This window comes from Pseudomonas sp. fls2-241-TYG-175 (assembly GCF_030209155.1).
In the GTDB taxonomy this organism is placed as follows: Bacteria; Pseudomonadota; Gammaproteobacteria; order Pseudomonadales; family Pseudomonadaceae; genus Aquipseudomonas; species Aquipseudomonas viridiflava.
Genome location: NZ_JARVSO010000018.1, coordinates 1 through 45,863 on the forward strand (window position 1 = coordinate 1; position 45,863 = coordinate 45,863).

A 45,863-nucleotide genomic window follows, 5' to 3' on the forward strand; every position below is an offset into this window, starting at 1 on the left:
GCAGTCTGTGCCATTTGTGACGCGGAGCGTCACGGGAGGCATGCCCACGCGGAGCAATTCAAACGAGATATTTCCTGAACCACCCCAGCGTCCGGTCCCAGGCCAGTTTGGCGGCGGCCTCGTCGTAGCGCGGGGTCGAGTCGTTGTGGAAACCGTGGTTGGCGCCCGGATAAATGTACGTTTCGTAAGTCGTGCCGGCGGCTTTCAGGGCCTTTTCATAAGCAGGCCAGCCTTCGTTGATGCGCGTGTCCAACTCGCCATAGTGGATCATGATCGGTGCCTTGATCTTCACCACATCCTCCGAATTCGGCTGGCGTCCGTAAAACGAGACCGCCGCGCCCAACTCCGGATAGGCCACCGCCGCTGCGTTGGTGACGCCACCGCCATAACAGAAGCCTGTAATACCGACCTTGCCCGTGGTTGCATCGTGCTTCATCAGCCACTCGATGGCGGCGAAGAAGTCGTTCATCAGTTTTTCAGGGTCGACCTTCTGCTGAAGCTCGCGGCCCTTGTCGTCATTGCCCGGATAACCGCCCACCGATGACAGTCCGTCCGGTGCCAGGGCGATGAAGCCTGCCTTGGCCACGCGCCGGGCAACGTCTTCGATATACGGGTTCAACCCACGGTTTTCATGCGCCACCACAATGGCGGCAACCTTGCCGGTCGCCTTGGCGGGACGCACCAGATAGCCGCGCACCTGACCATGGCCTTTGGGCGACGGGTAATTCACGTATTCGGCGATGATGTCCGGGTCGGTGAATTCCACCTGCTCGGCCAACGCATAGTTGGGGCTCAGAGAAGCGAGCAGGGCGCTTGCGGTAAGGCCGCCCAGGGTGAACACTGCCGCGCGATCGAGAAATTCGCGTCGGTTGATCTTGCCGTGGGCGTAGTAGTCGTAAAGTTCGAGCAGTTCAGGGGCAAAGTCTTTCGCTGTGAGACGTTCCATCCGTACCCTTCCTTATCAGTCATTCGAGGCCAGCCATGCGCTGGGGAAGCAGCGATCCATTAAAGCAGTATTTGATCCGAATGAGGCATTTCACCCGCACAACCCGCATGCCAGAGCGCCCGGTCAAATTGTTCCGTCGTCGCTTGGGCACTTTCAAGGGGCAACGCCTTCAAACAAGAGCCTCACAGCCCGGTTGCAACGACAATTATTGTTGCTGGACGCATCAAGCGCAGCCCGTTCATGCCGACAATACGACATGAATCACGCCTTGATACCCCACGGTCGTATTCAACCTGTACTTTCGAGATAACGTGATGATCCTCTCCGCCGATGACCGTTCCCAGCTCTTCAAGGAGACTGCTGTCCAGTTCTGGAAACACATCATTCCCATAGTTTACGTCGCGCTCCTGATCCATTTTGTTCTGTTCGGGCTGTTCATCGCACTGGACGTGCCCATTCTCTGGGGCGCCAACTTCCTGAGCACACTGATCTACATCAATTGCCTGTACCTGATACGCGGTCGCCGCTACCGGCAGGCGGGTCAGTTGATGAGCCTTGAAATCATCGGCCACGCCATTCTGGCCACCTGGGTACTGGGCTGGGACAGCAATTTCAGCTTTTACCTGTTCTGCGTCGTGCCGATCATCGCCTTTACCTTTCAACTGGCCACGTTCAGACGGTTGGTCTACAGCCTGTCGATCCTGATGGCGGCCGTCGGCTGCTTCGCGTTTCGGCGCTATATGGGACTCTCGTCCGGGCTGAGCAGGGAGGTTCTGGATATTTTTGGCATCGCCAATGTGCTGATCGCAACCTCGCTGTCGATCTACGCCACAGCATTGTCGGTACGCTTCACCTCTTCGATGCAACTGAGCCTGTTTCATATCGCCAATCGGGACAGCCTCACCAACCTTTACACCCGCCGACGAATCCTGCACCGCGTGCGACAGATGGAGTCGCAGCGCCAGGGGCTTTCCGCATCGCTGATATTGCTCGATATCGATCATTTCAAGCAGATCAACGACCTTCACGGCCACGAATCCGGCGACCTCATCCTGCAGCGGGTCGCAGGCATCATCAGCGCCTGCGTGCGTCACAACGACATGGCCGCCCGCTGGGGAGGCGAAGAGTTTCTGGTGCTGATGCCGGACACGTCGCTGGCTGATACGCGAAAGGTGGCCGAGCGTATCTGGGCGCGGATCAGTGAAGAGGCAGGGCACATCGACACCCGCAAGCTGGACGTGACGGCGACGCTGGCGACGGCAGTCATTCATCCGGGCGAGGCCTTTCAGGTTGCGCTCAATCGTGCGGATGCGTTGCTGTATCAGGGAAAGGAACAAGGCCGAAATCGAGTGATGACGGCCGAACAGGCAGCCTGTGTTACAACGCTTTCAGAAAAACCAGCCTGAGGTAGGCGCTGATGGCTTGCGCATCGCCGTAGGCCCGGTCGAGGTGTTTCTCCGCCATCGACAGATGGGCATGAAGCTGTTCAGCCACTTTCTGCTGACCGTACAGCGAAACGAATGTCGACTTGCCCTTGTCCTTGCCTTGATCCTTGGCGTTGTCGAACGCATCGTCCTGCAGATCGTCGTAGAGCTGAAAAGCCTGCCCCAGCTCCGTGGCAAATCCCTGCAGCTCGAGCCGTACGCGCTCGTCGTCACTGCCGATCAGCCAGGCCATGTCCATGATGGCGCCAAACAGAACGCCGGTCTTGAGCCGATTGGTCAGGGCGATCTCTTCGGCACAGCGACTGTGCTGACCTTCGCGCAAGTCCTGATACTGTCCGCGGACCAGCCCTTGCATGCCCACTGTATCGGCGAGGATTTCAACAATCCGGGTACGGTTCGCAGGCGGCACGTCATTGATCGCCGCGACCACGCCGAATGCCCGGCTCAGCAAAGCGATCGCCGCGAGAATCGCCACATCCTGACCAAATTTCAGGTGCACGGTAGGACGTCCTCGCCTTAGCTGCGCGTTATCCATGCACGGCATGTCGTCCAGCACCAGAGACGCTGCGTGGATCATCTCCACGGCACAACCCAGATCCAGCGACGCGTCTTCAGACTGGCGGTCGGAATGACCCAGTCCCTCGGCAGCCAGCATCAACAGCATGGGGCGCACGCGCTTGCCGGGTGCCAGTGTGCCCTCGCGCATTGCCAGCGCGACCAGGTCGCGCTCGTTACCTTCCTGCGGCATCAATTCATCCAGACGTTTCTCGATGCGCTCACGCATGTCTGCCAACTGCTTGATCAGTCCGCTATGGAGGGAGGCATCCATTTCCATTTTTGTCATCGCTTCTACTCTGGCTATGTAGGCTCGACAGTCCAACTGTCTCGTCTCAGGCTCATTTCCTGGCTTTCAATCAAACGGAACGACCTCCGCTCCTGAGTGCCTCAAGAATCTAGAGACCACACGCTCGGAAAAATGATCCAGCTAAATCGGAGCTGTCATGGACAACATCGACCTCAGTCGGCGCAAGGATGATCACCTCGATATCGTCCTTAAACAAAGCTTCACAGGCTCTGGCTCGGGCCTTGAAGCGGTTCGCTTCGAACATTGCGCGTTGCCGGAACTGAACCTTGGCGACATTGATTTAAGCAGCAGTCTGCTGGGTATTCCCCTGCGCGCACCGCTGTTGATCAGCTCGATGACCGGCGGTGCCGAGCGCTCGACAGCGATCAACCGGCATCTGGCCCAGGCCGCGCAACGGCTGGGGATTGCCATGGGCGTCGGGTCGCAGCGAGTCGGATTGCGCAGCCCCAACGATCAGGGCCTGACCCGCGAACTCAGACGTCTGGCCCCGGATATCCCGTTGCTGAGCAACATCGGCGCGGCGCAGTTGCTGGAAGCGGACGGCCTGGATCTGGCGCGCCGGGCAGTGGATGCGTTGCAGGCCAATGCGTTGATCATCCACCTCAACCCCTTGCAGGAAGCCGTTCAGGCGGAGGGCGACAAGGACTGGCGCGGCGTACTGGAGGCGATTGCGCGCACGGTCGAAAGTGTGGGCGCGCCGGTCATCGTCAAGGAAGTCGGTGCCGGATTGTCGGCCCCGGTCGCCCGTGCGCTGGTTGCCCATGGCGTACAGGTGCTGGATGTGGCGGGCAGGGGCGGCACGAGCTGGGCAGCGATCGAGGGCGAGCGCGCGACCCGGTCGGCGGATCGAGAGGTAGCGATGGCCTTTGCAGACTGGGGCATACCGACGGCCACAAGTCTGATCAATCTCCGGCAGGCACTGCCGCACACGACGCTGATTGCCTCCGGAGGCATTCGTAACGGCATAGATGCTGCCCGGGCAATCCGTCTCGGAGCGGATCTGGTCGGACAGGCTGCCGGCGTACTTACTGAGGCGCTGGAATCGGATTCCGCCGTGATTGAACATTTTGAAACAATAATTCGCCAGTTGCGCATCGCCTGCTTCTGTACCGGGTCGCCGGATCTGGCTGCGTTGCGTGGAGCGCGGCTGCTCGACCCACTCCCGTTGAGCGAGCGTATTCCATGAGTCATTTTGGCGTTGTGGCCCCTGCGTTCTACAGCCACTTTCAGGCGTTCCAGGCCCTGGCGCTGGAGTTGATCGAGCGCGGTCACCGGGTCACGTTCTTTCATCAGGCCGATGCCCATCGCTGGCTGACCGATCCACGTATTGGCTTTTACACTCTGGGCGCGATCAGCCACCCGCCTGGCAGTCTGGCTGGATCGTTGCGCCGGGCCGCAGCTCCCCACGGCCCGCTGGGCTTGCGCCGCGTGATTCGCGACCTGAGTAGTACGACAGCCATGTTCTGTACCGAACTGCCTGCCGCGCTGGCGCACGAAGCCATCGACGCACTGCTGTGCGACCAGATGGAGGCGGGCGGCGGTCTGGTGGCGGAGGCGCTGGGTCTGCCATTCGTTTCAGTGGCCTGCGCACTGCCGATCAATCGTGAGCCTCAGTTGCCGCTGCCGATGATGCCGTTTGGCTACGGCACCGATGCGCGCAGCAGACGCTTGTACGAGGCAAGCACAAGGGTGTACGACTGGATGATGCGCCCGCTACGCAAGGTCCTGCACGAGGCATCCCATCGATTGGGCGTGACCCCGCGCAATGGCATGCACGAGTACCTGTCGCCGTTTGCGCAGATCAGCCAGACGCTGGACGGTTTCGATTTCCCGCGTGAGAACCGGCCTGCACATTTTCATACCGTGGGCCCGCTGCGGTCGGCGCCTCATCAGGTACAGGGCGAGTGGTCCATCGATCCGAACCGGCCGTTCATTTTCGCCAGTCTGGGCACCTTGCAGGGTGGTCGGCTGGGTATGTTCAAACAGATGGTGATTGCCTGTCAGCGTCTGAACGCCCAACTGCTGATCGCTCATTGTGGCGGTCTTGATGCCGCTCAGGAACAGACGCTCAGGCAGATGGGCGATGTTCGGGTGACGGCATTCGCGCCTCAGCAGTGGGTGCTGGAGCAGGCCGATGTGGTGATTACCCATGGTGGCCTGAACACGGTGATGGATGCGATTGCCGCCGGCACGCCAATGCTGGTCATGCCGATTACCTTCGATCAGCCCGGTGTGGCTGCCAGGGTCTGTTATCACCGGCTTGGCAAGCAGCTGCATCGTCGCGCCGGAGCGGCGAAGATCCAGGCCCAGTTGCAACACCTGCTCGTGCACTCCGACAAACCGCTGCGTCAGTTGGCAACTGAACTGGATTCGGCAGGCGGAACCTTCAAGGCCGCCAACATCGTCGAGGATGTGCTTCGCACGCGCCAGCCTGTGTTCGCAGGAGGCGTTCATGCGTTATGACCTGATCCTGGCGGGCGGCGGGCTGGCCAACGGGCTGATCGCCTGGCGTCTCAAGCAGTGCCGACCCGAGCTGAATATCCTGTGTATCGAGGAGCAGCCGCAGTTGGGCGGCAACCACACTTGGTCCTTTCATGACGGCGACCTGAGCCCGGACCAGCATCAATGGATCCGCCCGTTGGTGGTCAAGACCTGGCCTGCTTACGACGTCTACTTTCCAGAGCGCGCACGGCGAATGGAGAGTGGCTACGCGAGTATCACTTCCGAGCGCTTCGCTCAGGTCATTGGGCCTGCGTTGGGCGATAGCCTGATGACAGGAACGCGTATCACTGAAGTCAGCCCGGACTCGGTACTGCTCGACAATGGCGAGCGCCTGGACGCCCGCGCCGTGATCGACGGCCGTGGCGTGCAGCCCAGCGCGCATCTGGTGCTCGGTCAGCAGGCATTTCTGGGCCAGTTGCTGCAATTGAAGCACCCCCACGGGCTGGACATGCCGATCATCATGGATGCCCGCGTGCCGCAGGAAAGCGGGTATCGCTTCGTTTACGTGCTGCCGTTTACCCGCGATACGCTGCTGATCGAGGACACCCATTACGTGGATCGGCAATCGTCGTCACCGGATGAGTTGCGTCGGCACATTGCCGACTATGCGCGTCAGCACGGCTGGACGATTCAGACCTGCCTTCGCGAAGAGCAGGGCGTACTGCCCATTACGCTGGCCGGCGATTTCAATGCGTTCTGGAACGAACATCCGGGCCAGCCGCGTTCTGGCTTGCGTGCAGGGCTGTTCCACTGCACCACCGGCTACTCGCTGCCACTGGCCGTGAGGCTGGCCGACTGGATCACTCACCAGAACAACTTCGAAGCCGAGTCGCTGGCGCAGGGCATTCGCGCTTTTGCGCGGGCCCAGTGGCAGCGCCAGCGCTTCTATCGGCTGCTCAACCGGATGCTGTTTCTGGCTGGCCGACCTCAGGATCGCTGGCAAGTGATGCAACGCTTTTACGGGTTGCCCGACAACCTGATTCGCCGCTTTTACGCCGGTGACACGCTCGCCCGCGACAAGGTCCGGGTGCTGGTCGGCAAGCCTCCCGTGCCGGTCGCTGAAGCCATGCGTGCCGCCGTACGTTACCTGCCCAGACATTATGAGAATTCTCTATGACCCCAGCAAAAAACGCCGTGGTGATTGGCGCCGGTTTCGGCGGCCTGGCACTGGCGATCCGGCTTCAGGCCGCAGGCTTGCAAACAACCCTGCTCGAAAAGCGCGACAAGCCGGGCGGAAGAGCCTACGTCTATGAGGATGAGGGTTTCACTTTCGATGCAGGGCCTACGGTGATCACCGACCCCTCGGCCATCGAAGAGTTGTTCACGGCGGCCGGTAAATCGATCAAGGATTACGTCGACCTGCTGCCGGTCTCGCCGTTCTACCGTCTGTGCTGGGAAGACGGCACGCAGTTCGACTACGCCAACGATCAGGCTTCTCTGGATCGCCAGATCGGCGCGCTCAACCCCAAGGACGTTGCGGGCTATCAGCGGTTTCTGGCGTATTCGAAAGCGGTGTTCAACGAGGGCTATCTGAAACTGGGCGCTGTGCCGTTTCTGTCGTTTCGCGACATGATTCAGGCCGGTCCGCAACTGGCGCGTCTTCAGGCCTGGCGCAGCGTCTACTCCAAAGTGTCGGAGTTCATCGAAGACGAGAAACTGCGCCAGGCGTTCTCGTTCCACTCGTTGCTGGTGGGCGGTAATCCGTTTGCCACGTCGTCCATTTACACCCTGATTCACGCGCTGGAGCGCCAGTGGGGCGTCTGGTTTCCGAAGGGCGGGACCGGCGCACTGGTGCAGGGAATGGTCAAACTGTTCGAGGACATCGGCGGACGCATCGAACTCAATGCCGAAGTCGCCAGCATCGAAGTCAGCGGCGCACGCGCCACGGGTGTGCGGTTGCATGACGGCCGGGTGTTGAACGCCGACTGCGTGGCCTCGAATGCCGACGTGGTGCACACCTATGCCAATCTTCTGGCCCAGTATCCACGGGGCGTGAAGGAGGGCGCGCGGCTCAAGCGAAAGCGGTTCAGCAACTCGCTGTTCGTCATTCACTTCGGCCTCAAGCGACCACAGCCACAATTGCAGCACCACACCGTGTGCTTCGGGCCGCGTTACCGCGAACTGATCCAGGAAATCTTCAAGGGCGATGCGCTGGCCGAGGATTTCTCGCTGTACCTGCACGCACCCTGCATCACCGACCCGAGCCTCGCACCACCAGGCTGTTCCAGCCATTACGTGTTGTCACCGGTTCCGCACCTGGGCAATGCGCCCATTGATTGGGAAATCGAAGGGCCGCGCTACCGGGACCGGATCTTTGAATACCTTGAGAAGTACTACATGCCCGGCCTGCGTGAAGACCTGGTGACCTGCCGGATCTTCACGCCCAACGATTTCCGCGACGAACTGAACGCGCATCTGGGCTCGGCCTTCTCGCTGGAACCCGTCCTGCAACAAAGTGCCTGGTTTCGGCCTCACAACCGCGACGCGAATCTGGCCAATGTGTATCTGGTTGGCGCCGGGACGCATCCGGGCGCAGGTGTTCCCGGTGTGATCGGCTCGGCCAAGGCCACCGCAGGCCTGATGCTGGAGGGCGTCCACGCATGACTGCACCGGATACACAGGATCAGCAACTGGTAGACCATGCTTTACAGAGCATTGCCGTGGGTTCGAAGAGCTTCGCGGCCGCCTCGAAACTGTTCGATCCGCTGACACGCCGCAGCGCCGTGATGTTGTACGCCTGGTGCCGCCACTGTGACGATGTCATCGATGGGCAGGAAGCGGGGCATGACGCAACGGTCGTCTCGCCCGTTGAAGTACGCCAGCGTCTGGCCGGGCTCATCGCCCGGACGCATGACGTCTACGCAGGCATCCCCCCGCAGACCCCGGCCTTCGCCGCGTTCAAAGACGTGGTCTACCGTCACGGCATTCGTCAGGACTACGCGCTGGATCACCTCGCAGGGTTTGCGATGGACGTGAATCAACGGGACTACCGCAGCATCGAAGACACTCTGGAATACTGCTACCACGTGGCCGGGGTCGTCGGGTTGATGATGGCGCAGGTCATGAACGTCAGTGACGAAGCGACCCTGGATCGGGCCTGCGATCTGGGCATGGCGTTTCAACTGACCAACATTGCCCGCGATATCGTCGAAGATGCTGCCGTCGGACGCTGCTATCTGCCCGCCGACTGGCTGACCGAACTGGACATACCGCGTGACCGGCTGGCCGAGCCGGAGTATCGCCAGCGCATTGCCGTGCTCGCCCGGCGGCTGGTAGACATGGCTGAGCCGTTCTATGAAAGCGCGCAGGCCGGTCTGGCCGCGTTACCGTGGCGCTCGGCCTGGGCAGTGGCCACCGCCAGAGGTGTCTACCGCGAGATAGGCGTGAAGGTGCGGGAGGCCGGAGCGCAGGCGTGGGACTCACGCCAGTCGACCTCGAAACTCGACAAGCTCAGACTGGTCGCCGCCGGGGCATGGCAGTCCACTATTTCGCGCGGGAAGCGCTATCCCCGACGTCCGCCCGACCTGTGGAAACGTCCTCGTCGTGCCTATTGAGCGGACCGCCGTGCAGCTCGCGCAGTTGCGCCTTCAGTTTTGCCACGGAAGGCGCGTACAGAAAGCCGAATGACACACAGCGCTCCTTGCCGGACACCGCATGATGCATCAGGTGCGCCTGATAGAGTCGCTTGGCATAGCCTGCGCGTGGCACAAGACTGAACGGCCAGCGCCGGTGAACCAGTCCGTCATGCGCAACGAAATACAACAGGCCATAGGCCGTCATTCCTGCACCGATCCACTCCAGCGGATGATAACCCCCGGTGCCCAGCGCAATCAGCACGATGGCGACGCCCGCAAACACCACTGCGTACAGATCATTCTTCTCGAACCAGCCGGTCCGAGGCTCATGGTGCGAGCGATGCCAGCCCCATCCCCAGCCATGCATGACGTACTTGTGCGCCAGAAATGCGAAGCCTTCCATGCCGATCAGCGTGGCCAGAAACACCAGCGAGTTGAAAATCATCCGTTTTGTCCTCCAGGGTTGCCTGGGTTGAGACTGTGAGGGGAGGGTGGGGGTTCGATTGGATCGACCAGTTGGTTACCAAAGTAGTTTACTGTCAGTAATTTTAAACTCGTATCATCTGAGAAAGTGCTCGACAGCAGAATGAAATTTCAAAACCATAGAGAAATGTGCTCTCTATGATATTGGTCAAGGCGATACGTTAGCTTTATCGAAAGCTGAGCGATGTGGTTTTGTCATTAAGAAGATGCCAGCTTGTCGGCTTTCAATGACATGCAGCCGTCTATTTTGTAGCTTTTACAATTGACTATGAAGATTAGAAGATACTCCCCTGTATCTAAAGGTATCCAGCTTCTATGGGCCTCGCTAGAAGAGGATTTTAGAGCTTTCAAACAGATGTCGGCACCGTGAAGTATTCGACCTTGAGACTTCAAGTTATTGTGCCTGAATTCTATTATTGAGCTTAGTGATTCCTTGGATTGATCATCATAGGCGCTAATTTCTTTGGGAACCGGAAATTGCTTATTAGTCATTTTTATCTTTTTCAAGACGGCGCCCGTCACCGAATCATATTTTTTCGATTTAATAAAGCCTTCAAAATCAATTTTTTCAACCACGTCTTTAGATTTCATTTGGATCAAATACCTTTAGATTTTCTCGACTTCCTTTTAAAAGTATCTCGGACTCCCCGTATCTGTCTGGAGACAGGTGCCATGACCATCCATCGCCAGGCTTGGGGGCTCCGGTCGGTGTTCCTAATATGACTCCTCCAGGGCCATCTTTCTCTGCCCACCATTTAGCGATTTTTAGGTCTCTTGTCCAAGATGTATAGGGGCTATCTTGAGATACACCACCTTTATTATGCAGTTCAGGAGAAATATCACTATTGACATTACCTGGTTCAGCCTTTCCTCTCTTGGCATTTTCGATTTCTGGATGTTTTGCACTCACTCCTCTATAAAGCTCACACGCCCATCCAAGGGCATCAATCCAGCGAATTGGATTAGGCGTATACTTATAAAGGTTTAACCCTCCCAACAACCCAATCGGATCCTGCGTAATAAACCGCCCCACCTCCGGATCGTAATACCGGAACGTGTTGTAGTGAAGCCCCGTCTCTTCATCAAAATACTGCCCCTGAAACCGCAGGTTCTGCTCAACCTCGTTCACGGTCAGCGCTTCGAGGCTTCCCCATGCCTTGTACGTCGCCTGCCAGACGATCTGACCGTCGATATCGGTCATCTCCAGCGGCGTACCAATCTGGTCGGTGTGGAAATAGTAGACCTTGTTTCCGGCGTCACCTTCGCGCTGATCAACACGTGCCAGTGGCGCATAGCTGCCCGGCTCGTACACGTACAGGTTGCTCTGTCCCGGCTGTTCTTCACGCAGCATCCGCAGGCCTTGCCAGAAGAAGCGTTTGTGCTGGGTCTGGCCGTTTGTTTCGGACTGCTTGCCTATCCGTCTTCCCAGGCTGTCGTACTGGTAAGTGCCGGTGCTATGAAGCTGACTGTTGAGCATCGTTTCCGCACGTACGAGGCGGTTTTCACAGTCGTAGGTAAACGTCTGCCATTTCGCCAGACCACTGCGCTTCTCGATCAGGTTGCCCCAGGCGTCATAGGTGTATTCCTGATCACGCCACTGTTTGAGGCGGTTGTCCTTCACATGGTCGAAGCGGCTGGTGTTGAAGTTCAGGCGGTTGGCGGCGGCGTCGTAGCGAAATTCTTCGCTGTCAACCAGTTTGCCGGTGTCGCGGCTGTGCAACTGGCCGTTGGCTTCGTATTCGTATTTGATCTCGCCGCGCAGTTTGTCGAGGGTGCGGACCAGTTCGCCGGCCGGGTCGTACTGGTAGCGGCGGTGGATCGGGTTGTAGGCATGTTCCACCAGCAGTTGTGGGCTTTCGCTGCCCAGCACGCCGGAGAGTTTGTCGGCGGGCAGGGTTGAGGCGAACTGCCAGGATTTTCGGCCCATCGGGTCGTAGCCGAAGCAACTGGTGAGCTTGCCCTGGGTGCGGTAGACCTCGCGGTGCAGGTCGTCGCGTTCCATGTCGCTGATCAACTGGCCGTCGAGGTTCAACTGATGCAGGTGACCACTGCCGTAGTACAGGTGGTTCAGGTGCTGGCCGGTCGGCAGGGTCAGCGTGGTCAGGTTGCTGAGCGGGTCGTACTCGTAGTTCAGGGTGCCTTGTGGCGTGGTTTCTTCAACAAGGCGACCCAGCAGGTCGTACTGGAAGGACAGGGTTTCGGCGGTGACGCCCAGTTGCTTCCCGACAGCCGTTGGCTGGCGCTCGATGGACAGCAAACGATCCGCATCATCGTACGTGTAGTCCTGACGGGCGTCGCGGTTGACCTTGGCCAACAGGCGGCCAATGGGGTCGCGTTCGAATTCGGTGTGGCGCTGTGGGCGCTCTGCGCGTTCGCCGTAGCCGGTTTCCTCGACCTGGGTGAGGTATCCACCGAGGTTGTACTGGAAACGGCGCGTCAGGTTGTCGATGCGCTGCTCTTCGATCAACCGGTCCGACGCGTCGTAGGCAAAGCGGTAGCTGGCGTTGTTCTCGTTGACCAGCGCGGTCAGGCGAATGGCCTTGTCGTACTCGTAGGCAATCGACTGGCCCTTGGCATCCTGACGCCGAGTCGGCAAACCACGGGCGTTGCGCATCAGCCGCGTGGTCTGGCCCTTGCCGTCGGTGTGGGTGAGGATCTGGCCGAGGGCGTTGTAGGTAAAGCTTTCGGCGGTACCGTCGGGGTGATCGATGCGCAACACTTCGCCATCGGGCTTGCGCTCAAGCCTGGTGGTCTGGTTGAGGGCGTCGGTGACGGCGACCAGATGGTGGCGCTCGTCGTAACGGTAATAGGTGTTCTTGCCCGAGCAGTCCTGAAAGCGTTCGACCTGCGCCAGCTTGTTCCACCACAGGTATTTGGACTTCAGCGTCGGGTCGACGATGGTGTGCGGCAGGCCGTCGTCGCCGTTGAGGTACTCGGTCTTGTGGCCGAGCGCATCGAGTTCGGCGACCAGATTGCCCTTGGCGTCGTAGCGGGCGCGCCAGGTGCTGCCGTCCGGGTAATCGACCTGAGTGACCAGTGTGGTCTTGTAGTGATGCCGATAGCGGGTGGTGCGGCCGAGCGGGTCGGTTTCTTCGGTCAGGCGGGAGAGTTCATCGTAGGCAAACGCCAGCGTTTTGCCGTCGGCGAGGGTCAGGGCGGTGATATTGCCGGTGTCGTCCAGGTCGATGGTGTAGCGTTCGCCGCCAAAGTCGGTGCTGGCCACGACGCGTCGGTCGGCGTTATAGGTGACTTCGGCGTGGCGGCCGAGCACATCGGTAACACCGGTCTGGCGCGCTGTAAAATCGTAGTCGAAGTGAAAGTGCTCGCCGTCGCTGGTCCAGTGTTCGACGACCCGTGGCTGGCCGTCGAGGGTTTGCCATCGGTAGTAACAGCCCAGGCCTTCCGAATTGCTGTGACTGGCCATGACGCCGTCGGCGTAGCTGAAGCTGCGTACCGAGTCGCCGTTGCGATTGATCACACCACTCAACTGGCCGTGGCTGTCGTAGCGATACTGCACCAGCGTCTCGACGGCCTTGTTATCGACGATACGCTTGACGGCGCTCAGGCGCGGCGAGTCTTCCTCGTAATGCAGATGGACGCGCACGCCGCCGGTGGCGCTAATGTCGGTCAGGGTGCCTTGCGCGGTGCGAGTGAAGTGCAGGAAGTGGCCCATCGCATTCTCGATGCGCTGCAGCGGAACCGGCACGTTGGTGTTGGGGACTTCGCCAAAGTAGAAGAAGACGTTGTCATGGGTCTGCAGCAGATAATGGCCGCCTTCGGTGCAAACCAGGTACACCTGCTCGTGCGGGTTGTAGATACGCTCGCCGGGTTGCAGGGTCACGAAGGGCACGCTGCGACCCTGATTATCGCTCAGGTAGATGAATTGGCCATGACGGCGCAGGCTCTGCTCCCACGGCAGCACCCAGCCTTTGCCCAATACACTGTCGACGGTCAGATCGCTCGCGTAGAAGCGGGTCCACTCGATGGGCATCAGGCCCGGCAGGCTGAAGTCGTTCTCATCGATCAGCAATTTGCGCCCGGTGGTGGTGTCGACCGGATTGCCGTGCAGACCGCCCAGTACTTTGTCAGCCAGCGGGGCGACGCCAAAGCGAAAGATGGCATCGCCGACGAAAACACCGCCCATGAACCTCAGAGCGCAAGGACCGGCAGCCTTGAGGCCTTGTTGCGTGCCCAGCTTGATGATGGAACCGACCGCCCGGGCGCCGCCTGCAATGATCAGCAGGATGTCCACGGCGTAGCGCACCGCGACGGGGATTTCCTCGCTGACCGGCAGATAGCGGTAGGTACCGCCACCGATGAATACGTTGTTGGAGCCCGTCGCGATGCGCGCTCCGCAAGTCAGTTTGTCGCCCTGACGGGCGGCCGCCTTGCCGTTGATGAAAACGTTACTGGAGCCTTCAGCCACCTTGACGATGGGGGCGTGCTTGTCGCAAACGGCGGTGCTGTCTTCAACAAAGGCGGCGGCGCGGCCGTTGATGAACACGTTGCGCGAGCCGGATTCGATCTGGCCCGCGGGGGAGCTGAAGGCTCGGCCGATCGACTCTCCCAGGCTGGCCAGAGCGCTACCCGCCAAGCCGACGGCGACCCCCAGCAGCAGGCCGCCTAAACCGCAGGTAACGAAGGTAAACCCGACGTAGGCGACCAGCGCGATACCTGCCACAGCGCCCAGCAGAAAACCGCCCAGGGCACCGGTGTGTTCGATTTCGTCAAATAAACGGGCTGCCTCGAACATCGTTGTTACTCCTTTACGGTGTTCAAGGTTTTTTCGGATTTGGGAGTAAAGCTTGCTATTAAATCGGTCCAGTCGCGGTTTTGCTGCTCGGTAAAGTCCGTTTGACCGGTGTAGGCAAACACCAGAACCTGGCCGCCACCGATCATAAACGCTGCCTGACGCTGATGGATAGTGTGCGTTTCGTTGAGATAGTACGCTTCGATTTCTATACCGGGGTCAAGGTTGACGTTTGAAGTGGAAATCGCTTTGCGGGCAAGGACGGTATAGCTGCGCAGTCTGGACGTCAGAAGTTTCAGTTGTCTTTGTACGTAGGCATTGAGGTCTTCGCCCTGAAGATGAATATCCCGTGACAGCGTGATGCTGAGAGGTGCCGGAACATCCTGTCCAAGGACAAACATGTTTACGGTACGGTCACTAAAGCCTTTGGGCAACGTGATGCATCCTTCCTGCAACTGAAAGTCCATTAAATCTTCGTCCTTAAAGCAAATACGGTTAGTGAGTCGTAGGGGGTGGCTCAACTGCATGGCGCTTCGCAAAATTGTCTGCTTCATCGGAAGCATAAATCCTGGACCGTATCGAGAATCTTCATCGCAATCAGCAAAGCCAGAAGGCCCTTTCCGCTAGTCCTGTAGGCATGGGGCTGCGGATGTTTTCTAAAGCGTTTAACCGTCGTGACGTGTGGTGCTAAGGAGCCCTTATTTTTTGGCGCTGAGCGTAGACCTCTTGTTTTTTGAAAAGTGCGGAGAGCGCCGTAGGTCAGATGGCGATTGTCTTCCGTGCAGCATTAAAGGCGTTGGTCATGACCCGCTTTACTAACAGCGTGTAGACTTTTGCCACTCGTACGGCAAAGCCGCGCAACGCGCGCTCCGGCCATCATCGGTATCGATCAAGGGTTCTTATGGATTTGCGTCAACTTGAAGCCTTTGCGGCAGTGATGTCGGCGGGCAGTGTCACCGCCGCTGGCAAGATGCTCGGCCGCTCGCAGCCGTCGGTCACCCGGGTGATTCAGGAACTTGAGCAGGAGCTGGGTTTTGCGCTGTTCGAGCGCAGTGGGCCGAAGGTCACGCCGACGCACAAGGCCTTCATGATGTATGGCGAGGTAGAAAGTGCACTGCTGGGCATTCGCAACATTCGCCAGCGCGCGCAGCATATCGCCGAGGAAGAGAATCATCAGATCAAGCTGGTGGCGATTTCGGCCCTGGCCGCCGGGTTGCTGCCCGCTGCGCTGGCACGCCTGCCGGAGCACTTGAAACCACGGCAGATCCAGCTGCAGAGCATGTCGCCGGAAAATGTGGTGCAGGCGGTGCTGTCCAAGACCACGGATCTGGGGGCGGTGAGCCTGCCGCTGGAGCATCGCGGGCTAGAGATTCACTGGATAGGCGAAGCACCTTGCGTCGCTGTCCTGCCGGATGATTCCGATCTGGCCGCTTATGACGTGCTACCGATGGAAGTGCTGGCGGGTCAGACGCTGATCACCATGGCCAATCCCTATCGGTTCCGTCGGCGCATCGACAAGGCGTTTCAGGCAGCGGGCGGCGAGTTGCCGCACATGCTCGACACCAACACGTCATTGATCGCCATGCAGATGGCCAGGGCCGGGCTCGGAGTCGCACTGGTCGATCCGTTCACGGCCATGGGAGTGCCAATTCAGGGTGTGGTGGTGCGGCCGATTGCCTGCAATATCCCGTTTTTCTTCGGCCTGATTTCGGCGTTCGCCAGCCCGCACTCCGATGTGGCCCTGGCGCTGATCGATGAAATTGCTACCACCGCGAAGACGCTGTTGCCGGACATGGTCATGCATGAAGCCAGTGCTCACGACGCCCTGTTGCAGAGCATTTACGCCGAATAAGACCGTCCGGATGTTGGTAGAGATCGTTACGACCTGACATTCAGGAATATCAATATGCAATTTTGCGCGTTGCGGGAATAAAAAATGCTTTTTAGTATTCGGTTTTCGCATTCAAAGCCTTATTGAATTCATTTATTTCGTTATTGGAATGGATTTTGAAAGGTTGAATGAAAGCTCGGGTTGTCTGCCCGACCATTTGCCGAGTACCGATCAATGCCCCATGTAGATGCCCCCGCAGGTCTTGCGGCACTGGAAGCACGCTTGCGTCAGGACCTTGCCTGGCTGGACCTGCCTGCCAACCCGTGGGTCAAACCACGCCAGAGCGAGGGCAGGGCCGTGCTGGACGTTGCGATCATCGGCGGTGGCATGGCGGGGCTTGCACTGGCTGCCGAGCTGCGCCATCTTGGGGTGGCCGCGGTGATATTCGATCAGTCGCCCGCAGGCTATGAAGGCCCTTGGGCGACCACGGCGCGCATGCAAACCCTGCGCTCGCCCAAACAGCTCACGGGTCCGGCGCTCGGGCTTCCTGCGCTCACGTTCCGTGCCTGGTACGAAGCGCAGTTCGGCGCCGAAGGCTGGGCGACGCTGGACAAGATTCCGCGCCTGCAATGGGCCGACTACCTGCGCTGGTACCGCAAGGTGTTGAGCCTGGATGTGCGCAACGAACACCGTGTCAGCCGGGTCGCGCCCAGGGCGGACGGGTTGGTCGCGCTGGATATTGAAACACCGTCGCAGACTCTTTTCTTCGAGGCACGCCATGTGGTGCTGGCGACCGGTCGTGACGGACTGGGCGGCCCCTGGGTGCCTGACTTCGCAAAATCGTTGCCCAGGCATTTGTGGGCTCACTCCGCTGACGGCTTGCAGGACGACTGGTTCGAAGGCAAGCGCGTCGCTGTGATCGGTGGCGGCGCTTCGGCCATGGACAGCGCCGCGACTGCGCTGGAAGCGGGCGCGACAGGCGTCGATCTGATGATTCGCCGTGCAGTGCTGCCGCGCGTCAACAAGGGCAAGGGCGCAGGTAATCCGGGGATGGTCCACGGTTACTGGCGCCTGCCGGATGAGTGGAAGTGGCGCCTCCGTCATTACCTCAACACTCAACAGGTTCCGCCGCCACGCGGCAGTACGCTGCGGGTCTCCGGCTCGGGCAAGACACGGTTTCTACTCGGTTGTCCGCTGGTGGGTGTCGAGCAGAATCCTGCGGGTGGTGTATGGCTGGACACGCCGTCGGCACGGATCGAAGCGGACTTTGTGGTGTTCGCCACAGGTTTTCGGACCGACTTTGCGCAGCGGCCGGAGTTCGCGCCGTTCTCCGCGCACATTCGCGTCTGGCAGGACCGCTTCAAGGCGGCCGCCGATGAACAGGACGCGGAACTGGCTCAGTTGCCGGATCTGGGCAACTGCTTCGAGTTTCAGGAGAAAACGCCAGGCGCCTGCCCCGGAATCGAGCACATTCACTGTTTCAGCTACCCGGCAGCGTTGAGCTACGGCGCAGTGTCCGGTGACATCCCGGCGATCAGCGAAGGCTCCAAGCGACTGGCGCACGCATTGGTCGGGCAGTTGTTCAATGAAGACGTGGCGTTGCACTTTCAGGCCATGCGCAACTACGCCGATCCCGAATTGCTGGGTGACGAGTGGGTTGCCAGCCAGCCAACTGCCGACGAGTTACGCTCATGATCGGCTGGGCATTGCGTCGGCTGACACAGTCATTGTTGGTGATTCTGCTGATGACCCTGGTGGTGTTCATCGGCCTGAACGCCATTGGCAATCCGATGGACATTCTGGTGGGCGAAGACCTCAATCAGGCCGAGCGCCTGCAGGCGATTGCGCATCTGGGTCTGGACAAGCCGCTGTGGCAGCAATACCTGATCTTTCTCAAGGGCGCGCTCCACGGCAATCTCGGCCAGAGCTTCGTTTACCACGAAGACGCGATGCGCCTGATTCTGCAACGCCTGCCAGCAACCTTCGAACTGGCCTTCAGCGCGCTGTTTCTGGCCGTGGTGATCGGCGTGCCGCTGGGCATGTTCGCCGGGACCTGGCCGGATCATCCGGTTTCGAAGCTGCTGATGGCGGGCAGCATTGTCGGCTTCTCGCTGCCAGCGTTCTGGGTGGCATTGATGATGATCATGCTGTTCTCGATCACGCTGGGCTGGCTGCCCGCCAGTGGGCGCGGCGAGACCCGCGAATGGCTGGGCGTGCAATGGTCATGGCTGACGCTGGACGGCCTGCAGCACTTGCTGTTGCCCGCGCTGAATCTGGCACTGTTCAAGATTTCGCTGGTGTTGCGCCTGACCCGCGCCGGTGTGCGTGAGGTGCTGCCACAGGAATTCGTCAAATTTGCCCGCGCCAAGGGCCTGTCGCCACTGCGGGTGATGTGCATGCACGTCATGCGCAACACCATGATCCCCGTGGTGACGGTACTGGCCATGGAGTTGGGTTCGACCATTGCCTACGCGGTGGTCACTGAAAGCATCTTTGCCTGGCCCGGCGCCGGCAAGCTGATTCTGGACAGCATCAACATGCTGGATCGCCCGGTGGTGGTCGCTTACCTGATGGTCGTCGTGGTGATTTTCGTGGTGCTCAACCTGATCGTCGACGGCCTGTATTACCTGCTCGATCCCCGCGTACGCGTCGAGGCTTCCCGATGAATGCCATCTCCAAAACAGCCACCGCCAGCGTCGGTCTGCAGGCGCAGTCGCCGTGGCGGCGCGTGGCGGTCGAGTTCACCCGCTCGCCGTCTGCCATGTTGGGTCTGGTGGTTCTGATGATCATCATTCTGGTCGCCGCGCTGGCGCCCTGGATCGTGGTGCAGAACCCTTACGACCTGATGCAGTTGAACGTCATGGATGCCCGCATGGCGCCCGGCAGTCCGAACATGGACACCGGTTACACCTATTGGCTGGGCACTGACGGGCAAGGGCGGGATCTGGTTTCAGCGATCATTTACGGCCTGCGCATCAGTCTGTGGGTCGGGATCGGTTCGGCACTGATCGCCGCCGTGATCGGCACGCTGCTGGGGCTGGTCTCTGCGTATGCAGGCGGCTGGGTCGATGCGCTGCTGATGCGTCTGGTGGACTTGCTGCTGTCGTTTCCGGTGATTCTCATGGCCCTGATGATTCTCGCCTGGCTGGGCAAGGGCGTCGGTAACGTGATGCTCACCCTGGTATTGCTGGAATGGGCGTATTACGCCCGCACCGCAAGGGGCCAGGCCCTGACTGAAAGCCGTCGCGAATACGTCGACGCGGCGCGCGGGCAGGGCATTGGTCCATGGCGCATTGTCATTGGCCACATCCTGCCCAACTGTCTGCCGCCACTGATCGTGATTGGCGCACTGCAGATTGCCCGCGCCATCACGCTGGAGGCGACCCTCTCGTTTCTCGGCCTGGGTGTGCCGGTCACAGAACCTTCGCTGGGGCTGCTGATCGCCAATGGCTTCCAATACATGCTCAGCAATGAATACTGGATCAGTCTGTTTCCGGGGCTGGCGCTGTTGATCACCATCGTCGCGATCAATCTGGTGGGCGACCGGCTGCGTGATGTGCTGAACCCGAGGTTGCAGCGATGAGCCAGCTTGAAACAACGCCGATGGCTGAACAGCCGACCCTTGATGTGCGCGGCCTGTGCACCTCGTTCTACACCCGTGCAGGCGTGCTACCGGCCGTGCGTGATGTGTCGTTAAGCGTGCAACCGGGCCGGATTCTCGGACTGGTCGGTGAATCGGGATCGGGCAAATCGGTGACGGGGTTTTCCATTCTGGGACTGGTCGACGAGCCGGGCCGTATCAGCGCAGGTCAGGTGCTGTTCAAGGGGCGTGACCTGACGAAACTCACGGCCTCGCAATTGCGCGACGTGCAGGGCAATCGGGTCGCGATGATCTTTCAGGATCCGATGATGACCCTCAATCCTGTGCTGCGGGTCGACACGCAGATGGTCGAGGCCGTTCGCGCGCATCGTCCGGTCAGCAAGCGCGAAGCACGTGAGCACGCCAGCCGCACGTTGGCGCTGATGGGCATTGCCAGCCCTGAAGAGCGCCTGCGCGCCTACCCGCATCAGTTGTCAGGCGGCATGCGTCAGCGTGTGGCGATTGCCATCGCGCTGTTGCACGCCCCGGACCTGATCATTGCCGATGAGCCGACCACCGCGCTGGACGTGACCATTCAGGCGCAGATTCTCAGCGAAGTGCAGAAGCTGGTTCGGGAGCAGGGCACGTCGCTGATCTGGATCACCCATGATCTTTCCGTGGTGGCCGGGCTGGCCGACGACGTGGCGGTCATGTACGCCGGGCGCATCGTCGAACAGGGCTCGGTCGCCGATGTGCTGGACCGCCCGCAACATCCTTATACCCAAGGGCTGATCGACAGCCTGCCCAGTCGTAACCGGCGAGGTCAGCGCCTGCGGCAGATTCCCGGCATGGCGCCGGATCTGCTGTCGATGCCGGAAGGCTGCGCGTTTGCCGCCCGTTGTCCAAGAGCCTCGTCGGTCTGTGCGCAGGAACCTGCGCCACGCGAAATCGCGCCCGGCCAGACGGTGCGTTGTTTTCATCCGGGAGCCGCCGATGTCCAGTGAACAGATTCCCCTGATCGAACTGCATCAGGTCAGAAAGACATTCGGCAAGCCGGTGGCTGAACGCTCCGTTCAAGGCGTTCTGCAGCGCCTGCACCTGACGCGACCCAGACCTGTCACCCATGCGGTAGATGGCGTGGACCTGTGCATCGCACGGGGCGAGGTGGTGGGACTGGTCGGGGAGTCCGGCTGCGGCAAGTCGACACTCGGGCGCATGGTCGCCGGACTGCTGCCGGTGTCTTCGGGCTCGGTGTCGGTGGACGGCAAGCCCGTCGACAACCTGACGGCCAGCGAGCGCAAGGCGTTGCGCCTCAAGGTACAGATGATCTTTCAGGACCCGTCGTCGAGCCTCAATCCGCGTCTGCGGGTCGACCGTATCATCGGCGAAGGTGCGCTGCTGCATGGCCTGACCGACAGCAAAGGCATGGACGACTACGTCAGTGCGCAACTGCAGCGCGCCGGGCTCAGTCCGCAGTTGCGCCAGCGTTACCCGCACCAGTTCAGCGGTGGTCAGCGCCAGCGCATCGGTATTGCCAGAGCGCTGGCCGTGCAGCCCGAGCTGTTGGTGTGCGATGAGTCGGTCGCCGCGCTGGACGTGTCGATCCAGGCGCAGATTCTCAACCTGTTCATGGACCTGCGCGATGAGCTGGGCCTGACGTATCTGTTCATCAGCCATGACCTTGGGGTGGTCGAGCACCTGTGTGACCGGGTCGTCGTGATGTACCTGGGCCGGGTAGTCGAAACGGCATCGGTCGACGATCTGTTCGCCCGTGCCAATCATCCTTATACCCAGGCGTTATTGGCGCAGATCCCGCGTTTCGATATCCGCAGTACCCGTTATGACGCGATCAAAGGGGAAATCCCCAGCCCGCTGAACCCGCCTGCCGGGTGTCATTTCCATCCTCGCTGCCCGCACGCCATGGCGCGCTGCCGCGAAGAAGTTCCAGCGCTGAGGGAGGTTTCGCCGAACCACCGGAGCGCGTGTCACCTCAACGACAACCTCTGAACGAGCGCGCAGATGCTCGTGCTCCCTCTTGCCATTGATTGCGTACCAGGAATTCTCATGAAACCACTTGTTCGTTCCCTGTTAGCTTCAGCCCTTGTTCTGGCCGCAGGCAGTGCGGCGGCGCAGAGCCTGCGTATCGGCTATGCCGACCCGATCTCATCCCTCGATCCGCAACTGAACAACTACGCAGGAGACCGTTCGGTCGCCTTGCATGCGTTCGAGTCGCTGGTCAGCCGCCGCGACGACAAGACGCTGCCGGGCCTGGCGAAAAGCTGGAAAGTGGTCGATGACACCACGTGGGAGTTCGACCTGCGTGATGACGTCAAATGGCAGGACGGCCAGCCACTGACTGCGGATGATCTGGTGTTCTCCTTCGAGCGCGCCCGCAACGTGCCGGGCAGCGTGGCGTCCTACGCCGGAGCCACGCGCACGGTTGCATCCGTGACCGCCAGGGACGACCACACGCTGATCATCAAGACCCGCCTGCCCAACGCCAACCTGCTGCCGGACGTCGATTCGATCTACATCGTCAGCCGTCACGCAGGCGCCAACGCCAGCAGTGCCGACTACAACTCCGGCAAGGCCATGATCGGCACCGGCCCTTATCGTTTCGTGTCGTTCGTGCCGGGCGACCGAACGGTTTTCGAGCGCAACGATGCGTACTGGGGCGCGAAGCCGACCTGGGACAAGGTCGATTACCGTTTCATCGCCAACGCGGCCAACCGGACTGCCGCATTGCTGGCAGGCGACGTCGATGTGATCGACAAGGTTTCTCCGACCGATGTGGCACGCTTGCGCCAGACACCGACGGTCAAGGTCTATGCCTATCAGGGCCTGCGGGCGTTGCTGATTCAGCCGAGTTTCCGCGCCGGCCCCAACGAATTCATTCGCGACAATGCGGGCAAGCCGCTGCCCGAAAACCCGCTGCTCGACGTCAGGGTGCGCAAGGCACTGTCGCTGGCCATCAACCGTCAGGCCATCAATGAACGCATCATGCAAGGCACCGTGACCGAGGCCAATCAGTGGATGCCAGCCAATACCTTCGGTTACAACCCGGACGTGAAGAACATCCCGTATGACGCGAAGCAGGCCAAGGACCTGCTGGCGCAGGCCGGATTTCCCGAGGGCTTTCAATTGACCGTGCATGTGCCTGGCGATCGCTACCCGCAGGCACCGGAAGTGATGCAAGCCGTCGCGCAGTTCTGGTCGCGCATTGGCGTCAAGGTCCAGCTGGAAGTGCTGCCATGGGCGGTTTATGCCGGTAAGGCCAACAAGAACGAACTGGCGATCAGCGTCATCGCCTGGGGTAACGGAACGGGCGAGGCGGCGTACGCGCTGACCAATATCCTGACCACCGTCGACAGCGCCAAGGGGCAGGGCGCATCCAACTGGGGTCACTACAGCAACCCGTTGGTGGACAAGGCGCTCGCCGACTCGACCGCCGAATTCGATGAAGCCAAACGCCGCCAGATTCTTCAGGACTCGGTCAAGGTCGTCAGCGATGACGTGGGCATCATTCCATTGTTCCACTATCAGAACATCTGGGCAGCGCGCAAAGGCCTGAAAGTCGAGCCACTGGTCAGCGACCGCACAGCTGCGACCATGGTCACCGAACAACCCTGATCTCTCTGCCTTCGCATCAGCATTTGACGCGCGGTGCGAAGGCCACACTCACAGTGAGAATGCCCATGACGTTGACGACTGAAATTCACCCACAGCCGGATCTGCTCGACAGTCTGCTGAATATTGCGCCAGGCAGCCCTTTGCACCAGATCCGCCACGCGCGTGAAAAAGTGGCTTCGGCAACCCAAGGCAGTCAGAACCTGTTTTTCGATCCGGCGCTGGATAACGACCTGTCGCTGAGCGAGCGCCTGTGGGTGGCCTATTACGCCGCAAGGCTCGGCGAGCAGGCCACGCTGACCGCGCATTACCTGAAGCAATTGCAGGCTCTGGGAATAAAAGCTTCGGTACTGGCCGACGTCGATGCGGGCGCCATTGATGTACTGGACGATGCACGGCTGGCGGCGATTCTGCGTTTCACCCGCACGTTGATCGAGTCGCCGGTGCATGGTGATCAGGCCGCGCTGCTGGCATTGCAGCACGAAGGGTTGAGCACCGCCGAAATCGTGGTGCTCGCACAGCTGATTGCGTTTATGTCCTATCAAGTGCGTCTGGCCGCCGGGCTGGCTGCACTGCACTCTGCCGGAGCAGCCCAATGAGCGAGCTTATCGAAAGCAATGGCTTCACCAATCAGGTGCTTGGCTGGAAAGCCTGGCTGCCCACCGTCGATCTGAACAGCGCTACGCCTGAACAGCTCGCCGTGCTTGAAGAAAGCCATCCGCAGGCCAAAACCTCGGATTACTACCTGACCCTGGCGCATCACCCGGCGATTCTTCGTCAGCGTTCTCAGGCATTCAACGCCATCATGTACGCGCCAGGTGGTCTGTCCCGCGCCGAGCGGGAACTGGCCAGCACCGTGGTCTCTCGCATCAACAGCTGTGTGTACTGTGCCTCGGTGCATGCGCAGCGCTTCGAGCAACTGGCCAAGCGCAACGACGTCATCGCTCAGGTGTTCGCCGACCCGGCTACCGCAGGGACCAATGATCGGGAGCGCGCTATCGTCCGGTTCGCCATCGACCTGACGCTTGAACCCGCTTCGCTCAATGCCGGAAGTATCAGCGCGCTACGCGAGCAGGGGCTGGACGACGCACAGATACTGGACCTGATCCACGCGATCTCGATTTTCGCCTGGGCCAATCGGTTGATGCTGAATCTGGGGGAGCCGGTGTTTCCCGAGGTGTGCTCAGAAAGCTGAGCCGACGTGCCAGGGCATTTGCCTGACCCAGGCAGGTTTGCCGCAAACCGGGCTAACGGCGCCTGGACCACATCAAGTCGGGCAGCTTGCGGGACGCTATCAGTGCCTCGTCGGCGCTGACTGTCGTGGGCAGTGCATGCCACGGAACACCTGCGGCCCGGTGATGCTGCAGGTGCAGGTTGATGTGATAGGGCCAGATGAAGAACCGTCCCAGCCAGCCCACGCGCCATGAGTAGGTCCATGCCTGCCAGCCGGGTGTGGAGCCGGGACCGCCGCTGTGTTCGGCCATGCTGCGGATTTTCTGAAGCAGGGCGCCGAGCGTGACGAGCGGGACGAACCACAGCATAGCCAACAGCGCCAGTTGGTGCGCCGAACACTGCCAGACAAGAAGCGCCAGAATGAAAACCCACACCAGCACGCCAGCAATCAAAGGACGCGTCACCGGCAACGGCGCACCCCCGCTGGCCCGGTAAGCGATCAGGTTGCGCACGGTGTTGACCAGCAGGAGGTCGCCCGCCAGTTGCCTGAGCAACGGCCCGGCGCCCAACGGTGTGAAGCACCAGGGTTGACGGTGGTATAGAAAACGCCGTTCTGGATCCTGCTCGGTGCCAAGATGTCGATGATGCTCAAGGTGCAGAGGCCGGTAGAACTCGATTGGAACAAGCCCCGGAACGCCGATGGCGGCATTGATCAGAAAGTCGTTGACGCTGCGCCGACGCGTCAGGTGGTAGTGCGTGGCATCGTGATACAAGACAAACAGGGCATGCTGTCGGGCGGCGATGATGATCATGGCCGCGACGCAGATTCTCCAGTCGGCCATATACAGCGCAATGCGCAGTGTAACGATGATGCACAGCCACTCCAGCAACAGCGCTCCCATTGTGCGCAGGTCTATGGCAAAGCGTCTGAGCAACAGCGTCAGCGCTGCGCAGCCCACCCCAATGGCAACGCCAAAGGCCATGTCGGCGAACAGATGTTGCCCGGTCGTCATGACGCTCATCATCAGCACCAGACTCCACACGGCAAATGCCAGGGCATGGCGCACCCTGAGGCCGAACAGGGTAAGGGCGATTGCAACGGGCAACGCCACGTGCCCGCTGGGCGACGCTGCCAATGGTTTGTCCAAGTGATACAGCCAGTCGAGCGCCGCATGAAGGCTGTCCGGGCGTACGATCATGGTCGGCAAAAACAAGTGGCAGACCAGACACAGCCCGGCGGCCAGTGCGCCAGCAAAAAATACTGGCAGCAGCCAGTCTGACGTGCGCCCCAGAAAGACAAGCACGGGCATCACCAGCATGTAACTCAAGTAGAGCGGCAGCGACAAAGGCAGCATAGGGATATAGCGGTCGACGGCCCCCGGCTCGATGACGTTAACCACGCCCATTGGAAAATGCGTCACCAGGAAATACAGCACGCCGGTGACCAACAGGTAGGCGATCAGCCAGGCAAAAGGGCGGGTGACTGGGTTCGGGTCGAGTCGAGAAGGGGGCATGTACGGACGGCCTGGATCAAAGGTTGGCAAGTGCGGGTAACCGGGGGGATCCGCTCGCAGTCGGGGCTGCAACGTCAAAACGGCAGACAGTTTGATTGCCCTGAGCGGTCCACCCCGTCAGAATCCGGCCAGTGTGTTTCCAACTATCGAAGTCTTCCATGAGTTTGCGCGCTACCACCGTTGAATGTGCTGATCTGTCACTGAATGAAATCAAGCAGATGTTCGAACTTTACTCGGCTTGCTATCAGGATACCTGCCGGATTCGGTTTGGACACGATCTTGATGACAAGACGCATTGCGTCATTCTGCGTGACGCGGGTGATCGAATCGTCGGTTTTACGACGTTGAAGCTGTTCGAGATGCTCTGGCAGAACCAGCTGAAAAGATTTGTGTTCTCCGGCGATACAATCATCGATCCCGAGCACTGGGGCAGTCAGCAACTGACGTTTGCCTGGTCGCGGCTCGTGGGCGATCTGTGGCGACAGCGTCCGCAGGTTCCTTTTTACTGGTTTCTGATCTGCAAGGGGCATCGCACGTATCGCTATCTGCGCGCCATGATACTGAATTATGCGCCGCGTGCAGGTCAGGTGACAGCTCCGGACGTGCAGGCGTTAATGGATCATCTGGCCACCACCCACTTCGGCGATGCGTACGACTCGACGACAGGCTTGCTGCGCTTCCAGACGCCTCAAGGTCGCCTCGTTCCAACGCTGGCAGAGGTGCCGGAGAACCACTCAAGGCTTGAGGAGGTCGCCTATTTTCTGGAGCGCAACCCGGGCTATGCCAACGGGGACGAGTTGGTGTGCCTGTGCCAGCTTACGCCTGAAAACCTGCGCCCCTTCGCCCGACGCCTGTTTGTCACCGCGCAGCCTTCTGCGTGTTGATTCGTCAGGCGCTCCCTTCGGACAATCCGCAGCTGCTTGATTTTCAGAAGCGCCACGCGATGCCTGGCCGCGTACCTCTGCGCTTTGATCGCAGCCCGGATTATTTTGCCTTGCATCGCTGCCACGCACCCGACCACCGCACCTGGCTGGCTTCAAGCGAGGACGGGGTTGTGAAAGGCACCGCCAGCCTGGTTGTTCGTGAGGGTTATATGCATCACGGTGTCGAGCAGGTGGCCTATCTGGGCGATTTGCGTCTCGTGCCTGACCGGGCACTGTCCCGCTCTTGGATGGCGCAAGTGCAGTCGCGACTCGGCGAGCTTTCACTGGAAACCGGTGTTCAACACGCCTATTGCTGCGTCATCCGCGACAACACGCTGGCGACACGGTCGCTGCTCAGACGTCGCCAGGCCAACCCCCTCAAGCTCGCGCACTGGCGCGGCTACAGCAACGTTTCGATTTACGCCCAACGTGGTTGGGGCAGTGCGCCGCGCATCCCGGCCCATGTGCGCGTCATACAGGCAACGCCGAGCCATCTTGATGTGCTAAGAGCGTTTATCGACGACGAGTCGGCTCAGCAGCCGTTCGGCAATGTGTTTAGCGAAACAGAGTTCAGCAGAAGGTTGCGAGACTGGCCTGGTTTCAGCCTTGATTCATTCCTGATCGCGGTAGACCCCTGCGACAACATTCTGGGATGTGTCGCGCCGTGGGATTCCGGACAGATCAAGCGCATCGTGGTTGAGCAGCTACCGGCAGGACACCAACTGTTGCGGCGCGGATACAACGCACTTGCACCGCTCGCAGGCAGGCCGGGCATTGCCGCGCCGGGTGACGCGCTACAGGATATCTACCTGACCCACCTACAGATAAAACGACGTGACCCGGCGGTGTTTGCCGCTCTGCTGGATGTCGCCTGGGCACAAGTTTGTGGGCAGTACGCCTTGATGCAGCTTTGTCTGTACGACGGTGATCCGCTTTGGCCCGCGATGAATCGCTACCGCTCAATCTCTACCGCGATGGATTTGTACACAGCACCCTGTAATCCCGAGGCGCGGCCGTTTCTCAGTGAAAACGCGGATCGGATTCCAGGTTTCGAAATCTATCTGGTGTAGCCGTCAAGTCTAATTGGCCTGCGGATTCCGGCTGGACGGCTGAAGAACATCCAGCAGCGTCATCCAGAAACGGACCTGATCGAAACCTCCGCCCCCGAGCACTGGCTGGCCATGATCCAGATGGGGCAGGCAGATCTGCGGCACGTTGGGCAGGCACAATCGTTCGATATAGAACTGACCGTCGTGGGCGTGTCGAGGGCGCAATCTGTCGAGCCGCGTGTGATGGGTGTCGAGAAATGAATGCCCTGACGCAGACCAACTGACCACATGCACGGCGTTCAGATTGCCGGGCAACTCATCGAGCAGCTGGGTTATTTTCGGGTCGCGGCGACTGCTGATGTCCCGTGTCGCGCCTGCCAGCCAGCGCGTATTGACCAGCGTACGGCGCAGCCGGTCAAACCGGTAGTATGGGGCAGGGAGGCCCGTTCGGCCGATGCCGGGTGTACGGTCCAGCAATTCATCCACCAGCGTTGAAGCGCCAGCAGGCGGCTGGACCAGTGCGATGCCGTCACAGGCTTTCTGGAGTTCATTAGACTGTGCCAGCGCGGCGAGCGCATCGAGGCCCCCCTTGCTGTGGGCCAGCACCACAAAGCGCTGACCCTGCCTCAGATGAGTCGCGAGCACTTTGCTGATATGCGAGCCCTGCGCCATGACACCTCTGGATGAGCGCACGGGCACACGCAACACTTCATGGCCTGACGATTTCAACGCCCGAGGAACGCCATGGAAGCAGCGAGGCATGAACTCCGAATAGAGGCCCGCGATCAGCACAATCAACGTGGATTTCGGGAGTCGAGCCTCAGGCTGATGCCAGCAACTGATAAAACGGTCAGTCAAGTCCAGAGGCGCTGGCGGACGCACAAACCCGGTTGCCGGAAAGAACGATTGCCAGTCATCGAAGCCTTCGGGTGTCCAGGTCGGTCGCGCCATCAGTGCTCTGCCTGCGCAGCGGGCACGAAAGACTCGTCAAAGGCCCGACGGGCATCCTCAAGCACGTCGCGGCTGTCCAGTCGGTCCGGATGAAAGCCTGGCACGAACCAGAGCAGCGCTGCCGGCACGATGCGCGTCAGCAGGCCGGGATTCACGAACAGCCACCACTGCAATCGCAACCACTCCCGCCAACTGTGATGTTGCCGATCACTTCGCACCAGTATGTAGGTGAAATGCGTCAGGTCGAACAGGAAGCTGGCTGCCACGATGAACATCAATGCACAGCGCCGCAGATAACCTCGCAACCGGTTGGTTTCGACCACGCACATGACGTCGAACGCCACCGCCTTGTGCTCAGTCTCTTCAATGGCATGCCAACGCCAGAGTCTGGCCATGACCGGATCCGCACCCGCCAGCACGCCGGGGTTACGCAATACCTGATCGGAGATGATCGAGGTCAGATGCTCCAGGCACGCCGTCAGGGCCAGTCTTATCGGTGCAGGCAACCAATCGTTTCTCTCGATGCGCCGCTGCAACAGGCTTTCAAGATGCTCGACGGGTGCGCCCTGAGCCTTCAGCCACAGGTTATAAGCCCGATGTTCACGAATATGCGTGGCCTCTTGATAGACGAAACCGTCAACCGCTTTGAGTAGTGTGGGGTTTCGTTGAATAAGAGGGCGATAGTGCATGACGCTTTCAATGAAAACCCTTTCGCCAACCGGAAACATCAGCGACAGGCCGTCAAAAAAGCGGGTGATGTGCGGCCGACGATGATGCCAGTGGCGAGGGATGCTTTCGTCAAGCATGAAGCGGACGGACCTGTGGGGGATTTCCACGGCGTTTATCTGCGCCGCCGAGCGTTTGGACAGCAGGCGTTTGAAAATCGACATGTCGCGCAGATTACCTTAGTCATCAAGGCGCACAGGCTACCGCGTTTGGCGGTGTCGAGCGACAGTACCTTACCCATAGAGTCGGCATGCACAGCTGCAAGCCCCGAATGGCACCGGACCCTCAGAGGGTTCGATACATTGTTGGCGCACCGGTATACTCCGTGGTTTGTCACAGGGACAGGGTGTGCTCGATCATGGATACTTCGCCATCACAGCGGTTCGACATCGCTAACCTGAGCGTTGTGGGCGCACAAACCCTGCTATGGGCCACAACGCTGACCTGGCTGTCCCACGCTCATTCAGGTGCCTGGAAATGGCTGGTGCTGATTCCGTTCTGCCTGATCATGCAGGGCGTCTTTTCCATGATGCACGAGGCCTTTCATGGTCTGGCGCACAGCAGGAAAACGACCAACTATTTGATCATGTGGTGGGCCTCGACCTTGTTTGGCGCTTCTGCCACGCTGATCCACATCAACCACCTGGGCCACCACACGCGTAATCGCACTCGCGCAGAACTGGCTGATTTCGCGATGCCCGACGAATCCCTGCTGCGAAAGCGGCTTGAATATTACTTCGCCGTGCTCGGCGGAATATGGCTGGCGGCGTTTATTGGCAGCCTGTTACTCCCGTTGCTGCCCGCACGTTTCGCTGATCGATGGGCGCAACGGGGTGAGGTCAATACCTATGCGGCCGCGTTCAAGGACTTTTCCGTCCAGGATTTTCGGCGCATTCGCCTCGAAGTCGTCGCCAGCGTGAGCGCCTGGCTGCTGGCCGCCCTGGTGCTGGGTTGGACGTGGCACGTCGTGCTGATTGCCTACATTGCGTTCGGTTTTTCATGGTCATCGCTGCAATGGGTCTATCACATGCGCACACCGATCGATGTTGTCGAGGGGGCCTATAATTTGCGCGCGCCGCGTGTGGTGCGCTGGGCCTTCCTGAATTTCAATTACAACCTGACGCACCACCGGCATCCCTCCATGCACTGGCAGCACATGCATGCCGCCTCCAATCTGAAGGAAACGCGGCCTCTGTGGTACGGCTGGTTACAGGTGTTCAGTCCGCCGCAGCGTATGCCTGAAGATGTGTCGTCGCTCGACAAGACCTATTTCTGATGCGACCTGTCGATCAATCAAAACATGCGCTGTGGCGCTCGTTCTCTGACGGCGCACAGTCAACCCTCGATCACTGGCACGCAATGTTCGAGGAGCCTGAGCTCACTCAGGAGCGGATACTTCAGCGTTTGCTCGCCGCCAACCGCGACAGCGCGTTCGGGCGCGCTCATGAATTCGCCTCCATAACCGATTCGACCCGGTTCCGCGAAAAGGTTGCAATGCAGACCTACACGCAGCTTGCACCTTGGATACAGAGGGCCCAACGTGAGTCGGGGCCGATACTGACCCGCGAGGCGCCCTTGTTTTTCGAGCGCACGAGCGGCAGCAGCGCTGTTCAGAAACACATTCCCTACACACGCTCGTTCCTTGGCGAGTTGCAGGGTGCGCTGACCGTATGGCTTGCCGATATGCACCGCCATATTCCCGAAATAGGCGACGGCAGCGGGTATTGGTCAATGTCGCCGCCCATGCAGGCGCAGGCGATAGCCGAAAATGGCATCGCCATCGGTTCGACCAGTGACTTGGCCTACCTGGAGGGCAGTGCGATTGCTTCATTGGCGGGTACGTTGTTGATGCCCGACCTGGTTGAGGACGCAACGCGCTGGCGCAGGCAAACACTGTTGGCGCTGGTGGCCGCTGAAGACCTGAGCTTTATCAGCGTCTGGAGCCCGACCTTTCTCACCAGCCTGTTGCAACCGCTGTTTGACATCGACTCGGCCGATAACCGCCATGTGTTTGACTGGGTGGAGACTCAGTTACCCGCCGAGCGTCAACAGGCGCTACGCCATGCCAGAGCAACCGGGTTGTGTACCCGCCTGTGGCCACGATTGGCAGCAGTCAGTTGCTGGATGGATGGGCCTAGCCACGGGTACGCAACGCGATTGGCGTCGCATTTTCCTCAGGCCCGGTGGCTGCCCAAAGGCTTGCTCGCCACCGAAGGCGTGCTCAGCATACCGGTGGGCGCCGGGCCGGGTTGTCCACTGGCAATCGGCAGCCACCACCTCGAATTTCTCGACGAAAACGGCTCGTCGCGTGGTGCCCACTCGCTGCGTATGGGTGAGACTGTCCAAGTACTTTTGACCACCGGGAGCGGGCTGTATCGCTATGCCCTCGGCGACAGGGTTCGCGTCGTGGGTCACACCGGACGCACACCCCGCGTGGAGTTTATAGGCCGCGCCGCCAACACCTGTGATCTGGTGGGAGAGAAACTGGATGAGCCATTCGTCGAGCGTGTTTTGCAGGGTTGCCTCGACACAGCCGACGACGCTTGCCTGGTGGCCGACGCACAGGCCTCGCCAGCGAGCTACACCGTCCTGCTGGCAAGCTCTGCCACGGGCGAGGTCAACGGTCTTGCGGAAGCAATCGACCGTGCGCTGCAAGCGTCTTTTCACTACGCACAGGCACGAAAACTGGGGCAGTTGGGGCCGGTCTGCGTTCGCGTCGTCAGCGGGGGCGCGCAACGGCTTGCAGGATTGTTACAACGGGCTTCTGAAATCGGCGGGATTCGCGCTGGCGATGTAAAGCCCGGCCGGCTGATCAGTCGGCTGGAAACTGCCCGAGCCCTCCTTGCCATGACGGAAAAAGATCTGTGACTGCCCCCGTGAACCGCGAAAATCCAACGCCTCATGACGCGACGCTCGAACACTGGTACGTGGCCTGCACCGCAAGGGAATTGAAGAGCAAGCCGCATCGCGCCACGATACTGGGCCTTAATATCGTGTTGTTCCGGCAGAAAAGCGGGCATGTCGTTGCGCTCCTCGATCAGTGTGTACACCGAGGTACGCGATTGTCGGCAGGCAAGGTCGCTGACGACTGCCTTGAATGCCCTTACCACGGCTGGCGTTACGACGCGCAGGGTCACGTGGTCCATATTCCGAGCGTCGACGCCGATAAGGCCTCGCCGCGATCGCCGGGCTACCACTATCGGCAACGGCACTTTGCGGTGTGCGAGCAGGACGGTCTGGTCTGGGTCTACACCGGCACGGGCGAGGCCCATGCCAAACCGATATTCAGGTTGCCTGCTTACGGTGAGCAGCCGTGGCAGTCTTACTTCATGCTCAATACCTTCGAAGCAGACGTCGGCAGCCTGGTACAGAACTTTCTGGACGTACCCCACACGGTGTTTGTCCACGAGGGTATTTTCAGGTCAAGCAGCGGCAGAGCGATGGAGGCGACGCTGGCCTGCAAGGCCCACAGCATCGAAGTGTCCTACCACGACGAAGCCGACAAGATCGGCATCCTGCACTGGCTGACCAATCCGGATGCCGAACCACTTGTTCACACTGATCGGTTTCTGGCGCCCAACGTGACGTTTTGCGACTACCTGTGGGGGCGGCGCTCGGGATTTCTGATCGTTAGCCAGATCACTCCGGTCAACGAACGTCAGTCCAGGGTCTACACCTATATCGCGTACCGCTTTCCAGTGCCGCGCTGGATGCTACGGCTGATGCGTCCGCTCATCCACCTTTATACGCACCTCGTTATCCAGCAGGACGTGAAGATCATCCGTGCCCATCGGGAAGGTCTGGATAATGTAGCGAACTTCAAACCTTGCAATGTTCCGGCCGATGCCATTCATGTGGGTGTCGAGCAGATGCTGGCAGCGGTGAGGCGTGGCGAAGCCTTGCCGCCAGCCCAGCGCCGCGAGCAGCGAATCAGGTTTGAACTCTAGGGCAGGGCACCGACCAGCCGTGGCTGCACCGAATCCGCCAGCCGGGTCAGGATCAGACAGCACGACACCGCGCCGGCATCCAGCACGCCGATAGAGCGTTCGCCCAGACGGCTGGCGCGGCCGATTTTGGCCATCAGGTCCCTGGTCGAGTCGCGTCCCTGTGAGGCTGCGCGTTTCATGGCTTCCAGCGCATCGTTGAACGAGGCGCCCGAGGCGTGGGCCTGTTCGAAGGCTTCGACGGCTGGAATCAAGGTGTCCATCAGGCACTTGTCGCCCACGCCCGCTTCGGTGATGTCCTGCAGGGACGTGAGCCCGCCGCGCAACAAATGTGCGAAAGTTGCTGCGTCGATCTGCTCACTGCCGCGTACTTCATCGGCCATCCCAATGAACAGGCTGCCGTACAACGGACCCATGGAGCCGCCGATGCCTTCCATCAGGCTCAGCGTAAGTTCATCGAGTGCCTCGGCAAGGGTCAGTTGTCGACCCTCGATGCTGCGACCGCAGTGGGCAAAACCCTTGGCCATGTTGATGCCGTGGTCACCATCACCGATGGCACCATCGACTTCACTGAGGTATTCACGGTTGGCCACGATCACGGTGACCAGATCGGTGACGATGGCGCTACCGTCACGAGAGGAAAAATGCTGGCTCATGGTTCATTCCGCCTGGGTCATGCCGATGGAACGGCAAGGGTGGTCGATCAGGGTTTTCAGCTCGGCGTCCAGGCCCAGCAGGGTCAGGGTCACGCCCATCATTTCCAGGGACGTGAAGTAGTTACCGACGTAGCAGCGATGAATGTTCAGGCCGCGCGCCTTGAGCTGGCGTTCGACTTCGGCGTAGAAGATGTAAAGCTCCATGACCGGCGTGGCGCCGAGTCCCGACACCAGCACCACGACGCTGTCGTCCTGATGGAAATCCCGGTCGGCGAGAATCGGTGCCAGCATGCGTTCGGCCATGGCGCCGGCGGACTCGATGGGGATGACCTCAATGCCGGGTTCGCCGTGGTGGCCGATACCCAGTTCCATCTGGCCGTCCGGGATCTGGAAGTTGGGCTTGCCGACTGCCGCGATGGTGCAGGGCGTCAGGCCGAAGCCGATGGAGCGGCACTGATCGACGGCTTTCTGGGCGACACGGATCACGCCGTCCAGGTCGTAGCCCAGCGCTGCGGCAGCGCCGCCGGTCTTCCACATGAAGATTTCACCGGCCACGCCGCGACGTTTGGCAATGTCGGCTTTGGGTGCCGAGGCCACGTCGTCATTGGCGACCACGGTGCGAATCTGCAAGTCCTTGCTGGCGGCCATTTTCATCGCCAGCTTTACGTTCATGTTGTCACCGGCGTAGTTGCCATACAGGCAGGCCACGCCAGCGCCACGATCAGCTGCGCGGAAAGCATCGAAGAAACTTTTGGCGGTAGGGGAAGAGAATATCTCGCCGACTGCCACGGCATCGACCAGGCCGGGGCCGACATAGCCGAGAAACGCTGGCTCGTGACCCGAACCGCCACCGGTGACGATGCCGACCCGGCCGTGGGGTGAAGGCGTGGTCTTGCTGATGACTCGGGGATTGCTGTCGCCTTGCGACAGCTCGGGATGCGCAACCAGAATGCCGCGCAGCATGTCCTCGACCACTTGGTCGGGATCGTTGATGACTCGATTCATAACGCGGTTTCCTGTGTTCTTTTTATAAGGAGCGTGCGTGTTACGGTTCCAGCACCACTTTCAGCGACTTGTCGCCGCGTTCCATCACGGCGAAGGCTTCCTTGAAATCGGCGAGGGGGAATTTGTGGGTGACCACGTCTCGCATGTCGATCTTGCGATTGCCAATGAAATCGATGGCGCGTGGGTACATGTAGGGGCCCAGGTGTGAGCCCAGCACGTCCAGTTCCTTGCGGTCGCCGATGATCGACCAATCTACCGTGGCCTCGTCGTTGAACACACTGAATTCAACGAAACGACCCAGCTTGCGCAGCATTGCCAGGCCCTGGTTGACCGCCTTGTGGTGTCCGGTGGCTTCTATATAGATGTCGCAGCCGTAGCCTCCGGTGATTTCGCGGATCTTTGCCAATACATCGACCTCGGCCGGGTTCCAGACTTCATCCGCACCCATGCGCAGGGCGAGGGCGGCGCGTTCGGGTTTCATGTCCAGCACGATGAGCTTTTTCGGGTTACGCATGCGCACCGCGCCGATGATGCCCAGGCCCAGCGTGCCGGCCCCGGCAACCACCACCACGTCGTCGAAATCGACATTGGCGCGTTCTGCTGCGTGCAGTGAGCACGCCAGCGGCTCGATCAGAATCGCCTCGTCCGGCGCGATGGAGTCGGGCACTTTGTGGATGATGCCTTCCTTGGTGAAGATCATGTATTGGGCCATCGCGCCCTGAACATTGTTCTGAAAACCATACAAGTCGTGCTTCTGGCACATCCAGTACTGACCGTGGTTGCAGAAGCGGCAGCCCCAGCACGGTACGATCTGCTCGGAAATCACCCGGTCGCCAATCTTCACCCCGCGTTTTTCGGCACCCGGGCCGAGGGCGACCACGCGGCAAACGAACTCGTGGCCGGGAATCATAGGCGGTTTGACGTAGCGCGGCTGCTCGGCATCGCCCCAGAATGAGGGCGCGCCGCGATAGGTCTTGATGTCGCCCATGCAGATTCCGCACAGCTCGACCTTGGTCAGGATCTCATCAGGGCCGGGCGTCGGGACGTCGACCGTTTCAAGCCGGTAGTCTTCCGGGCCATGACAGACCACGGCCTGCATGGTGGCGGGAATCACGGGAGAGAGTTGTTCGGCGGTGCGTTCGGTAGCGGTGGACATGACGAAACCTCGCGACAGAAAAGGGGGTTACTGAATGCTGTAGCCGCCGTCGATCACCACGTTCTCTCCGGTGATCATGGCGGCGACGTCGCTGAGCAGGTAAAGCGCCAGCCCGGCAACTTCTTCCGGCTGGGCGAAGCGTCCCGCCGGGATCTGCAATCTGGCCTTTTCACCCAGCTCGCCCGCCCAGGCTTTCTTGCCCAGCGCGGTTTCGACGATGGTGGGGGAGATGGCATTGACGTTGATGTGCGGCGCCCACTCCATGGCCAGCACTTTGGTCATGCCGACCACCGCAGCCTTGCTGGCGCAGTAGGCGACATGCCGATCCAGACCGATCACCGCAGCCTGTGACGCCAGGTTGACGATGCGCCCGCTGCCTTGGGCGAGCATGTGCCGTGCGCAGGCCTGAGCCACGAAGAAGCTGGCCTTGAGGTTGATGTCCAGCGTGGTGTCCCAGGCGTCTTCGCTGACATCGACGGCCTTGTCCAGCAGCGCGACGCCTGCGCTATTGACCAGATAATCCAGGCGTTTGAAGTGGTCAAAGGCGGTGTCGACGCTGCGTTGCACCTGATCGAGCTGACGCAGGTCCACGGCGATACCAAGATGGCCGTCGCCCAGGCGTGCGGCGACCTCAACCACCGCAGGGTCACGGTCGAGCAACGCAACCCGCGCACCGCGCTCGACCAGCAGGCTGGCACAGGCCAGACCGATCCCGGCCGCGCCGCCCGTGATGACGGCGCATTTGCCGGTGAGGTCGAAGGCCTGATTCCAGAATCCAGACATGAACATGACTCCTGTTGTTGGAGGGAACACACTGATCGTGCCCATCGCGTGGGCATGCAGCCCGTGACGCTCTGCGTCATATCCGAGAGCGGACGCGGAGCGTCCTGGGCGGCGTTCCCACGCAGAGCGTGGGAACGATCAGTTTCGTATTTCGCCATCAGAACTTGTGTGACGCCGAACGCAGCGCATCGGAACGATCAGCAGAGGGTTACTTGCCGCCACTCACCTGTTGATACAGCGCATCGGCGTTGGCGTCGGTCACCGGCACCCATGGCAGGATGTAGTTCTTGTCGGTGCCATCACCCCATTTCACGTCTTTGGCGTAACGCTCCCAGATCACGGACTGCGGCTTGTAATCCTTGCCGGCGAGGGCGCGAAGGGCGACGTCCAGTGCGCCTTGGGACTGGGCCTGGGCATCCTGCAGGAAGGTGGTCACTTCGTTTTTCTTGGCAGCCTGAATGGCGTCCGGCATGCCGTCGATGGAGGTGACGGGCACTTCAGCAGGGGTCAGGCCGCGTGATTTGACGGCTTGCAAGGCGCCGAGCGCCATGTCGTCGTTCTGGGCGATGATCCCGGAAATGCCGCCATTAGGGTGCGCATTGAGCCAATCTTCAGTCAGGGCCAGCGCTTCGGCACGCGACCAGTTGGCGGTTTTCATTTCAATGATCTTGATATCAGGGTGTTTCTTCAGGACTTCCATTTCGCCCTTTTCACGGTCGATCTGGGCCGACTGGCCAATCGGCCCCTGAATGATCACCACGTTGCCCTTGCCTTTGATCTTGTCGACCATGGCCTGAGCCTGCAGGCGTCCGCCCTCGACATCATCGTTGCCGACGTAGGGCACTTTGGTCCCGGCCACACGAGTGTTGGACGCGATGACCGGAATATCGTTTTCCATGGCGCGGGCCACGGTGCCGACGCCGGCCTTGGTGTCGATGGGCACGAAGATGATCGCGTCGTAGTGCTGGGTGATCATGGTTTCGATCTGGTTGTTCTGGGTCAGCGCGTCGTAGTTGCCGTCGAACACGGTGATTTGCACGGTGCCATCCTTGACCGCCGGGTGCTGCTTGAGCTCGCGAACCCAGTTCTGCATGAACTGGCCTTTGAGCCCGTAAACGGCTGCGCCGATCTTGTAGGTCTTGCCGTCAGCTGCCAGGGAAATGCTGCTGGCAAGCAGGGTGAGCGCCGCGACAGCGGCCAGGGATGTGCCGAATTTCATGATGAGAACTCCGTTATTGTTGTAGTCAGTCGTTCATTCAGAGGAAAAGCGATTAGCGTTTCTTCTTGCGCCACACGTCGATCAGTACTGCGAACACGATGATCAGGCCCTTGGCGACCTGCTGGTAATAGGAGGACACGCCGAGCAGATTCAGGCCATTGTTGATCACGCCAATCAACAGCGCGCCGAACAGGGTGCCTACGATGCTGCCCGTGCCGCCCGACAGGCTGGTGCCGCCGATGACCACAGCTGCGATGGCATCCAGTTCATACGACATGCCGGCCTGGGGCAGGGCGGACGTGGTTCGCGCGGACAGCACCACACCCGCCAGCCCTGCCAGCAATCCGGAAACCACGTACACCGAGAACATCACCTTGCGCACGCCGATGCCTGAGGTGCGGGCGCTTTTCTCGTTGCCACCCACGGCGTACACGTAGCGGCCGTAGGTGGTGTAACGCAGCACCATCCAGAAAATCAGCGCCACCACAGCGAAGATGATGATCGGCACGCCAATCGGACCGATTCGCCCGGTGCCCAGCGCCAGATAGGCTTCAGGCAAGTCAGTCACCGGGCTGCCGTCGTTGAGGATGAAGGTCATGCCGCGCGCGATGCTGAGCATGCCGAGGGTCGCGACAAAAGGCGGAATCGACAGGTTGGCAACCATGAAGCCGTTGACCACCCCGAGCATTGCCCCGGCGAACATCCCGGCACTGACCGCCGCCAGCAATCCATAGCCCTGAGTCGCAACCAGCGCGCTGCACAGCCCGGCGAACGCCAGAATCGAACCGACCGACAGGTCGATGCCCTTGGTCAGAATCACGTAGGTCATGCCGACCGCGAGAATGCCGTTGATGGAGGTCTGGCGCAGGATGTCCATCCAGTTGCGCCAGGTCATGAAGTATTCGCTGGAGAACGCCATCACGATACACAGCACGATGAACACCAGCGGCAGGCCGAAACGGTCCAGGGACAGACGCAGGCGGCTTCGGGGTGCAGCGTTAGCGGGGGCGATGACAGTTTTGGCATTCATGAGGCAAGACTCAACAGGGCTTCCTGGGAAAGGTCGGTGTCGCTGCTGATCGTTACCAGCTTTCCGGCCTTGAATACGGCGATTCGGTCACTCAGGCGCAACAGTTCCGGCGCTTCCGAAGACACCACGATGGCAGCGCCACCGGCGCGCACGAACTGGTCCAGTAGGTGATAGATCTCCTGCTTGGCGCCTTCGTCGATGCCCCGGGTCGGCTCATCGCACAGCAGGCAGACGGGCTCGGTGGACAGGCACTTGGCAAGCACCACTTTTTGCTGATTGCCGCCACTCATGGAGGCGACGGGCAGGTCCAGTGAAGTGGTCTTGATCTGCAGGCGTCTGACCATGTCTTCGGCTAGACGGCTTTCCTTGCGTGCGTCGATCAGCGACCAGGTCGACAGACGCTTGTACGCCGAGAGGGCAATGTTGGAGAGAATGCTGCTGGTCAGCACCAGGCCGCTGTCCTTGCGGTCTTCGGTCACCAGCGACATGCCTGCGCGTATCGTTGCCTTGGGCAGGCCGACCGGCATGGGCTTGCCCTGCAGGGTAACGGTGCCTGAGTCCGGCGTGGTCAGTCCGTATATACAGTTGAGAAATTCGCTGCGCCCCGAGCCCATCAGGCCGTAGATGCCGAGAATCTCGCCCTGACGCAGTTGAAGGCTGATGTCGTGGAACTCGCCGTTGCGACTCAGGCTGTCAACGTTCAGGCAGCATTCGGCAGCGCATTCGCGACCGACTTTGTGGTCGATGCGCGTCAGCTCCTGGCCGACGATGCCGCGCACCAGATGGGCGCGATCAATGTCCGCCATGCGGCCGGTTTCGACAAAAGCCCCGTCGCGGAAGATGGTGTAGTCATCGGCAATCTGTGCGAGCTCGCTGAGGCGATGGGACACATAAACGATACCGGCGCCTCGCGCGGTCAGACGGCGAATGGCTTTGAACAGCGTTTGTGCTTCGCGCTCGCCGATGGCCGAGGTGGGCTCATCCATGATCATGACTTCGCAGTCGTGACTGAAGGCCTTGGCGATTTCTACCAGTTGAATCTGCGCCACGCTCAGGCGATGCATGGGGCTGGTGGCCTCGACCTCGAATTCCAGGCTCTCCAGCAGCTCGCGGGTGCGCCTGTTGAGCTCGCGGGTATCGACAATGCAGCCCGCACGACGCGGCTCGCGGCCCAGCCAGATGTTTTCGGCGACGGTCATGTACGGGATGGGCTCGAGTTCCTGGGTGATCATCGCGATCCCAGCAGCCAGCGCATCGCCTGGGCGATTGAATTGCACCGGATTGCCGTTGAGCAGAATGGTGCCCGCGTCACGCTGGGTGATGCCCATCAGAATACTGAGAAAGGTCGATTTGCCTGCGCCGTTGCCGCCGCACAGGGCGTGAACACTGCCTGCGCGCAATGAGAGTCGACCGTCACGCAGGGCAGGGATGCCGGCGTAGGCCTTGGCGACATGTTCAGCCTGGAGCAGTAATGGCATAGCCATCGGCGTGTCCTCGTGCTGTGAATTCTTATTAGGTGCACTGGTGTGGCTCAGTGAGCATATGTGTATCAAATGAAATTCTGTGCAGTCAATCTCTTTCCTCGATAAATTTCGAAAGGCTTTTAAATCGGGGTTAAAGCTGGTTTTTAAGCGATCGTTTGAATCTGTGTCGAAAACTTCCTTGACAGTATCCCGGTAATATCTGAGAAATAAGTGATCGGAATTTCACCGATTGAACATTTGGTCAGTGATATGTGACCCCGGCAGTGGAGCCAAACGCCATGAACACACTTTTCCCGGTGGCTATCGGATGCGACGAAGCGGGTTATGAACTCAAAGAGTTGTTGAAGCGGCACATCGAAACGCTGGGGCACCCGGTAACCGACTTCGGCACCCACTCGACAGCGCCGGTGCTGTATCCGGACATCGCCCTTGCCGTGGCAACCGCCATCAATGCCGGGCAGCAGCGGCTGGGCATACTGGTGTGCGGGACGGGAATCGGCATGGCGATCTCGGCCAACAAGGTACTAGGCATTCGTGCAGCGCAGGCCCACGACACTTATTCGGCAGAACGGGCGCGCAAGAGCAACGATGCGCAGATCCTGTCCATCGGTGCGCGGGTGATCGGCGTGGAGCTGGCGAAAAGCATCGTCAAGTCATTTCTGGAGTCGGAGTTCGAGGCGGCGCGCTCGGGTGCCAAGGTCGACCGCATCAGCGCCATCGAGCGCGACGGGCATCAGTAGTGGACGCAGAGGGCCGGGAGTAGGGAGAATGCGCCTTTGACGTCGAAACGGAAGCCCGTCCACATGAGTGACAGTAACCAGCGCATGGCCAGCGACATCGATCTGATGACCGAGGTCGCGATGCTTTATTACCTCGAGAACGTCACTCAGGAAGCCATCGCCAAACGTTTTGACCTGTCCCGCGCAAAAGTCAGTCGACTGCTCAAACGCGCGCGTGACGAAGGCATTGTCGAAGTGCGTGTTCTGCAGCATCCGGCGATGAACAATGAACTTGAGCAGGCGCTGGTCGAGCGCTTTCAACTGGATCGCGCTCTGATTGCAGTCGATCACAGCGACCCCGACACCCAGCGTTCTGCCGTCGCGAGTCTGGTTGCCAACTACCTGAACAAGACCCTGAGTGACGGCATGATCGTCGCCGTCGGCATGGGCCGCAATGTGGGTGCGGTGGCGGACAATGTGTTCCTGCCCGTGACCCGCAACTGCACCTTTGTCTGTGCCATCGGTGGCTCGCTCAAGGCAGGCGAGTACATGAACCCCGATCACATCTGTCGCCGTCTGGCGCTGCGTTTCGGCGGCGAAAGCGAAAGCCTGTACGCCCCGGCGCTGGTCGCCAATCCTGAATTGCGTGGCGTGCTGATCAATAACGACACCGTGCGTTCTACCCTGGACCGTGCGCGACGTGCCGACATTGCCTTGATCGGCATCGGTGACATGAGTGAGAACAGCAACATGGTGCGCATGGGCTGGTTCTCGCCACAGGAAATCGCTCAGGCCCGGCTGTCCGGCACGGTAGGCGACATGATGGGCTACGACTTCATCGACATCCACGGCCAGCCCGCGGTCAATGCCATACAGGGCAGGGTGATCGGGCTGACGGTGCAGGAGCTGTTTCGCATCCCGGATGTGGTGGCCATCGCCAGCGAAAATACCAAGGCGGCGGCGACACTGGGCGCTTTGCGTTCCGGTGTGATCAACACCCTCGCGACCACTGTGACCAACGCTCACACCATCCTTGCGCTGGATGACGCCACGCGCAAAGTATGATGACCTGACGGTTTGTTGCCTTGCCAACACTTTCATAAACCGCTTTACTGCGTTTCAGTGCCGAACAGGTATGTCGTCAGACAACCTTTTCGGCTGTCTGGATGCAGGTCTCGTGGAAGGCACCACCACGTCTTCTAAATCGCACTGTCGTTCAGTAAACGCGGGACCGTGGGGGGCGGCTTGTCGGCGATGGCTTCAGCCGCCGCTTGAAAAACACGCGCTCAACACACGGTTTCATCACATAACAAGAAAGGACAGGGACGATGATTTTAAGAGCGACAGGTATCGTGATGGCGATACTGAGCATTGCGCTGCTTTATATGGGAGCACAACTGGTAGCGGTGGGCGGCTCCCCGGCTTATTCGGTGATTGCCCTGGGCGTGCTGGCCACCGCAGTACTGGTGTTTCTGAAGAAAAAATCGGCGTTGACGCTGTATGCGCTGCTGATGTGGGGGATTGTGCTGTGGATCGTCTACGAAGTCGGCTTTGATAAATGGCAGTGGATTCCACGGGGCGACCTGTTCGCGCTGATCGGTTTCTGGCTGGCAATGCCTTGGGTAGTGCGCCCGTTATTGCGCAACCAGGCTGCCGGCAGCAATCGCGGCTTTCACCCTTTTCTGGGCAGCACTGTCGCCATCATGGCGCTGATCGTGATTGCGCTCATGTTCTACGACCCCTATGCAGTGAAGGGCCAGATTGGCACCTCGACCGCATCACGCAGTACCGAGGTCGCTGGTAATGAATGGGCGGCTTATGGCGGCACCCCAAGCGGTCAGCGTTTCTCGAGTCTGGATCAGATCAATCCGCAGACCATCAACAAACTGTCGGTGGCCTGGGAGTACCACACCGGTGATCTGCGTGACGCGGACAAGGATGCTGGCGAATACACTTTCGAAGCCACGCCGTTGAAGGTCAACAACCGCGTATATGTGTGCACCCCTCATAACGAAGTACACGCCATCAACCCGGAAAACGGCAAGCCGGACTGGAAATACACCCCGGAGAAAACCCGTTCCTACCTCCAGCAGCACCAGACCTGCCGTGGCGTGAGTTACTACGCCGCGCCTACGGCTCAGAACGCACCGGCAGCGCAATGCGCAAAACGCATCATCATGGCCACGGCAGACGCCAGACTGGTTGCGCTCGATGCCGACACTGGCAAGCTCTGCAGCGATTTTGGCAGCAATGGTGTAGTCGATCTGCACGACAACATGGGCAAAGTCCGCCCGCACGCCCTGATGCAGACCGCCGCGCCGCTGGTAGCCGGGGATCTCATCGTGCTCGGTGGCTCGGTGATGGATAACGGTTATGACCAGGGCAACCCGTCTGGCGTGATTCGCGCCTACAACGTCACCACCGGCAAGCTGGTCTGGAATTTCGATCCCGAAAATCCACAAGACACCGCGCCTGTTTCCGCAGAACAGAACTATCCGCAGGACACCCCGGTGGCATGGGCCACGTTGAGTGCCGACCTCAAAAACGGTCTGGTGTACGTACCGTTCGGCAATGCGTCGCCTGACGAAACCGGTACCCGTCGAGACCCGAACAGCAATACCGAAAAATTCCGTGACGCGCTGGTGGCGCTGGATCTTAAAACCGGTGCGTTCAAATGGAAGTTCCAGACCTCCCACAACGACCTGTGGGATCGCGATAACCCGTCGCAGCCTTCGTTGCTTGATCTGGGCAAGGAGGGCAGCAAACAGCCTGCACTGCTGTTGCCGACCAAGGTGGGTAACATCTTTGTACTCAATCGTCTGACCGGTGAACCGATCACGCCTGTCGATCAGGCCAGGGTGCAGACAGCAGGTGGCGTGCCGGGCGAACGCTTTGCGCCGACACAGCCGGTTTCAAGGCTCAACTTCATTCCGCCGCCGCTGACCGAGAAGTCGATGTGGGGCGTCACGCCGTTCGATCAGATGGCCTGCCGCACCACCTTCAACACGCTGCGCTACGATGGCAATCCCTGGACGCCGGCCACCGAGTCCGGTTCGCTGATCTATCCCGGAAACATCGGGGTATTCAACTGGGGCTCTGTAGCGGTAGATCCTGACCGGCAGATTCTGGTAGCAACGCCTGTGCGTCTGGCCTACATCTATAACCTGATCAAGCGTCCCGAGCAGGATCAGGAGAAGCGTCTGTTCACCAAGGATGGCAAGCCGTACTGGAACGAAAACTTCAACGGCGATTATGCGATCCGCATCTCGCGACTGGCATCTGGCCTGGGTATCCCTTGCACCGCGCCGCCCTGGGGCAGCATGGTCGGTGTGGACCTGAACACAGGCAAGACCGAATGGAAACGCCGGGTCGGGACTACCAAAAACCTCAAGACCAGCTTCATGGAAGACCGCTTCCCAGTCGGGTTTCCCATGGGAATGGTGGCCCATGGCGGTCCGTTGGTCACGGCAGGCGGTGTGGTTTTTCACGGGGCAACGGCTGACAATTTCATCCGCGCCTACGACGTGAACACCGGCGAAGTGCTCTGGCAATACGAACTGCCTGCAGGTGGGCAGGCGACGCCTTCTACCTACACCGGAAGCGATGGCAAGCAATACGTGATCATCTCCGCAGGTGGCCACGGTTCTCTGGGCACGACGCTGGGTGACAGCGTGATCGCGTTTCGTCTGAACTGAGCAGCACGCCCGATTCTGCCCGGAGAGCGCTCGTCGTTATATACAAGTCTGATCGGCGCGTTTGAGATCACGCTGATCGTTCCCACGCCCAGCGCTCATCGTTATACACAAGTCCGCAAGACGCGCAAAACGGGGGGGCAAAACGAAAGTGACTGACTGAATGCATACCCCGTGGGCGGCGGCTTGCCGGCGATGGCGTCCGTTCAGTCACTGATAGGTCGCTTCAGAAAAA

At 60.1% G+C, this 45,863-nt stretch carries 39 protein-coding genes; 23 read left to right on the top strand and 16 right to left on the bottom strand.

From position 1 onward, the window contains the following. Positions 1-58: 58 nt before the first annotated feature. Positions 59-946: a YghX family hydrolase gene (gene yghX / locus QRN20_RS14735; RefSeq protein ID WP_029242717.1), complete on the bottom strand. Its 888-nt coding sequence runs from the start codon at positions 944-946 to the stop codon at positions 59-61. Positions 947-1,260: 314 nt separating this feature from the next. On the opposite strand from yghX, the gene QRN20_RS14740 reads away from it, so the two are divergent. Next, positions 1,261-2,352 (top strand): GGDEF domain-containing protein, encoded by a 1,092-nt coding sequence (locus tag QRN20_RS14740; protein WP_122422034.1) that lies wholly within the window; start codon positions 1,261-1,263, stop codon positions 2,350-2,352. On the opposite strand, the gene QRN20_RS14745 is transcribed toward QRN20_RS14740, so the two are convergent. Further along, positions 2,324-3,235, bottom strand: a complete 912-nt coding sequence (locus tag QRN20_RS14745; RefSeq protein WP_340137985.1) for a polyprenyl synthetase family protein — start codon at positions 3,233-3,235, stop codon at positions 2,324-2,326. The genes QRN20_RS14740 and QRN20_RS14745 overlap by 29 nt on opposite strands. 157 nt (positions 3,236-3,392) lie before the next feature. Here QRN20_RS14745 and fni point away from each other — a divergent pair, with 157 nt between their 5' ends. From fni to QRN20_RS14770, 5 genes are read left to right on the top strand one after another with little or no spacing between them, the layout of a single operon-like run. Then, on the top strand, positions 3,393-4,442 hold the full coding sequence (gene fni / locus QRN20_RS14750; RefSeq protein WP_122418325.1) for a type 2 isopentenyl-diphosphate Delta-isomerase: 1,050 nt from the start codon (positions 3,393-3,395) through the stop codon (positions 4,440-4,442). Next, positions 4,439-5,719, top strand: coding sequence for a glycosyltransferase (locus tag QRN20_RS14755; protein ID WP_058432128.1), 1,281 nt, complete (start codon positions 4,439-4,441; stop codon positions 5,717-5,719). The genes fni and QRN20_RS14755 overlap by 4 nt, the downstream gene beginning before the upstream one ends. After that, positions 5,709-6,875: a lycopene beta-cyclase CrtY gene (crtY, locus tag QRN20_RS14760; RefSeq protein WP_058432129.1), complete on the top strand. Its 1,167-nt coding sequence runs from the start codon at positions 5,709-5,711 to the stop codon at positions 6,873-6,875. The genes QRN20_RS14755 and crtY overlap by 11 nt, the downstream gene beginning before the upstream one ends. After that, complete coding sequence (locus QRN20_RS14765; RefSeq protein WP_058432130.1) at positions 6,872-8,362, top strand: phytoene desaturase; 1,491 nt, start codon at positions 6,872-6,874, stop codon at positions 8,360-8,362. The genes crtY and QRN20_RS14765 overlap by 4 nt, the downstream gene beginning before the upstream one ends. Then, positions 8,359-9,312 carry a phytoene/squalene synthase family protein gene (locus QRN20_RS14770; protein ID WP_285360646.1) on the top strand — a complete coding sequence of 318 codons (954 nt, stop codon included), beginning with the start codon at positions 8,359-8,361 and terminating at the stop codon, positions 9,310-9,312. Before QRN20_RS14765 ends, QRN20_RS14770 begins: the two co-directional genes overlap by 4 nt. On the opposite strand, the gene QRN20_RS14775 is transcribed toward QRN20_RS14770, so the two are convergent. The 4 genes from QRN20_RS14775 to QRN20_RS14790 all read right to left on the bottom strand — a co-directional run bounded on the left by QRN20_RS14775 (position 9,242) and on the right by QRN20_RS14790 (position 15,033). Further along, the gene (locus tag QRN20_RS14775) at positions 9,242-9,778 is read right to left on the bottom strand and encodes a sterol desaturase family protein (RefSeq protein ID WP_029242710.1); all 537 of its coding nucleotides are present in this window, start codon (positions 9,776-9,778) and stop codon (positions 9,242-9,244) included. The two genes, QRN20_RS14770 and QRN20_RS14775, sit on opposite strands and share 71 nt — an antisense overlap. Positions 9,779-10,014: 236 nt before the next feature. Beyond that, positions 10,015-10,407, bottom strand: coding sequence for a hypothetical protein (locus QRN20_RS14780; RefSeq protein WP_285360648.1), 393 nt, complete (start codon positions 10,405-10,407; stop codon positions 10,015-10,017). After that, entirely contained in the window at positions 10,397-14,569 is a 4,173-nt protein-coding gene (locus QRN20_RS14785; RefSeq protein WP_285360650.1) for an RHS repeat-associated core domain-containing protein, read from the bottom strand. The genes QRN20_RS14780 and QRN20_RS14785 overlap by 11 nt, the downstream gene beginning before the upstream one ends. 5 nt (positions 14,570-14,574) lie before the next feature. Beyond that, positions 14,575-15,033 (bottom strand): DcrB-related protein, encoded by a 459-nt coding sequence (locus tag QRN20_RS14790; RefSeq protein WP_285360667.1) that lies wholly within the window; start codon positions 15,031-15,033, stop codon positions 14,575-14,577. Positions 15,034-15,467: 434 nt separating this feature from the next. On the opposite strand from QRN20_RS14790, the gene QRN20_RS14795 reads away from it, so the two are divergent. From QRN20_RS14795 to QRN20_RS14835, 9 genes are all read left to right on the top strand, one after another. After that, a complete protein-coding gene (locus QRN20_RS14795; RefSeq protein WP_257118092.1) occupies positions 15,468-16,418 on the top strand; it encodes a LysR family transcriptional regulator in 951 nt (316 codons plus the stop codon). A 213-nt stretch (positions 16,419-16,631) separates the two neighbouring features. Next, the gene (locus QRN20_RS14800) at positions 16,632-18,092 is read left to right on the top strand and encodes a SidA/IucD/PvdA family monooxygenase (RefSeq protein WP_285360652.1); all 1,461 of its coding nucleotides are present in this window, start codon (positions 16,632-16,634) and stop codon (positions 18,090-18,092) included. Continuing rightward, positions 18,089-19,063 carry an ABC transporter permease gene (locus QRN20_RS14805; RefSeq protein ID WP_057408458.1) on the top strand — a complete coding sequence of 325 codons (975 nt, stop codon included), beginning with the start codon at positions 18,089-18,091 and terminating at the stop codon, positions 19,061-19,063. The genes QRN20_RS14800 and QRN20_RS14805 overlap by 4 nt, the downstream gene beginning before the upstream one ends. Further along, complete coding sequence (locus tag QRN20_RS14810) at positions 19,060-19,980, top strand: ABC transporter permease (RefSeq protein WP_029242707.1); 921 nt, start codon at positions 19,060-19,062, stop codon at positions 19,978-19,980. The genes QRN20_RS14805 and QRN20_RS14810 overlap by 4 nt, the downstream gene beginning before the upstream one ends. Next, positions 19,977-20,981: an ABC transporter ATP-binding protein gene (locus QRN20_RS14815; RefSeq protein ID WP_029242706.1), complete on the top strand. Its 1,005-nt coding sequence runs from the start codon at positions 19,977-19,979 to the stop codon at positions 20,979-20,981. The genes QRN20_RS14810 and QRN20_RS14815 overlap by 4 nt, the downstream gene beginning before the upstream one ends. Beyond that, the gene (locus QRN20_RS14820) at positions 20,971-21,984 is read left to right on the top strand and encodes an ABC transporter ATP-binding protein (RefSeq protein WP_122491128.1); all 1,014 of its coding nucleotides are present in this window, start codon (positions 20,971-20,973) and stop codon (positions 21,982-21,984) included. The genes QRN20_RS14815 and QRN20_RS14820 overlap by 11 nt, the downstream gene beginning before the upstream one ends. A 57-nt stretch (positions 21,985-22,041) precedes the next feature. Beyond that, positions 22,042-23,607, top strand: coding sequence for an ABC transporter substrate-binding protein (locus tag QRN20_RS14825; protein ID WP_029242705.1), 1,566 nt, complete (start codon positions 22,042-22,044; stop codon positions 23,605-23,607). A 71-nt stretch (positions 23,608-23,678) separates the two neighbouring features. After that, on the top strand, positions 23,679-24,203 hold the full coding sequence (locus QRN20_RS14830; protein WP_285360668.1) for a CMD domain-containing protein: 525 nt from the start codon (positions 23,679-23,681) through the stop codon (positions 24,201-24,203). Continuing rightward, positions 24,200-24,799, top strand: coding sequence for a peroxidase-related enzyme (locus tag QRN20_RS14835; protein WP_122559546.1), 600 nt, complete (start codon positions 24,200-24,202; stop codon positions 24,797-24,799). Before QRN20_RS14830 ends, QRN20_RS14835 begins: the two co-directional genes overlap by 4 nt. 52 nt (positions 24,800-24,851) lie before the next feature. On the opposite strand, the gene QRN20_RS14840 is transcribed toward QRN20_RS14835, so the two are convergent. Beyond that, positions 24,852-26,291, bottom strand: coding sequence for a fatty acid desaturase (locus QRN20_RS14840; protein ID WP_122559545.1), 1,440 nt, complete (start codon positions 26,289-26,291; stop codon positions 24,852-24,854). Between the two features lie 218 nt (positions 26,292-26,509). On the opposite strand from QRN20_RS14840, the gene QRN20_RS14845 reads away from it, so the two are divergent. After that, complete coding sequence (locus QRN20_RS14845) at positions 26,510-27,175, top strand: hypothetical protein (RefSeq protein WP_122422201.1); 666 nt, start codon at positions 26,510-26,512, stop codon at positions 27,173-27,175. After that, positions 27,169-28,284: a hypothetical protein gene (locus tag QRN20_RS14850; protein ID WP_122545142.1), complete on the top strand. Its 1,116-nt coding sequence runs from the start codon at positions 27,169-27,171 to the stop codon at positions 28,282-28,284. Before QRN20_RS14845 ends, QRN20_RS14850 begins: the two co-directional genes overlap by 7 nt. A gap of 9 nt (positions 28,285-28,293) precedes the next feature. Here the strand turns inward: QRN20_RS14850 and QRN20_RS14855 are convergent, their stop codons facing one another. Together QRN20_RS14855 and QRN20_RS14860 are read right to left on the bottom strand one after the other, a co-directional pair. Beyond that, complete coding sequence (locus QRN20_RS14855) at positions 28,294-29,214, bottom strand: lipase family protein (RefSeq protein WP_004885494.1); 921 nt, start codon at positions 29,212-29,214, stop codon at positions 28,294-28,296. Further along, the gene (locus QRN20_RS14860) at positions 29,214-30,104 is read right to left on the bottom strand and encodes a metal-dependent hydrolase (RefSeq protein WP_122454277.1); all 891 of its coding nucleotides are present in this window, start codon (positions 30,102-30,104) and stop codon (positions 29,214-29,216) included. The genes QRN20_RS14855 and QRN20_RS14860 overlap by 1 nt, the downstream gene beginning before the upstream one ends. Positions 30,105-30,298: 194 nt before the next feature. Here QRN20_RS14860 and QRN20_RS14865 point away from each other — a divergent pair, with 194 nt between their 5' ends. Genes QRN20_RS14865 through QRN20_RS14875 form a run of 3 tightly spaced genes read left to right on the top strand, consistent with a single transcriptional unit; the run spans position 30,299 to position 33,887 of the window. Further along, positions 30,299-31,216, top strand: coding sequence for a fatty acid desaturase family protein (locus tag QRN20_RS14865; protein WP_122419892.1), 918 nt, complete (start codon positions 30,299-30,301; stop codon positions 31,214-31,216). Continuing rightward, positions 31,216-32,808 (top strand): GH3 family acyl-acid amido synthetase, encoded by a 1,593-nt coding sequence (locus QRN20_RS14870; RefSeq protein ID WP_122545141.1) that lies wholly within the window; start codon positions 31,216-31,218, stop codon positions 32,806-32,808. The genes QRN20_RS14865 and QRN20_RS14870 overlap by 1 nt, the downstream gene beginning before the upstream one ends. Beyond that, positions 32,805-33,887: a Rieske 2Fe-2S domain-containing protein gene (locus QRN20_RS14875; protein ID WP_162998901.1), complete on the top strand. Its 1,083-nt coding sequence runs from the start codon at positions 32,805-32,807 to the stop codon at positions 33,885-33,887. Before QRN20_RS14870 ends, QRN20_RS14875 begins: the two co-directional genes overlap by 4 nt. Here QRN20_RS14875 and dhaL read toward each other — a convergent pair. The 7 genes from dhaL to QRN20_RS14910 all read right to left on the bottom strand — a co-directional run bounded on the left by dhaL (position 33,884) and on the right by QRN20_RS14910 (position 41,217). After that, the gene (dhaL, locus tag QRN20_RS14880) at positions 33,884-34,540 is read right to left on the bottom strand and encodes a dihydroxyacetone kinase subunit DhaL (RefSeq protein ID WP_004885485.1); all 657 of its coding nucleotides are present in this window, start codon (positions 34,538-34,540) and stop codon (positions 33,884-33,886) included. The genes QRN20_RS14875 and dhaL overlap by 4 nt on opposite strands. 3 nt (positions 34,541-34,543) lie before the next feature. After that, on the bottom strand, positions 34,544-35,545 hold the full coding sequence (locus QRN20_RS14885) for a dihydroxyacetone kinase subunit DhaK (protein WP_285360660.1): 1,002 nt from the start codon (positions 35,543-35,545) through the stop codon (positions 34,544-34,546). A 40-nt stretch (positions 35,546-35,585) separates the two neighbouring features. Beyond that, positions 35,586-36,701, bottom strand: a complete 1,116-nt coding sequence (locus tag QRN20_RS14890; RefSeq protein WP_122467078.1) for an MDR/zinc-dependent alcohol dehydrogenase-like family protein — start codon at positions 36,699-36,701, stop codon at positions 35,586-35,588. Positions 36,702-36,728: 27 nt separating this feature from the next. After that, a complete protein-coding gene (locus tag QRN20_RS14895) occupies positions 36,729-37,484 on the bottom strand; it encodes an SDR family oxidoreductase (protein ID WP_122414375.1) in 756 nt (251 codons plus the stop codon). A 208-nt stretch (positions 37,485-37,692) separates the two neighbouring features. Beyond that, complete coding sequence (locus tag QRN20_RS14900; RefSeq protein WP_004885479.1) at positions 37,693-38,703, bottom strand: substrate-binding domain-containing protein; 1,011 nt, start codon at positions 38,701-38,703, stop codon at positions 37,693-37,695. 52 nt (positions 38,704-38,755) lie between these two features. Further along, positions 38,756-39,733 carry an ABC transporter permease gene (locus QRN20_RS14905; protein ID WP_025995851.1) on the bottom strand — a complete coding sequence of 326 codons (978 nt, stop codon included), beginning with the start codon at positions 39,731-39,733 and terminating at the stop codon, positions 38,756-38,758. Continuing rightward, positions 39,730-41,217 (bottom strand): sugar ABC transporter ATP-binding protein, encoded by a 1,488-nt coding sequence (locus QRN20_RS14910; protein ID WP_285360663.1) that lies wholly within the window; start codon positions 41,215-41,217, stop codon positions 39,730-39,732. Before QRN20_RS14910 ends, QRN20_RS14905 begins: the two co-directional genes overlap by 4 nt. A 278-nt stretch (positions 41,218-41,495) precedes the next feature. Between QRN20_RS14910 and rpiB the strand changes: the two genes are divergently transcribed. The 3 genes from rpiB to QRN20_RS14925 all read left to right on the top strand — a co-directional run bounded on the left by rpiB (position 41,496) and on the right by QRN20_RS14925 (position 45,631). Beyond that, positions 41,496-41,957, top strand: a complete 462-nt coding sequence (rpiB, locus tag QRN20_RS14915; RefSeq protein ID WP_004885473.1) for a ribose 5-phosphate isomerase B — start codon at positions 41,496-41,498, stop codon at positions 41,955-41,957. Between the two features lie 63 nt (positions 41,958-42,020). Then, the gene (locus QRN20_RS14920) at positions 42,021-43,001 is read left to right on the top strand and encodes a sugar-binding transcriptional regulator (RefSeq protein WP_004885472.1); all 981 of its coding nucleotides are present in this window, start codon (positions 42,021-42,023) and stop codon (positions 42,999-43,001) included. 263 nt (positions 43,002-43,264) lie between these two features. Next, positions 43,265-45,631 carry a membrane-bound PQQ-dependent dehydrogenase, glucose/quinate/shikimate family gene (locus QRN20_RS14925; protein WP_096766954.1) on the top strand — a complete coding sequence of 789 codons (2,367 nt, stop codon included), beginning with the start codon at positions 43,265-43,267 and terminating at the stop codon, positions 45,629-45,631. Positions 45,632-45,863: the final 232 nt, after the last annotated feature.

What these genes read in the sequence shown, in the direction of transcription:
- yghX (WP_029242717.1), bottom strand. Translation starts at nt 946, where the DNA reads ATGGAACGTCTCACAGCGAAAGACTTTGCCCCTGAACTGCTCGAACTT.
- QRN20_RS14740 (WP_122422034.1), top strand. Translation starts at nt 1,261, where the DNA reads ATGATCCTCTCCGCCGATGACCGTTCCCAGCTCTTCAAGGAGACTGCT.
- QRN20_RS14745 (WP_340137985.1), bottom strand. Translation starts at nt 3,235, where the DNA reads ATGACAAAAATGGAAATGGATGCCTCCCTCCATAGCGGACTGATCAAG.
- fni (WP_122418325.1), top strand. Translation starts at nt 3,393, where the DNA reads ATGGACAACATCGACCTCAGTCGGCGCAAGGATGATCACCTCGATATC.
- QRN20_RS14755 (WP_058432128.1), top strand. Translation starts at nt 4,439, where the DNA reads ATGAGTCATTTTGGCGTTGTGGCCCCTGCGTTCTACAGCCACTTTCAG.
- crtY (WP_058432129.1), top strand. Translation starts at nt 5,709, where the DNA reads ATGCGTTATGACCTGATCCTGGCGGGCGGCGGGCTGGCCAACGGGCTG.
- QRN20_RS14765 (WP_058432130.1), top strand. Translation starts at nt 6,872, where the DNA reads ATGACCCCAGCAAAAAACGCCGTGGTGATTGGCGCCGGTTTCGGCGGC.
- QRN20_RS14770 (WP_285360646.1), top strand. Translation starts at nt 8,359, where the DNA reads ATGACTGCACCGGATACACAGGATCAGCAACTGGTAGACCATGCTTTA.
- QRN20_RS14775 (WP_029242710.1), bottom strand. Translation starts at nt 9,778, where the DNA reads ATGATTTTCAACTCGCTGGTGTTTCTGGCCACGCTGATCGGCATGGAA.
- QRN20_RS14780 (WP_285360648.1), bottom strand. Translation starts at nt 10,407, where the DNA reads ATGAAATCTAAAGACGTGGTTGAAAAAATTGATTTTGAAGGCTTTATT.
- QRN20_RS14785 (WP_285360650.1), bottom strand. Translation starts at nt 14,569, where the DNA reads ATGTTCGAGGCAGCCCGTTTATTTGACGAAATCGAACACACCGGTGCC.
- QRN20_RS14790 (WP_285360667.1), bottom strand. Translation starts at nt 15,033, where the DNA reads ATGGACTTTCAGTTGCAGGAAGGATGCATCACGTTGCCCAAAGGCTTT.
- QRN20_RS14795 (WP_257118092.1), top strand. Translation starts at nt 15,468, where the DNA reads ATGGATTTGCGTCAACTTGAAGCCTTTGCGGCAGTGATGTCGGCGGGC.
- QRN20_RS14800 (WP_285360652.1), top strand. Translation starts at nt 16,632, where the DNA reads ATGCCCCATGTAGATGCCCCCGCAGGTCTTGCGGCACTGGAAGCACGC.
- QRN20_RS14805 (WP_057408458.1), top strand. Translation starts at nt 18,089, where the DNA reads ATGATCGGCTGGGCATTGCGTCGGCTGACACAGTCATTGTTGGTGATT.
- QRN20_RS14810 (WP_029242707.1), top strand. Translation starts at nt 19,060, where the DNA reads ATGAATGCCATCTCCAAAACAGCCACCGCCAGCGTCGGTCTGCAGGCG.
- QRN20_RS14815 (WP_029242706.1), top strand. Translation starts at nt 19,977, where the DNA reads ATGAGCCAGCTTGAAACAACGCCGATGGCTGAACAGCCGACCCTTGAT.
- QRN20_RS14820 (WP_122491128.1), top strand. Translation starts at nt 20,971, where the DNA reads ATGTCCAGTGAACAGATTCCCCTGATCGAACTGCATCAGGTCAGAAAG.
- QRN20_RS14825 (WP_029242705.1), top strand. Translation starts at nt 22,042, where the DNA reads ATGAAACCACTTGTTCGTTCCCTGTTAGCTTCAGCCCTTGTTCTGGCC.
- QRN20_RS14835 (WP_122559546.1), top strand. Translation starts at nt 24,200, where the DNA reads ATGAGCGAGCTTATCGAAAGCAATGGCTTCACCAATCAGGTGCTTGGC.
- QRN20_RS14840 (WP_122559545.1), bottom strand. Translation starts at nt 26,291, where the DNA reads ATGCCCCCTTCTCGACTCGACCCGAACCCAGTCACCCGCCCTTTTGCC.
- QRN20_RS14845 (WP_122422201.1), top strand. Translation starts at nt 26,510, where the DNA reads ATGTTCGAACTTTACTCGGCTTGCTATCAGGATACCTGCCGGATTCGG.
- QRN20_RS14855 (WP_004885494.1), bottom strand. Translation starts at nt 29,214, where the DNA reads ATGGCGCGACCGACCTGGACACCCGAAGGCTTCGATGACTGGCAATCG.
- QRN20_RS14860 (WP_122454277.1), bottom strand. Translation starts at nt 30,104, where the DNA reads ATGTCGATTTTCAAACGCCTGCTGTCCAAACGCTCGGCGGCGCAGATA.
- QRN20_RS14865 (WP_122419892.1), top strand. Translation starts at nt 30,299, where the DNA reads ATGGATACTTCGCCATCACAGCGGTTCGACATCGCTAACCTGAGCGTT.
- QRN20_RS14870 (WP_122545141.1), top strand. Translation starts at nt 31,216, where the DNA reads ATGCGACCTGTCGATCAATCAAAACATGCGCTGTGGCGCTCGTTCTCT.
- dhaL (WP_004885485.1), bottom strand. Translation starts at nt 34,540, where the DNA reads ATGAGCCAGCATTTTTCCTCTCGTGACGGTAGCGCCATCGTCACCGAT.
- QRN20_RS14885 (WP_285360660.1), bottom strand. Translation starts at nt 35,545, where the DNA reads ATGAATCGAGTCATCAACGATCCCGACCAAGTGGTCGAGGACATGCTG.
- QRN20_RS14890 (WP_122467078.1), bottom strand. Translation starts at nt 36,701, where the DNA reads ATGTCCACCGCTACCGAACGCACCGCCGAACAACTCTCTCCCGTGATT.
- QRN20_RS14895 (WP_122414375.1), bottom strand. Translation starts at nt 37,484, where the DNA reads ATGTCTGGATTCTGGAATCAGGCCTTCGACCTCACCGGCAAATGCGCC.
- QRN20_RS14900 (WP_004885479.1), bottom strand. Translation starts at nt 38,703, where the DNA reads ATGAAATTCGGCACATCCCTGGCCGCTGTCGCGGCGCTCACCCTGCTT.
- QRN20_RS14905 (WP_025995851.1), bottom strand. Translation starts at nt 39,733, where the DNA reads ATGAATGCCAAAACTGTCATCGCCCCCGCTAACGCTGCACCCCGAAGC.
- QRN20_RS14910 (WP_285360663.1), bottom strand. Translation starts at nt 41,217, where the DNA reads ATGGCTATGCCATTACTGCTCCAGGCTGAACATGTCGCCAAGGCCTAC.
- rpiB (WP_004885473.1), top strand. Translation starts at nt 41,496, where the DNA reads ATGAACACACTTTTCCCGGTGGCTATCGGATGCGACGAAGCGGGTTAT.
- QRN20_RS14920 (WP_004885472.1), top strand. Translation starts at nt 42,021, where the DNA reads ATGAGTGACAGTAACCAGCGCATGGCCAGCGACATCGATCTGATGACC.
- QRN20_RS14925 (WP_096766954.1), top strand. Translation starts at nt 43,265, where the DNA reads ATGATTTTAAGAGCGACAGGTATCGTGATGGCGATACTGAGCATTGCG.